General features: G+C 66.1%; 44 protein-coding genes and 1 pseudogene (1 of these 45 running past the window's edge). 25 read left to right on the top strand and 20 right to left on the bottom strand.

Going from position 1 to position 57,671, the window contains the following annotated elements:
* A protein-coding gene (locus tag DES44_RS12980) for a TonB-dependent receptor (RefSeq protein WP_058935309.1) crosses the window boundary here: on the bottom strand, positions 1 to 2,333 show its 5' portion. The gene continues 322 nt to the left of window position 1, outside the view; 2,333 of the gene's 2,655 nt are visible here — the first part of the coding sequence; the start codon lies at positions 2,331 to 2,333; the stop codon falls past the left edge of the window.
* Between the two features lie 62 nt (positions 2,334 to 2,395).
* On the bottom strand, positions 2,396 to 3,856 hold the full coding sequence (locus DES44_RS12975; RefSeq protein WP_083525614.1) for a glycoside hydrolase family 53 protein: 1,461 nt from the start codon (positions 3,854 to 3,856) through the stop codon (positions 2,396 to 2,398).
* Between the two features lie 560 nt (positions 3,857 to 4,416).
* Between DES44_RS12975 and DES44_RS12970 the strand changes: the two genes are divergently transcribed.
* The 13 genes from DES44_RS12970 to DES44_RS12910 all read left to right on the top strand — a co-directional run bounded on the left by DES44_RS12970 (position 4,417) and on the right by DES44_RS12910 (position 19,119).
* Positions 4,417 to 5,058: a response regulator transcription factor gene (locus DES44_RS12970; protein ID WP_116001601.1), complete on the top strand. Its 642-nt coding sequence runs from the start codon at positions 4,417 to 4,419 to the stop codon at positions 5,056 to 5,058.
* Positions 5,059 to 5,122: 64 nt separating this feature from the next.
* Positions 5,123 to 6,910, top strand: a complete 1,788-nt coding sequence (locus DES44_RS12965) for a hybrid sensor histidine kinase/response regulator (RefSeq protein ID WP_147307076.1) — start codon at positions 5,123 to 5,125, stop codon at positions 6,908 to 6,910.
* Between the two features lie 113 nt (positions 6,911 to 7,023).
* On the top strand, positions 7,024 to 8,058 hold the full coding sequence (tssA, locus tag DES44_RS12960; protein ID WP_058935305.1) for a type VI secretion system protein TssA: 1,035 nt from the start codon (positions 7,024 to 7,026) through the stop codon (positions 8,056 to 8,058).
* 74 nt (positions 8,059 to 8,132) lie between these two features.
* Positions 8,133 to 8,645: a type VI secretion system contractile sheath small subunit gene (gene tssB, locus DES44_RS12955; protein WP_058935304.1), complete on the top strand. Its 513-nt coding sequence runs from the start codon at positions 8,133 to 8,135 to the stop codon at positions 8,643 to 8,645.
* A 50-nt stretch (positions 8,646 to 8,695) separates the two neighbouring features.
* Complete coding sequence (gene tssC / locus DES44_RS12950) at positions 8,696 to 10,195, top strand: type VI secretion system contractile sheath large subunit (protein ID WP_058935303.1); 1,500 nt, start codon at positions 8,696 to 8,698, stop codon at positions 10,193 to 10,195.
* A gap of 135 nt (positions 10,196 to 10,330) precedes the next feature.
* A complete protein-coding gene (locus DES44_RS12945; protein ID WP_058935302.1) occupies positions 10,331 to 10,810 on the top strand; it encodes an Hcp family type VI secretion system effector in 480 nt (159 codons plus the stop codon).
* A 65-nt stretch (positions 10,811 to 10,875) separates the two neighbouring features.
* Positions 10,876 to 11,370 carry an Hcp family type VI secretion system effector gene (locus DES44_RS12940; protein WP_058935301.1) on the top strand — a complete coding sequence of 165 codons (495 nt, stop codon included), beginning with the start codon at positions 10,876 to 10,878 and terminating at the stop codon, positions 11,368 to 11,370.
* A 19-nt stretch (positions 11,371 to 11,389) separates the two neighbouring features.
* A complete protein-coding gene (locus DES44_RS12935; protein WP_058935300.1) occupies positions 11,390 to 12,214 on the top strand; it encodes a type VI secretion system accessory protein TagJ in 825 nt (274 codons plus the stop codon).
* Positions 12,215 to 12,260: 46 nt separating this feature from the next.
* Positions 12,261 to 12,758: a type VI secretion system baseplate subunit TssE gene (gene tssE / locus DES44_RS12930; RefSeq protein ID WP_058935299.1), complete on the top strand. Its 498-nt coding sequence runs from the start codon at positions 12,261 to 12,263 to the stop codon at positions 12,756 to 12,758.
* A gap of 2 nt (positions 12,759 to 12,760) precedes the next feature.
* The gene (gene tssF, locus DES44_RS12925) at positions 12,761 to 14,668 is read left to right on the top strand and encodes a type VI secretion system baseplate subunit TssF (RefSeq protein WP_058935298.1); all 1,908 of its coding nucleotides are present in this window, start codon (positions 12,761 to 12,763) and stop codon (positions 14,666 to 14,668) included.
* A gap of 98 nt (positions 14,669 to 14,766) precedes the next feature.
* On the top strand, positions 14,767 to 15,963 hold the full coding sequence (gene tssG, locus DES44_RS12920; RefSeq protein ID WP_211326936.1) for a type VI secretion system baseplate subunit TssG: 1,197 nt from the start codon (positions 14,767 to 14,769) through the stop codon (positions 15,961 to 15,963).
* On the top strand, positions 15,960 to 18,611 hold the full coding sequence (gene tssH, locus DES44_RS12915; RefSeq protein WP_058935296.1) for a type VI secretion system ATPase TssH: 2,652 nt from the start codon (positions 15,960 to 15,962) through the stop codon (positions 18,609 to 18,611). The genes tssG and tssH overlap by 4 nt, the downstream gene beginning before the upstream one ends.
* 25 nt (positions 18,612 to 18,636) lie before the next feature.
* Positions 18,637 to 19,119, top strand: coding sequence for a hypothetical protein (locus DES44_RS12910; RefSeq protein ID WP_058935295.1), 483 nt, complete (start codon positions 18,637 to 18,639; stop codon positions 19,117 to 19,119).
* Between the two features lie 36 nt (positions 19,120 to 19,155).
* On the opposite strand, the gene DES44_RS12905 is transcribed toward DES44_RS12910, so the two are convergent.
* From DES44_RS12905 to DES44_RS12870, 8 genes are all read right to left on the bottom strand, one after another.
* On the bottom strand, positions 19,156 to 19,527 hold the full coding sequence (locus DES44_RS12905) for a hypothetical protein (RefSeq protein WP_116001548.1): 372 nt from the start codon (positions 19,525 to 19,527) through the stop codon (positions 19,156 to 19,158).
* Positions 19,528 to 19,596: 69 nt separating this feature from the next.
* On the bottom strand, positions 19,597 to 20,373 hold the full coding sequence (locus tag DES44_RS12900; protein ID WP_147307075.1) for a hypothetical protein: 777 nt from the start codon (positions 20,371 to 20,373) through the stop codon (positions 19,597 to 19,599).
* A 25-nt stretch (positions 20,374 to 20,398) separates the two neighbouring features.
* Positions 20,399 to 21,160 (bottom strand): hypothetical protein, encoded by a 762-nt coding sequence (locus tag DES44_RS12895; RefSeq protein ID WP_157592960.1) that lies wholly within the window; start codon positions 21,158 to 21,160, stop codon positions 20,399 to 20,401.
* A complete protein-coding gene (locus DES44_RS12890) occupies positions 21,133 to 22,140 on the bottom strand; it encodes a DUF4150 domain-containing protein (RefSeq protein WP_232309772.1) in 1,008 nt (335 codons plus the stop codon). The genes DES44_RS12895 and DES44_RS12890 overlap by 28 nt, the downstream gene beginning before the upstream one ends.
* Positions 22,137 to 23,171 (bottom strand): beta-ketoacyl synthase N-terminal-like domain-containing protein, encoded by a 1,035-nt coding sequence (locus DES44_RS12885; RefSeq protein WP_058935290.1) that lies wholly within the window; start codon positions 23,169 to 23,171, stop codon positions 22,137 to 22,139. The genes DES44_RS12890 and DES44_RS12885 overlap by 4 nt, the downstream gene beginning before the upstream one ends.
* The gene (locus DES44_RS12880; protein WP_058935289.1) at positions 23,168 to 24,274 is read right to left on the bottom strand and encodes a DUF2169 family type VI secretion system accessory protein; all 1,107 of its coding nucleotides are present in this window, start codon (positions 24,272 to 24,274) and stop codon (positions 23,168 to 23,170) included. Before DES44_RS12880 ends, DES44_RS12885 begins: the two co-directional genes overlap by 4 nt.
* Positions 24,265 to 25,590, bottom strand: coding sequence for a TIGR02270 family protein (locus DES44_RS12875; protein WP_083525611.1), 1,326 nt, complete (start codon positions 25,588 to 25,590; stop codon positions 24,265 to 24,267). The genes DES44_RS12880 and DES44_RS12875 overlap by 10 nt, the downstream gene beginning before the upstream one ends.
* Positions 25,591 to 25,599: 9 nt before the next feature.
* On the bottom strand, positions 25,600 to 26,076 hold the full coding sequence (locus DES44_RS12870; RefSeq protein WP_058935287.1) for a DUF6484 domain-containing protein: 477 nt from the start codon (positions 26,074 to 26,076) through the stop codon (positions 25,600 to 25,602).
* A 206-nt stretch (positions 26,077 to 26,282) separates the two neighbouring features.
* On the opposite strand from DES44_RS12870, the gene DES44_RS12865 reads away from it, so the two are divergent.
* The 7 genes and pseudogenes from DES44_RS12865 to DES44_RS12840 all read left to right on the top strand — a co-directional run.
* Positions 26,283 to 28,553 carry a type VI secretion system Vgr family protein gene (locus tag DES44_RS12865; RefSeq protein ID WP_058935286.1) on the top strand — a complete coding sequence of 757 codons (2,271 nt, stop codon included), beginning with the start codon at positions 26,283 to 26,285 and terminating at the stop codon, positions 28,551 to 28,553.
* A 275-nt stretch (positions 28,554 to 28,828) separates the two neighbouring features.
* The gene (locus tag DES44_RS12860; RefSeq protein ID WP_083525610.1) at positions 28,829 to 31,453 is read left to right on the top strand and encodes a protein kinase domain-containing protein; all 2,625 of its coding nucleotides are present in this window, start codon (positions 28,829 to 28,831) and stop codon (positions 31,451 to 31,453) included.
* An 11-nt stretch (positions 31,454 to 31,464) separates the two neighbouring features.
* Entirely contained in the window at positions 31,465 to 32,502 is a 1,038-nt protein-coding gene (locus DES44_RS12855) for a polysaccharide deacetylase family protein (protein ID WP_058935284.1), read from the top strand.
* Positions 32,499 to 33,740: a tetratricopeptide repeat protein gene (locus DES44_RS12850; RefSeq protein ID WP_058935283.1), complete on the top strand. Its 1,242-nt coding sequence runs from the start codon at positions 32,499 to 32,501 to the stop codon at positions 33,738 to 33,740. The genes DES44_RS12855 and DES44_RS12850 overlap by 4 nt, the downstream gene beginning before the upstream one ends.
* Before the next feature lie 764 nt (positions 33,741 to 34,504).
* Complete coding sequence (locus DES44_RS24685; protein ID WP_147307073.1) at positions 34,505 to 35,035, top strand: hypothetical protein; 531 nt, start codon at positions 34,505 to 34,507, stop codon at positions 35,033 to 35,035.
* Between the two features lie 421 nt (positions 35,036 to 35,456).
* Positions 35,457 to 35,987, top strand: a complete 531-nt coding sequence (locus DES44_RS24680; protein ID WP_147307072.1) for a hypothetical protein — start codon at positions 35,457 to 35,459, stop codon at positions 35,985 to 35,987.
* A 93-nt stretch (positions 35,988 to 36,080) separates the two neighbouring features.
* Positions 36,081 to 36,200, top strand: a pseudogene (locus tag DES44_RS12840) (transposase); the annotation flags it as partial.
* Positions 36,201 to 36,478: 278 nt separating this feature from the next.
* Here DES44_RS12840 and DES44_RS12835 read toward each other — a convergent pair.
* Positions 36,479 to 37,177, bottom strand: a complete 699-nt coding sequence (locus DES44_RS12835) for a DUF6624 domain-containing protein (RefSeq protein ID WP_147307071.1) — start codon at positions 37,175 to 37,177, stop codon at positions 36,479 to 36,481.
* Between the two features lie 277 nt (positions 37,178 to 37,454).
* Here DES44_RS12835 and DES44_RS24675 point away from each other — a divergent pair, with 277 nt between their 5' ends.
* Together DES44_RS24675 and DES44_RS12830 are read left to right on the top strand one after the other, a co-directional pair.
* Positions 37,455 to 38,069 carry a hypothetical protein gene (locus DES44_RS24675; RefSeq protein WP_147307070.1) on the top strand — a complete coding sequence of 205 codons (615 nt, stop codon included), beginning with the start codon at positions 37,455 to 37,457 and terminating at the stop codon, positions 38,067 to 38,069.
* A complete protein-coding gene (locus tag DES44_RS12830) occupies positions 38,066 to 41,584 on the top strand; it encodes a calcium-binding protein (RefSeq protein ID WP_083525609.1) in 3,519 nt (1,172 codons plus the stop codon). The genes DES44_RS24675 and DES44_RS12830 overlap by 4 nt, the downstream gene beginning before the upstream one ends.
* Positions 41,585 to 41,713: 129 nt before the next feature.
* Here DES44_RS12830 and DES44_RS12825 read toward each other — a convergent pair whose 3' ends face one another.
* Positions 41,714 to 42,673: a LysM peptidoglycan-binding domain-containing protein gene (locus DES44_RS12825; RefSeq protein WP_157592959.1), complete on the bottom strand. Its 960-nt coding sequence runs from the start codon at positions 42,671 to 42,673 to the stop codon at positions 41,714 to 41,716.
* A gap of 170 nt (positions 42,674 to 42,843) precedes the next feature.
* Here DES44_RS12825 and tagH point away from each other — a divergent pair, with 170 nt between their 5' ends.
* Positions 42,844 to 44,904, top strand: a complete 2,061-nt coding sequence (tagH, locus tag DES44_RS12820; RefSeq protein WP_170156666.1) for a type VI secretion system-associated FHA domain protein TagH — start codon at positions 42,844 to 42,846, stop codon at positions 44,902 to 44,904.
* A 27-nt stretch (positions 44,905 to 44,931) separates the two neighbouring features.
* Positions 44,932 to 45,894: a PP2C family protein-serine/threonine phosphatase gene (locus DES44_RS12815; protein WP_058935277.1), complete on the top strand. Its 963-nt coding sequence runs from the start codon at positions 44,932 to 44,934 to the stop codon at positions 45,892 to 45,894.
* Between the two features lie 181 nt (positions 45,895 to 46,075).
* Here DES44_RS12815 and tagF read toward each other — a convergent pair whose 3' ends face one another.
* The 8 genes from tagF to DES44_RS12775 all read right to left on the bottom strand — a co-directional run bounded on the left by tagF (position 46,076) and on the right by DES44_RS12775 (position 56,524).
* On the bottom strand, positions 46,076 to 46,795 hold the full coding sequence (gene tagF, locus DES44_RS12810) for a type VI secretion system-associated protein TagF (protein ID WP_083525608.1): 720 nt from the start codon (positions 46,793 to 46,795) through the stop codon (positions 46,076 to 46,078).
* Between the two features lie 8 nt (positions 46,796 to 46,803).
* Positions 46,804 to 50,373, bottom strand: a complete 3,570-nt coding sequence (tssM, locus tag DES44_RS12805) for a type VI secretion system membrane subunit TssM (protein WP_058935275.1) — start codon at positions 50,371 to 50,373, stop codon at positions 46,804 to 46,806.
* Entirely contained in the window at positions 50,370 to 51,692 is a 1,323-nt protein-coding gene (locus tag DES44_RS12800; RefSeq protein WP_058935274.1) for a DotU family type VI secretion system protein, read from the bottom strand. The genes tssM and DES44_RS12800 overlap by 4 nt, the downstream gene beginning before the upstream one ends.
* A 39-nt stretch (positions 51,693 to 51,731) precedes the next feature.
* Positions 51,732 to 53,117: a type VI secretion system baseplate subunit TssK gene (gene tssK, locus DES44_RS12795; RefSeq protein WP_058935273.1), complete on the bottom strand. Its 1,386-nt coding sequence runs from the start codon at positions 53,115 to 53,117 to the stop codon at positions 51,732 to 51,734.
* Positions 53,114 to 53,605, bottom strand: coding sequence for a type VI secretion system lipoprotein TssJ (gene tssJ, locus DES44_RS12790; protein WP_083525607.1), 492 nt, complete (start codon positions 53,603 to 53,605; stop codon positions 53,114 to 53,116). Before tssJ ends, tssK begins: the two co-directional genes overlap by 4 nt.
* A gap of 104 nt (positions 53,606 to 53,709) precedes the next feature.
* Entirely contained in the window at positions 53,710 to 54,780 is a 1,071-nt protein-coding gene (locus DES44_RS12785; RefSeq protein ID WP_058935271.1) for an aldose epimerase family protein, read from the bottom strand.
* A gap of 77 nt (positions 54,781 to 54,857) precedes the next feature.
* Positions 54,858 to 55,772: an SMP-30/gluconolactonase/LRE family protein gene (locus tag DES44_RS12780; protein ID WP_058935270.1), complete on the bottom strand. Its 915-nt coding sequence runs from the start codon at positions 55,770 to 55,772 to the stop codon at positions 54,858 to 54,860.
* Positions 55,769 to 56,524, bottom strand: coding sequence for an SDR family NAD(P)-dependent oxidoreductase (locus tag DES44_RS12775; RefSeq protein WP_058935269.1), 756 nt, complete (start codon positions 56,522 to 56,524; stop codon positions 55,769 to 55,771). The genes DES44_RS12780 and DES44_RS12775 overlap by 4 nt, the downstream gene beginning before the upstream one ends.
* Positions 56,525 to 56,734: 210 nt before the next feature.
* On the opposite strand from DES44_RS12775, the gene DES44_RS12770 reads away from it, so the two are divergent.
* Entirely contained in the window at positions 56,735 to 57,664 is a 930-nt protein-coding gene (locus DES44_RS12770; RefSeq protein WP_058935268.1) for a dihydrodipicolinate synthase family protein, read from the top strand.
* The last annotated feature ends 7 nt before the right edge of the window (positions 57,665 to 57,671 follow it).

Below are 57,671 nucleotides of genomic sequence, written 5' to 3'. Positions count from 1 at the left end.
CTGCGCTTGGACAGCCCCTCCAGCGGCGCGGTGCGGCCATTGATGGAGCTGGGCGCTGCGCTGTCCACATAGGTGAAGTTGGCTTGCAGGCCCAGCCCCTTCAGGAAGCCGGGCAACTGGTTGAAGAAGCCCTGGTAGCCGACTTCCAGACCGCGGATGCGACCGTCCTTGCCGTTGGTCGGGGTGCTCAGCGAATAGGTGGTGCCATTGATCGCCACCTGCGACACGCTGTTCTGGATGAAGCCCTGCACCTCCTTGTAGAAGGCGGCGCCGTAGATGCTGTCGCTCTTGCTGATGTAGTACTCGAGCGTGGTGTCGACCTGGTTCGCACGCAGGCGCTCCAGCTCCGGATTGCCCTGGTAGGCGGTCTGGTCGTTGACGTTCAGGCTCAGGCTGGGCGTGAGCTGGTCGAAGTTGGGACGCGTGACCACGCGGGACAGACCCAGGCGCGCCTGCAGGTCCGGGCGCAGTTCCAGGCGCAGGTTCAGGGTGGGCAGCCAGTCGGTGTCGCTCTTGTCCAGGTTGACCCGCTCGCTGCTCAGGTTGGTGAACTCGCGCTCGACCTTCGTGCGCACCACCCGCATGCCGACATTGCCGGTCAGCGGCAGGCCCGCCAGGCTGGTGTCCAGGTCGCCGGCACCATACAGCGCGCCGCCGCGCTCACGGTAGTTGAAGGTCTGGGCCGGGTCGAAGCTGGGCACCGACAGGTCGAAGGTGTCGCGCACCGCCGCCGCATTGCGCAGCCAGCCGGTGTCCAGCACGCCCAGCCACTGGCGCGGGATCTTGCCGCCGCCGGCGTCCTTGAGCAGGTCGTTCTGCGGCAGCAGGCCGACACCCGGGATGTCGCTCAGCTTGAACATCCAGATGTCGTTGATGGTGTTGATCTCCGCGCTTTCGGCGCGGCGGTCGTTGATGCGCACGCCGCCCCGCAGCTTGGTGATGATGCCGGCGTCCACCGGCTTGTCCACGTCCGCACGCCAGGCGGTTTCGCGGCCGGTGTTCTTGATCCGGAAATACAGCGTCTTGTCGGCCCAGTAGTTGGCGGTGTTGTCCAGCTGGGAGGTCTCGGAATAGGCCGAGGGCAGCTTGGTGCTCAGGTCGAAGGTGTAGGTGGCCGGGTCATTGGCGAAGGTGCCCAGGCGCACTTCCTGGTAGAAGCGGTCGAACTTGCTGCGGCTGTGGCTGATGTCGCTGCGCACCACGGCGTCCGCCACCTTCCACTTGCCGGCCAGGGAGAGCTGGTCGATGCGGGTGTTTTCATCCGCCACCGAGCTGGAGGTGCTCATGCTCGCGCCCCAGAAGGTGCCCGAGACGAACTGGCCGTTGCTGTCCGTCTTGACGGCGCCGTTGGGCCACAGCTGGCCCTGGTTGGCCGTGCTGCTGAAGTTGGCCCAGAAGGGCGAGGCGTAGAAGCCGTAGACGTCGGTGCGGCTCTTGAGCTGGGTGTGGGTGTAGTCCAGCGTGTATTCGCTGCGGGCATCGGGCCGCCATTGCAGCGCGGCATTGGCCGCCTTGCGGTCCCGCTGGCCGAATTCATAGGCCAGCCAGTTGCCCAGCGGGGCGATGGTGCCGGAGCCGTCCGCCAGGGCGGCCGGGTTGTCCAGTTCCTGGGTGTCGGAGCGGTAGTCGCGCTTTTGGGTGGAGACACTCAGCAGCGCGCCGAATTCACCGGCATCCAGCTTCCAGCGGTTGGACACCAGCAGCGAGCCTTCGGCATTGTTCTTGTCCGCCAGCTCTGCCCGGGTGCCCTTGACCGATCCGGCCAGCTTGAAGCCGGCGAAGTCGAAGGGACGGCGGGTGCGCAGGTCGATGACCCCGCCGATGCCGCCTTCGATCAGGTCGGCGGTCGGGGTCTTGTAGACGTCCGCGCCGGCGAGCAGTTCGGAGGGCACGTCCTGGAAGGACAGGCCGCGTTCCTTGCCGGCGGTGAAGATCACCCGGCCGTTGAGCAGCGTCTGCGTCTGCTGCAGGCCGCGGACCTGCACCCGGTCGCCTTCACCGCGGTTGCGGGAGATCTGCACGCCGGTGATGCGCTGCAGGGCTTCGGCGACGTTGGCGTCGGGCAGCTTGCCGATGTCGTCGGCCACGATGGAATCCACCACCTGCTCGGCATTGCGCTTGATGTCCTGGGCGCGGATGAGGCTGGAGCGCTGACCCTGCACCACCACGGTGTCGAGCTGTTTGCTGTCGCCGCTGGCAGGCGCAGCGTCCTGGGCATGCAGGGCCAGCGGGCTCAGCAGGGCGGCGCAGGCCAGGGCGACCGGGGCCAGGGACGGCTGGTTACTGGGCCGGTTACTGGGCCGGGTGCTGGGGCGGGGCAGGGATGCGGTCATGGGTTGTCTCCGAACTTTAAGCAACTCGTTCTTGTCAGGGATGGGGTCCGGCAGCGGACCCGTCAGCGGGGGATGGGGAGGGCGGCCGGTGGTCGGGGCGGGCCGCCATCGGCAGAGATGCAGGGAGCGGCCTCGCGGAACGCCTGGAGGGCGGGCAGGGCACGGCCCTTGTCGTCGAACAGGGTCTGGTTGGCCCAGGCATTGCCTTCGCCGGTGCGCCAGCCGGCGCCGGGCACGTCCAGCCAGGCGGGCTCCCACCAGAACACGCCCAGGCCCTGCGGCACGGCGGCCACGGCCTGGATCAGGTCCTTGAGCATGGCGGCCTGGCCCTGCGGGGTGGCGGGGTAGCCGCCGCGGCGCGCGCCTTCTTCATTGAAGACGGCCGGACCGCTGCCCGGGTTGTCTGCGCGCCAGCCGTAAGCGGTTTCCACCACCACCAGCGGTTTGCGGTAGCGGTCGGAGAGGTCGCGCAGGTTGGTGCGCAGTGCTTCGAAGTTGTCGTGGTGGTAGGGATACCAGCTCAGGCCGATCACGTCGTAGTCCAGCCGGGCCGACTCGAATTGGTCGTAGACCCGGCGGAACATCTCGCCGCTCTTGCCGTCGCCCTGGTGGGCCAGGTGCAGCATGACCGGCAGACGAGCTCCCCGCAGTGCATCGGTACGCCGTACGCCGCGGATGCCGGCGCGCAGCAGTCCGATGAAGGCGGCGTCACCGCCGATCTTCTCGTCGGGCGTCTGTTGCCAGGTCTTGCCGTCCGGCCAGAGCATGCCGCCGTTGATTTCATTGCCGACCTGGATCATGTCGGGGGCGGTGCCTTGGTCGTGCAGGGCCTTGAGCACCTGGGAGGTATAACGTTCAACCTCCGCCTCCAGCGCTTCTCCGTGAAGGCGGGTCCAGGCGGCGGGCTTCTCCTGCTTGCCGGGGTCGGTCCAGAAGTCCGAATAGTGGATGTCGAGCAGCAGCTTCAGGCCCTGCTTGCGGATGCGCCGGGCCAGCGCCAGGGTGACGTCCAGCCCGTTGTTGCCGCCGCCGACCGGGTCGCCGTGACGGGAGATGATCTTGTCGCCCTCCACCACATCCCGGGCATTGACGGGGGTGTGCCACAAGCGCAAGCGCGCCCAGTTGATGCCCGACACCCGAAGGATCTGCAGGGCCGTGCCGACCCGGCCGTCCGCGGTGGAGAATCTGGCACCGCCGCGCTCGACGACGTCGAGCGTGGAGACGTCCGCGCCCAGGATGAAGGAACTGGCGTATTGCGTCGCGGGCTGGGTCGGGCAGGTCGCGGTGGCCGGGCTCGCGGCAGCCGCGGTTGCTGGAGAGCTTGCCCCGGATGCTGCTGCGGCGCCGCTCGATGCGGACGCATCCGCGGCCCCAGTCGTGGCGAACGCTGCCGCAGCGCCCGGCAAGGTCTGTCCAGCCAGCAGCGCACCACCGGCCAGCATCAGCCTGCGGCGATTCATTCGGCCTTGGGCCGTCGGGTCGTCTGTGGAAGACGCTTCAATCTTCAGGATGCGATCGCTCAAGGTTGTCTCACTCTGCGCAGGGCTGATTGGTGCCCCTGCTGTCTCGTTCTTGGCCACCCTCGTAGGTTAATCGATTAACCTGGCGCTAGTGTCCACGATTTGCCCCATCGCACCATTGAGGGGTTTCCCCATGCATCCGGAAAGCCACATTGGGGCTGAAACGGCCACGCTCGCACCGAAATCGGGAACAGGTTTTGCAGAAAGTCGCATCATCGGAAACAGACGGGAGACTTCATTGTTTCGACGATCGCGAAGTCTGGGCTCGCGCCAAGCGAGCAGTGGCGGCACTTTGCACGGGTCAAGCCCCTCTGCGGAGGGGGCTTTGTGCGAGTCGTGAGTCGTAACAACTTGCCGTAACAACTGTTGCGCCCATCCCCCCTCGGAGTTCCCCCTTCTTAGGGGGTGTTTTGTCCCCCCACGGGCCTAAGATGCGCCCGTCTCCGGTGCAAGAGGGGTTGCGATGTACACACCGGAGTTGGGTACATCGCGAAAGAGGGGGCCCTATGGAAGGTGTTTCTGATCTCCGCCATTTTGCGGGTTCTGTGAATGGTGGCTTTGCCATGTCGAACATGACTGTCACGCGTCGCGTGCTGCTTGTGGATGACCATGAATTGGTCCGCGCGGGCATACGAACGCTTTATCAATCTCTGGATGAGATCAGCATCGACTGGGTGGAGGCTTCGTCGCTCCAGGAGGGGCTTGCACAATATGCAGACGCCGCCGACGGCCCTGGTTTCGATGCGGTCCTGCTGGACTTGAATCTGGGCGACTGCAAAGGTTTGCAGGGGCTGCGCCAGTTCATGGAGGCCTATCCGCAAGCGCGGGTGGTGGTCTTCAGCGGCACGCAGGATGAATTCGTGGTCCGCCAGGCGCGTGCGCTGGGCGCCGTGGGTTATCTGCCCAAGGGCGCGCTGATGTCGGAGATGCGCAGCACGCTGCGCGCACTGCTGGCAGAGCAGCGCCGTGCGGCACCGACCGGCTCGATGTTCCCGCGCTTCCCGACCTCCGCCATGTATGACCGCGTGGCCGAGCTGGGCCCGCGGCATCTGGAGATTCTGGAGCTGGTGCTGTCCGGTTGCAGCAATCAGGAAATCAGCAACTCCACCCAGCTGTCGCTGGGGACGGTGAAGAACTATGTGTCTTCCCTGCTGCTGGCGCTCGATGTGAAGTCGCGCTCCCACATGATCAGTCTGTTCCGCTGAGCCCTTGGCCGAGAGAAAGAGCAGACGATCGTCTGAATCCAAAGGGTTCAGCCGCTACGTGGCCGTGGCCGGCCGTACGGCCGACGGCGATGACAATGCCCAGGACGGCCGGCGCCGCGAGCGCCGCGCCATTGCACGCCGTCTGGAAGATGCCGCTTTCGACGAGGCCTGGGCCCACTGGCCCTGGCTGCTTGCGGCCGTGGCGCTGCCGCTGCTGGTGTCGCTCAATCGGCAGGAGCTGTCCTCCGGCTTGATCGTGTGGCTCAGCGGCGTGGCCATGCTGGCCACCGGCTGTGTGTGGACGGCGCGGCGCATGTCGCATCGGCTGTCCCGCCCGGCCGCCCGTCATTCCCTGGACCCTCGCAAAGGACGCCGCCTGCTGTTGCTGCAGGGCATCGGCTGCCTGCTGCTGCTCAGTTTGCATCCCTGGATTGCCGAATCGCCGGGGGCGCGCGCGCCGCTGGCCGGACCCTTGCTGGCGGCGGCGTCGACCGTGCTGGCGGTGCTGCTGGCCCCCATGGGACGGGGCGCTGCGGCGGTGGCGCTGCTGCCGGCGTCGGAAGGGTTGGCGCGTCTGCTGCTGGACGGCACCTTCGAGCGACCCTGGCAGGGCGCGGCCTGGTTTGCCGCCGCCATGGCGGTGGCCGGGCTGGCCTTGCTGGAACAGCATCGCTGGCACCGCAACCAGCTCTGGGTGATGCAGCGGGATGACCGCGTGAGCCTGCTGGAGCAGGAGCGGGACGAGGCGGTGCGGGCCGACCAGGAAAAAAGCCGCTTCCTGGCCATCGCCAGTCACGACCTGCGCCAGCCGGTGCATGCGCTGGGCCTGTTCGCCGCTACGCTGGAGCGCCGGCTGCAGGGCAGTGCGGAAGAGCCGCTGGTGCGCAACATCATGCGGTCGATCGAGGGGCTGGAGCGGTCCTTCAACGCGATGCTGGACATCTCCCGGCTGGACGCCGGCACGGTGGAGCCCAACATCCAGCATTTCGCGCTGCGCGACCTGTTCAAGCGCCTGCATATGCACTATGCCGGCCAGGCCGAGGCGGAAGGTCTCGGGCTGCGGCTGGCGCCGGGCGGCAAATCGGTCAGCAGCGACCCGCAATTGCTGGAGCGGATCCTGGGCAATCTGGTCCAAAACGCCCTGAAGTACACCGAAAAGGGTGGGGTGGTGGTAGTGGCCCGCAGCACGGAGGACCACATCAACCTGGAGGTGTGGGACACCGGCATCGGCATCAAGCCCAATGACCTGCCCCGCATCTTTGCCGAGTTCTACCAGGTGGGCCATGGCGAGCGCAGCCGGACCCAGGGGCTGGGCATGGGGCTGGCCATTGTCAAGCGCCTGGCGCATCTGCTGGGCTACCGGCTGGTGGTGGCGTCCCGGCCGGGGCGCGGCACCATGTTCCGGCTGAGCATCCCGGTCAAGCAGCTGCATGCGGTGCAGGACGTGATCGGCGCGGCGGACACGATTCCGATGTCGGTCATCGAGCCGCGGTCGGTGCTGGTCATCGATGACGAGGAGCCGATCCGGGAGGGCCTGAAGGTCCTGCTGGAGGAGTGGGGTTACGAAGTGCAGGTGGCGGCGCATGCCGAGGATGCGGCGAGGGTGGCGCGGGAGCGCCCGGAGCCGCCCGACCTGATCCTGTCGGACCTGCACCTGGGCGACGGCCCGGACGGCCTGGACGCCATCCGCGCGGTGCGTGGGGTGTACGGCCATGATGTCCCGGCGATCCTGATCACCGGGGACACCAGCAAGGAAGAGATCCGCCGCGCGAACGAAAGCGGCCACACGGTGCTTTTCAAGCCTCTGCAGCCTCGCAAGCTCTTCAACGCCCTGCGCGGAATGGTCGCCTGAAGGGGATGGGTCGACCTCGTCGACCCACCCGTTTCAGGCCAATATGACTTTCGACCACTGCGCGAATTGTTTTGTGTCTCTAGAGTCCGGACGTCAAGAAAACGCCGGACGCAATGGCTGATATTGAGCTCGATCATCTGCTGACCCCTCTCCAGGACGACGCCCCCTGTGGCCCCGACCTGGAATACGACGCGGCCTTCCTGGCCCTGCAGACTGCCGGCGAAGGCAAACCCGAGCAGCAGTACGGCGACACGGTCATCCCCGCCGAGGAGCCGGACTGGATCAAGGTCTGGGAACAGGCCCTGGCCCTGGCCGAACGCAGCCGCGACCTGCGCCTGGCCGTCTGGCTGGTGCGCAGCGGCGCCCGCCTCAAGGGCTACCAGGCCGCGCTGAGCGGGCTGGCCCTCATCCAGGGGCTCCTGGAACGTCACTGGGACCATGTCCACCCCCAACTGGACGCCAGCGACAACAACGACCCCACCATGCGCATGAATGCGCTGCTGCCCCTGGCCAGCCCGGAAGCGGCGCTGGCCGACCTGCGTGCGGCCAGCCTCACCGGCCAGCGCGGCGGCCCCCGCGTGCGTGACGTCGAATTGGCGTTCGGCAACGTCGACCCGGGTCCCAACGAATCGGCCCCGTCCCCCCAGGGCCTGCTCGAAGGACTCGGCGCGCTGTCCGCCAGCGACCCCGCACTGGTGGAACGCCTGCAGGCGGGCCTGACCACCGTCCAGGCCATCTCCACCCTCATCGAGCAGCATCTGGGCGCCGCCCAGGGACCGGATTTCACCCCCTTGATCCGCGTCCTCAAGCCCCTGGCCCAGGTGGCTGCACAGCTGGGCGGTGGCACGTCCGCGGCCGCCGATGACGTGGGCGCTGCCGCTGACGGGCAGGACGGCCCGACTGGCGCCGCCACCGCGGTTGCCCGCATCGCCGTGCCCGCCGGTGTCATCGCCAGCCGCGAAGACGCCATGCGCGCCCTGCAGCGCGTGTGCGACTGGATCGAGTTGAACGAACCGAGCAACCCCGCACCGCTGCTGATCCGCCGGGCGCAGCGGCTCATGACCAAGAACTTCATGGACATCATCCGCGACCTCGTGCCGGACGGCCTGAGCGAAATCGAGCGCCTGGCCGGCCGCACCGACGAGTGATGCCCACCCCGAGTCCCTCCCTTCACAAGAACCATTCCGACGCCCACGACGACGTCTTCATTCAGGAGTAGCACATGGCCACCAGCAGCCAGAAGTTCATCGCCAGGAACCGCGCCCCGCGCGTCCAGATCGAATACGACGTCGAGCTCTACGGCGCCGAGAAGAAGGTCCAGCTGCCGTTCGTGATGGGCGTGCTGTCGGACCTGTCGGGCAAGCCGACCGAGCCCCTGGCGCCGGTGGCCGACCGCAAGTTCCTGGACTTCGATGTCGACAACTTCGACGCCCGCATGAAGGCGATGAAGCCGCGTGTGGCCTTCAACGTGCCCAACACCCTGACCGGTGAAGGCAACCTGATGGTGGACATCACCTTCGAGAGCATGGACGACTTCTCGCCGGCCGCCGTGGCTCGCAAGGTGGACGGCCTCAAGCAGCTGCTGGAAGCCCGCCAGCAACTGGCCAACCTGATCACCTACATGGACGGCAAGGTTGGCGCGGAGCAGCTGATCGCCAAGGTGGTGAAGGACGAAGCGCTGCTCAAGTCCCTGGCCTCCGCCCAGAAGCCTGCCGACGGCAGCGACGCGCAGTGACCGCGCCGACCGCAGCCGCGCACTGAAACCAGACTCCGGAGCAACCCACCATGGCCGAAGACACTCTCGCCCAATCCTCCGCCGCGTTGCAGGGCATCTCGTACGAAGGCAACGAGTTCGCCCAGCTGCTGAACAAGGAATTCAAGCCCAAGACCGACGAGGCCAAGTCCGCCGTCGAGCAGGCGGTGCTGACCCTGGCGCAGCAGGCGCTGTCGCAGACCTCGCTGATCGGCAGCGACGTGATCGTCTCCATCGAGGCGATGATCGCCGAGCTGGACAAGAAGCTGTCCGAGCAGCTCAACCTCATCCTGCACAACCCCGAGTTCCAGCAGCTGGAAAGCGCCTGGCGCGGCCTGCACTATCTGGTGAACAACACCGAGACGGATGAGCAGCTCAAGATCCGCGTCATGAGCATCTCCAAGCAGGAGCTGGGCAAGACGCTCAAGCGCTACAAGGGCACCGCCTGGGATCAAAGCCCGCTGTTCAAGCGCGTCTATGAAGAGGAATACGGCCAGTTCGGCGGTGAGCCCTTCGGCGCGATGGTCGGCGACTACTACTTCGACCACAGCCCGCCGGACGTGGAGCTGCTGGGCGAGATGGCCAAGGTGGCCGCTGCCGCCCATGCCCCGTTCATTGCCGCGGCGAATCCTTCCGCCATGCAGATGAGCTCCTGGCAGGAACTGGCGAACCCGCGGGACCTGACCAAGATCTTCGGTACGCCGGAATATGCCGCCTGGCGCTCGCTGCGCGAGTCGGACGATGCGCGCTACATTGGCCTCACGATGCCGCGTTTCCTGGCCCGCCTGCCGTATGGCGCCCGCACCAATCCGGTCGAGGAATTCAACTTCGAGGAAGACACCGGCGGCGGCAACCACAACGCCTACACCTGGGCCAACTCGGCCTATGCGATGGCCACCAACATCAACCGTTCGTTCAAGACCTACGGCTGGTGCACCCGCATCCGCGGCGTGGAGTCGGGCGGCGCGGTCGAGAACCTGCCCACCCACAGCTTCCCCACCGACGAGGGCGGCGTGGCCATGAAGTGCCCGACCGAGATCGCCATCAGCGACCGCCGCGAGGCCGAGCTGGCCCAGAACGGCTTCATGCCGCTGGTGCACCGCAAGAACTCCGACTTCGCCGCCTTCATCGGTGCGCAGTCGCTGCAAAAGCCGGCGGAGTATGACGATCCGGACGCCACCGCCAATGCCAATCTGGCGGCCCGTCTGCCCTACCTGTTTGCCTGCACCCGCTTCGCTCACTACCTGAAGTGCATCGTGCGCGACAAGGTCGGCTCCTTCAAGGAGCGCGGCGAGATGGAGCGCTGGCTCAACAAGTGGATCATGAACTACGTCGATGGCGACCCGGCGAACTCGTCGGAAGTCACCAAGTCGCAAAAGCCGCTGGCGGCTGCGGAAGTGCTGGTGGAAGAGATCCCGGGCAATCCGGGCTACTACACCTCCAAGTTCTTCCTGCGTCCGCACTACCAGCTCGAAGGGCTGACGGTGTCGCTGCGGCTGGTGTCCAAGCTGCCGTCGCAAAAGGGCCAGTAAAGCGCAAATCCCGTCACCGAGGGAGGGCCGATCCGGCCCATCGGTCAACAGTTCCGGGCCACCGGCCCGTTTTTGCGGTCCCGCATGCTTTGAAGCGGGCCGACTTCTCACGAGTCCATCAAGGAGAGAACCATCATGACGATCGACGCCAATCTGAAACTCGCCGGTGTTGAAGGCGAATCCACCCACAAGGACCACAAGGGCGAGATCGATCTGCTCGCCTGGTCCTGGGATGCCCGCCAGGAAAGCACTGCTGCCGCCGGCGGTGGTTCGGGCAAGGGCAAGGGCATCCCCGGCCAACTGGTGTTCGCGCACTACTATGACAAGTCGTCGCCGGTGCTGGCCAAGGCCTGCGCCAGCGGCAAGCACTTCGACAGCGCCGTCATCACCTGCCGCAAGGCCGGTGAAGGCCAACAGGACTTCCTGAAGATCACGCTGAAGCAAGTGCTGGTCACCTCGATCTCGCCGTCGGCCAGCGCCGGTGGTGACATCTCGGAAAGCGTGGCCCTGAGCTACGCCGACATCGAGTTCGAGTACAAGGCTCAGAACGAGAAGGGCGCCCTGGGTGGCGCGGTGAAGTTCGGCTGGAACGTCGCCACCACCGAAACCCGTTGATCCGCGCCTCGTTGCGCTGACCAACAACGGGCCACTGCGGTGGCCCGTGTGTCATGGAGCCTCACATGTCTCTCACGAACAGCGGCGGCAGCGCCGACATGTACCTGGACCTCACCCTCAAGCGGGCGGGCAAGGTCAAGGGCGAGTCCGTCTCGCCGGGACACCAGAACGACATCACCGTCGCCGGTTTCACCTGGGGGGTGGGAGCGGGCGGCGATGCGGTGGCGGGACAGGCCACCGGCCGTCGCAGCTACCGGCAGCTCACCATCACCAAGCAGCTCGACAGCGCCAGCACGGCCCTGATGAGCGCGGTCGCCACCAATGACGAAGTGCGCAGCGCCAAGCTGAGCCTACGCAAGGCCGGCGGCGAGCAGCAGGATTTCTTCAGCATCACGCTGGAAAAGGCCCGTGTGGCCACCTACGACATCGATGTGGACGCCGAGGGCCAACCGGTGGAACGCATCACCCTGAGTTTCCAGAAGGTGGCGGTGGAATACCGCAACCAGAGCGCCACCGGCCAGATGGGCGGCACCTGCACCTTCACCGACGACCTCACCTGAGGCCGCAGAAAGTTTTCTCATGAGCGCAGTGCAAGACCTGATCGCCGCCGGCAAGCCGGCCGAGGCCCTGGCGGCCGTGCAGCAGCAGGTGCGCCAGCAGCCGCAGGACGCGAAGCTGCGGGTGCTGCTGTTCCAGCTGCTGGCGGTCAACGGCCAGTGGGCGCGTGCGGCGGCGCAGCTGGAAGTCTGCGGCGAGCTGGATGCCGCCACGCTGGCGATGGTCAACACCTACCGCGAGGCGCTCAAGTGCGAGCTGGTGCGCGAAGCGGTGTTCGAGGGCAAGACCACGCCGCTGGTCATGGGCGAGCCCGCCGAATGGGTGGCATCGATGGTGCAGGCCCTCAAGCTGGACGGCGATGGCGACCATGCGGCGGCGCGCCTCATGCGCGCGCAGGCGCTGGAGCAGGCGCCGGCCACGTCCGGCAGCCTCGACGGCCAGGCCTTCGAGTGGATCTGCGATGGCGATTCGCGACTCGGCCCCATCCTGGAGGCCATCATCAATGGCCGCTACTGCTGGGTGCCCCTGTCGGCGCTGGTGAAGATCCAGATCGAGCCGCCGGAAGACCTGCGCGACCTGGTCTGGGCGCCGGCCTTTCTGGAGTTCCCCAACGGCGGCGGCTCGGTGGCCCTGATCCCGACGCGGTATCCGCGCACCACGGCCTCCGAGAACCCGCGCGCCTGGATGTCCCGCCTGACGGAGTGGCAGCCGCTGGGCGGCGGCGCTTCGAATGCAGACGCGACCGGGGAGGGCGACCAATACGCCGGCATCGGCCAGCGCGTGCTGATGACCGATCAGGCCGAGGCCGGGCTGCTGGATGTTCGGCTGATTGAGCTGGGGTCCTGAATGCCAGGTCCGCTGCGCATGATCCAGTGAACCGCGGTTAAAGACCATGAGCCAGCAGCCCACCCGCGACCGCCTGCAGCCGGCCCTTCTGGACCGGCTGACCGACGACGACCCGACCAGCCGTGTCGAGGCTGAGGAGCGGCGCATGATGAGCAAGTCGCAGCTGCGTCAGGCGGTGCTGCGCGACCTGGGCTGGCTGTTCAATGCCGTGCAGCCGGTGGGCAAGGCCCTGGAGGGCCATCCGCAGGTGGCGGCCAGCGTGCTGAACTTCGGCCTGCCGGCGCTCTCCGGGCAACTGGCGTCCAAGATCGACGTCAGCCATGTGGAGCGGGCCATCCGCCAGGCCATCCTCCGATTTGAACCCCGCATCCTGGAGAGCACGCTGGAAGTGCGCGCCCTGGAGGCCGACAGCGTGCTGGACACCCACAACGTGATCGAATTCGAAATCCGCGGCCACCTGTGGTCGCAGCCTGTGCCGCTGGAAATCCTGCTGCGCACCCAGATGGACCTGGAAGCCGGCCAGGTGCAGGTGCGGGAGGCCTGAACATGGACCCGCGCCTGCTTCGCCTCTACAACGATGAACTCACCCACCTGCGCGAGGTGGGCGGCGAGTTCGCCCGCGAATTCCCCAAGATCGCCGGCCGGCTGGGCATGGAGGGGACCGAGGTTGCAGACCCCTATGTGGAGCGGCTGCTGGAAGGGTTTGCCTTCCTGTCGGCGCGCGTGCAGCTCAAGCTGGATGCGGAACATCCCCGGCTGATCTCGCATCTGCTCGAGTCCATCTATCCGAATTTCCTGGCGCCTGTGCCGTCCATGATGGTGGCGCGCTTCTCGGTGGACATCACCGATCCCAACCTGGGCAAGGGCTACCCGGTGCCGCGCAACAGCGTGCTGCAGTCGGGCCTGGTGCGGGGGCAGGACACCCGCTGCGAATTCCGCACCGCCCACGACGTGATGCTCTGGCCGATCGAGCTGGTGCAGGCGCAGTACTTCACCCACGCGCCGGACCTGCCGATGAACCGCCTGCCGGGCGCGGCCGGTTACCGCGGCGGCCTGCGACTGCGCATCCGCACCGGCGGCGGCATCCCGCTGCGCCAGCTGCGCATGGACCGCCTGCAGCTCTACATCAGCGCGCCGGACGACGTGGCCTTCCGCCTGCACGAGCTGGTGCTGGGCGCCTCGGTGGGCAGCTTCGTCACCGGCGCCGGCGTGGACGGGCTCTCCGCCGCGGCTCAATGGCGCGACGGGACCAGCATCGCCCCGGTGGGCTTTGAGGCCGACCAGGCCCTGCTGCCGGACACCCATCGGAGCTTTTCCGGCTGCCGGCTGATCCAGGAAGCAGCGGCCATGCCGCGCCGGTTCCTCTTCTTCGACATCCAGGACCTGGGCGACCGCCTGGCCCGCATCGATGGGCAGGAAGCCGATCTGGTGGTCTTCTTCAGCCGTCCGGATGCGGGACTGGAGGCGATGGTGGATGCCGGCAGCCTGTCGCTGCATTGCACCCCCGCGATCAATCTGTTCCCCAAGCGGCTGGACCGCATCCAGCTGGGCCCGGGCAGCTGGGAATACCACGTGGTCCCGGACCGCACCCGGCCGATGGACTTCGAAGTGCACAGCCTTCAGTCCGTCATCGGATACGGGGCCGGGCAGGTCGGCCAGCAGACTTTCCGGCCGCTTTACGCCACCTATCACGAACCCTCCGGCGAGGGCTCCGGCTACTACACCGCCCGCCGCGAGCCCCGCCTGCTGTCGTCCAAGCAGAAGGAACAGGGCCCGCGCACCGGCTACATCGGCGAGGAAGTGTTCCTGTCGCTGGTGGATCCGCGTCATGCGCCTTATCGGGAGGACATCCGCCAGTTGTCGGTGTCCGCGCTGGTGAGCAACCGCGACCTGCCCACGCTGCTGCCCCACAACGGCAGCGCCGGTCCGGGGGCCTGGCGGCTGGATGCCGCCGGTCCGGTCCTGCGGGTGGATGCGGTGCACGGGCCGACCCGGCCGGTCACGCGTCAGCCGGTGGGCGAAGCGGGCTGGAGTCTGGTGGGCCTGCTGACGATGCAGCAACTGCCCTTCGCGGACGAGACCCCCTCGCAGGCAGCGGCCACGCTGCGGCGGCTGCTCGCGCTGTACGGGCCGCCGGGCGATCCTTCCTGGCAGCGACTGGTCGATGGGGTGCGTCACGTCACGGTGAAGTCGGTGGTGCGGCGACTGCCGTTCAGCGGCCCGCTGAGCCATGGCTGCGGCGCGGAGATCGACCTGGAGCTGGATGAGCTGGCTTTCCAGGGCCACAGCGCGTTCCTCTTCGGCAGCGTGCTGGAGTACTACTTCGCCCGCTATGCCGCCATCAACAGCTTCACCCAGTTGCGGCTGCGCTCGATGCAGCGCGGCGAGCTGCGCCGCTGGCCGGTGCGCCTGGGCGGGGAGCTGATGCGTGGTCCCGCCGGGAGCCTGGTGTGAGTGCGTCGCCCGCTACGGAAGGGGCTGAGGCGAGGGTGCCGGGGGACGGCAGCGCAACGGCTGAACCGCTCGTCGACCCGACGGCCTTCGAACGGTTTTTGGACGCGCCTGCGCAGCCGGCCCACGATGCTGCATCCGCTGAAACTGCCGGATCTGCCGCTTTTGCAGCCTCAGCTGCATCCAGTCACGCTGCCGCGCTTCAGGCGCTGTTCGAGGATGTCGAGAAGCGACCCTGGTCGCATGACTTCTTCGCCTTGCTGCGCCGCATCGAGGGCCTGTCACCGCATCTGCCGCGCCTGGGGCGTGCGGCCCGACCGAGTCTGGAGCCGATCCGCCTGGGCGAAGAGGCCGAGCTGGATTTCGCGCCGGCCGCGCTCGCCAAGCTGGAGCCGACCGGTGCCGGCGTACCCCGTCTGGGCGTGCGCTTCTTCGGCCTGCTTGGCCCGCAGGGCCCGCTGCCGCTGCATCTCACCGAATATGCGCGGGAGCGCCAGTACCAGCGCAACGACCCCACGCTGGCCCGCTTCCTGGACGTCTTCCATCACCGGCTGCTGATGCTGTTCTATCGCGCCTGGGCCCAGTCCCAGCCCGCGGTGCAGCATGACCGTCCCGCGGCGGACCGCTATGCCGCCTGGCTGGGCGCCGCCTCCGGCCTACACGGCGGCTGGCAACCCAAGGACACGCTGCCGCAAACCGCGCGCCTCTTTAACGCCGGACTGATGGGCTCCCGCAGTCGCCATCCGGAAGGCCTGGCCAAGATCCTGTCCCAACATTTCCAGGTGGCTGTGCGCATCGACCCCCATGTGCCGCAGTGGCTGCCGCTGGAGCCGGAGGAGCGCACCCGCCTGGGCTTTGCCCGCAACCGCGGGGAGCGGATCGGGCTGACCCCGGCCGCCCTGGGCCGCAGCACCACGGTGGGCACGAAGATCTGGGACCGGCAGTACCGCTTCCGCGTCGTCATCGGCCCGCTCACCCGCGAACAGTACGACCGTTTCCTGCCGGACGGCAGCGCCTGGCGACCGCTGAATGACTGGATCCGGCAATACGTCGGCCACAGCCTGCGCTGGGAAATCCAGCCGGTGCTGGAGCGCCGGGCGGTGCCGCAGGCCACGCTCGGCAACCAGCTGCGCCTGGGCTACACCAGCTGGGCCGGCCGCACCGGCCGCGCCATGCCGGCCAGCGACCGCGGCGACCTTCGGCTGCGTCCGTGGTCGATCCCGCCAAGCCGGCCAGACCGCCGCCCCCACAACACAACGATGCGACCCCCACGGGAAGAAATGGGAGAACCCTCATGAGCGAAATTTCTCGCACCAGCCTGTTCGGCAAACTCAATCCGCTGGCCTACAAGGCTATTGAAGGCGCGACCGTCTTCTGCAAGCTGCGCGGCAATCCTTATGTGGAGCTCCAGCACTGGATCTACCAGATCCTGAACACGCCGGACTCCGATCTGCACCGCATCATCAAGCACTACGGGCTGGATGCCGCGCAGTTGTCCGCGGACCTGATGGCCTCGCTGGACCGGCTGCCGAGGGGCGCCTCGTCGGTGACCGATCTGTCGAGCTGGGTCGAGAATGCGGTGGAGCGGGGCTGGGTCTACGGCTCGCTGCTGTATGGGGACGGGCAAGTCCGCACCGGGCATCTGGTGGTGGGCCTGTTGAAGACCGCGTCGATGCGCAATGTGCTGCTGTCGCTGTCGCGCCAGTTCGAGCGCATCCCCGTGGAAGACCTCAGCGAGAACTTTGCCAAGGTGGTGGAAGGCTCACCCGAGCAGGCCATGCGCGCCGCCGAGCCCGGTGCTGCACCGGGAGACGCCAGCGGCGCCATCGCCCCGGCGGCGATGGGCAAGCAGGAGGCGCTCAAGCGCTTCGCCGTCGACCTCACCGAGCGGGCCCGCCAGGGCGAGATCGACCCGGTGGCCGGACGCGACGAGGAGATCCGCCAGATCGTCGACATCCTGATGCGCCGCCGCCAGAACAACCCCATCCTCACCGGCGAGGCCGGCGTGGGCAAGACGGCGGTGGTGGAGGGCTTTGCCCTGCGCCTGGCCCAGGGCGACGTGCCGCCGCAGCTCAAGGACGTGTCGCTCTACATGCTGGACATCGGCCTGCTGCAGGCCGGCGCCAGCATGAAAGGGGAGTTCGAGAACCGCCTGCGCGCCGTCATCGACGAAGTGCAGGCGTCGCCCAAGCCCATCATTCTGTTCATCGACGAAGCCCACACCCTGATCGGCGCGGGCGGCGCGGCCGGCACCGGCGATGCGGCCAACCTGCTCAAGCCGGCGCTGGCACGCGGCAAGCTGCGCACGATCGCCGCCACCACCTGGGCCGAGTACAAGAAGCACATCGAAAAGGACCCGGCGCTGACGCGGCGCTTCCAGGTGGTGCAGGTGCCCGAGCCGGACGAGGCCAAGGCCGTGCTGATGCTGCGCGGCGTGGCGTCGGTGCTGGAAAAGCACCATCGCGTGGCGTTGCTCGATGAAGGCATTGAAGCGGCAGTGCGGCTGTCTCATCGCTACATTCCCGCCCGCCAGCTGCCGGACAAGGCGGTCAGCCTGCTGGACACGGCTTGCGCGCGTGTGGCGGTGAGCCAGCATGCGACGCCGGCTGAACTGGAGGACACGCTGCGCCGCATCCAGGCGCTGGAGGTGGAGCAGGAGATCATCCAGCGCGAGGCCGCCATCGGCATGGACGTGACCGAGCGCCGTCAGCGCGTGGCCGTTGAGCTGGACCAGGCGCAGACCCGCCGTGCGGAGCTGGAAGCCCGTCATGCGCGGGAGAAGGCGCTGGTGGACCGCGTCCTGGAACTGCATGCGCTGCTGCGCAAGGAAGGCGAGGGCGCACCGGCAGAGGCCGAGCGCGAGACGCTGCTCGCCGAGCTCAAGACCTTGCGCGCCGAATTGGCCGACCTGCAGGGCGACACGCCCCTGATCCTGCCGACCGTGGACGAACAGGCCGTGGCCAGCGTGGTGCAGGACTGGACCGGCATTCCGGTGGGCCGCATGGTGCGCAACGAGCTGCAGGCGGTGCTGCAGCTGGCCGATACGCTGAACCAGCGGGTCATCGGTCAGCGCCATGCGCTGGAGATGATCGCCAAGCGCATCGAGGTCAGCCGGGCCCGTCTGGACAATCCGAACAAGCCCATCGGCGTGTTCCTGCTGGCCGGCACCTCCGGCGTCGGCAAGACCGAAACGGCGCTTGCGCTGGCCGAAGCGCTGTATGGCGGTGAGCAGAACGTCATCACCATCAACATGAGCGAGTTCCAGGAGGCCCATACCGTCTCCACACTGAAGGGCTCGCCCCCGGGCTATGTCGGCTACGGCGAGGGCGGCGTGCTGACCGAAGCGGTGCGTCGCCGCCCCTACAGCGTGGTGCTGCTGGACGAGGTCGAGAAGGCCCACCCGGATGTGCACGAGCTGTTCTTCCAGGTCTTCGACAAGGGCTGGATGGAAGACGGGGAAGGGCGCTACATCGACTTCAAGAACACCATCATCCTGCTCACCAGCAATGCGGGCAGCGACCTGATCATGAAGCTGTGCGCCGATCCGGAGCTGATGCCGGAACCGGAGGGCATTGCCAAGGCGCTGCGTGAGCCGCTGCTGAAGGTCTTCCCCGCGGCGCTGCTAGGTCGGCTGGTGACCATCCCGTATTACCCGCTGAATGAAGAGATGCTGGGCCAGATCATTCGCTTGCAGCTGGGCCGCATCCAGCGCCGTGTGGGTGAGAACCTGGGCGTGCCGTTCAGCTTTGGCGAGGACGTGGTGAAGCTGGTGATCAGCCGCTGCAACGAGGTGGAGAGTGGTGGGCGGGTGATCGACGCGATCCTGACCAATACCGTGCTGCCGCGGATCAGCCGTGAATACCTGACGCGACTGACGCAGGGCCACAGCATCACGAAGGTGGCGTTGACGGTGAAGGACGGGGATTTCGAGTACGGATTCGATTGAGGAGGTTCGTGATCCAATCCGGCCCATGACTCCCGAACTCTTCCCCCAGCTGCTTGGCCTCACCAATACCGATGAGGCGCTTCATCAGGCGGTCGCGCCGCACGCCCAGGGCGACGCCGCGCTGACGCCCGCCCGCATCCAGAAGCTCAAGAGCGACTTCCTGATGCTCACCGATCTGGGCGTGGTGTTGTCGTTCTCCGCCCGGGATGCATTCACGCGCGACTACGGCGCCCCCCGCGGCGAAGGCCCGCGTGTGCTCAGCAGCATCTTCTACTACCCTCAGGGCAGCGAGGAGGTCGAGCCCTATGAAGGCCTGGCGCCTTTGAGCGACGTGGCGGTGGAGATCCGCGAGGAAGCGCTCGCCGCCTATGGCGAGCCGGAGGCCTCCGATGGCGAGGACACGGCCATCGAATGGGAGCAGTGGGTGGTGCAGGGCACGGAGATCTCGGCGGACTACGACGAGGACGGTGAGGTGCTGTGCCTGACGGTGGCGCTGCCGATGGCCTGAGCGGCGACGCCGTGACTGCGGTGATCGCGGGCGGCGTTACTGGCCGTTGGCGCGTCGCGGCGCCGGGCAGCGATGGGTCCAGCTGTCGACCGTCATCGTCGGCAGCTCCTCGCCGGAGGTGATCAGGCGCAGGCATCGCTGGTGGCGTCGGTAGTTCAGGATGCACAGGGGCCGGTCCACCGCGCAGCTCTCGACTTCGACAATGCCCGCTGCGATCAAGCTGGCTTCGGTACCGATGGGGCCTCCTTCGTCACCGACTTGCGTCGTCACCGGTTGCCAGCCTTCCTTTAGAAGCTGAGCACGCGTCTGGATAAACCCGGCGTCCTTCTTGAGCGGGGCCGCGTGCGATGGCAGTGCCAGCAGCGTGAGCAGCAGCATGAGCAGCAGCATCGGCATCGGCATCGTCATGGGCGTCCGAAAGAAGGCGGGGAGATGAGGGGTGGCCATTGAATGCGTCTTGAGGGAAGAGTTCCGGTTTCACGGAGCGGGAAGACTGCCCTTGGGGAACTCCTGACTGTCTTCATGGCCAGCAGCCCGCCGTGCTTCCAGCTCAAACGGCAGGACGACCGCTGCCTCGGCCCGTTCTTCCGGCGTGCTGAGGTAGGGGTTGGTGTCGGGATCGGCCGCGGCGAGGCGACGGCGAACCAGGTCGATGCTCACGGCGGGATCAAACGGGGCGGTGGGATCAAAGCACTCGCGAGGCACCAGCGGTTCAAGCGCCTGCCAGTCATCGTCAAAGTCGTCGTCGGCTTTCTCGATGCCGGGATACCAGCGTTCCAATCGGTGCAGCACGGCATCGCGCCAGATGGTGAAGGAGGCAGAGACAGGCACGATGTGCTGGGCGAGTGTCGATAGCCAAGCCGCGTTCTCCGCAGGGTCCGCACCCTCAAAGTGCAGGGCATCATTGACCTGCGCCATCATCACATGCAGCGGTCCCCGCACCGGGCCGCTCCATTCTTCGTCTTCCCATTCCATGTACGGGCAGCACGCGAAATGCACCGTGCCCAGCCAGGCAGCCTCCAGGTATTGCTGGGGGCGCGGATCCGCATCCAAGGCCTCCAGCGAAAACGCAATCCACTCGGCAATCGCGACACACATGGCCAGCTGCGCGCGTCGCTGGAGCCCCTGCAGTCGCTCGTTCACCACTGCGTCGCCGGGTTCATAAGAGGCTTCGACCTCCCAATCATCCCAAGCCCACGGAATGCGGGATCCAGCAGGGATCGGCTCGATGTAGTGGGGACGAAGCAAGGTCACGGCCATTCAATCCGCGGGTGGAGCGTCAAGCCAGACGATAGGGCGCGTCTGAAAGGCCTTTGGCAGCCCATTCGTCCGGGGTGCAAAGATAACGATTGCCCGCTGGATCGACACTCTCCAAAAACTCGTCCAGCGCCTTGCCGCTCTGCGCTTTGTCAAAGGGCTGTGTGGTGTCGACTGCGGACCTCGGCACCGGCTCGCCCTTGGGTTGGTCTGCCTCGAACGCATAGTGTTCTTTCAGACGTGCAAGCACCGCCTTGACCCATGCGTCCAGTGGCTTCTTGTCCACCAGGACATGGCGTGCAACATGGTAGAGGTACACCCCATAGCCCTTCACATTCTGACCAGTGGACGTGTTGAAAGCCCTCAGCGCGTTTTCCACGAGGTCCTTGACGGACAGAAGCACTCCATCAATCTGACCTTCCCGCTCCTCAAACTCGTACACCTTGGGAATCTTCACGTAGCGGATATCCGACTGCGCGACCCAGGACGCTTCAATCATCTCCAGTGGAGCGTGGAAATCGGTGTGATCTTGCAGGCGCCAGTACACCCATTCAGCCAGACCCGAGCAAAACGCCAGGCAGGCGCTGGCACTCAGATCGGACAGCTGATCCATCAGTTTCTGATTGCTCTTGTTGTAGTCCGCCGTGCCGCGCCACGTGTAGGTGACGGCTTGGTCCCGGACCTTGGACCGTTGAATGTGCTCAGGGGGAGTGAGGATCGGCATGATGGATTCTTCGGTGATGAGCGGCTGCCCGCTCAATTCTTGCTCAGGTCCTTCTTGCACGGCGGTTGCTCGACCTCCGTGCAAAGGACAATGTTGAGGCCACACACGGCTGCCGCGCAGATCAGGCGGTGACAGTCCGGGCATGGAATGTCTTGAGCGCCGTTTTTCTGGTTCCAGTTGATGGCCATGGTCAAGGTGCCACCCGCGACATTGCCACGCTTGAGCAGCGTCTCGATGATGCGAGGCTCTGTGTGGCTGGTATGCGGATTGCGAATGTTGATGTCGTTGGTATACCTGAAACGATGCTTGTTGACGGCATCCTCGCAGAGACTGGTCTGGGCCGCCTGCATGGCGTTGCGGTCGACGCCTTTGGCGTTCTTGATCTTGATCGGTCGATCATAGGGCTGCCCCCGGCAGTAGCCCGCCTTGTTGATGCCCTTGAGACGGCGGCTGCAGGACCAGACACTTTGCGCAGGGCCCTGGGCAGGCTGGAACTTGCCGTGGGTGATCGTGGTCGGCGCCGAGGTCTGTTTCAACTTTCCTCGCATGTCGTCGTTTTCAGCCTTCAACTCCTCACACGCATCATCGGTCGGCGCCTTGATGGAGATCTCCCCCATCTCCACCACCACCGCGCCATTGGGCGTGGACTGCTGGTGGTTGTGGGTGGTCAGGTCCATGTGCCGCGGCAAATTCTCGTTCTCTGCCTTGACGTCGAACGACCAAGCCGCATGTTTGCTCGGTCCCTGGATCTGATGGGTCACAACGCCCATGCCCTGGGCCTTCGTGGCGGCCTCGTCGCCGGAACTTTTCTTGAAGGTCGACTTGTTCTTCTGACTGACCTGCTTGCCCCCAATGTGCACATCCCGCGTGCCGTCATCGGTGTCTGAATCGCCGGAAAAATTCGGATAGGGAATGGGCAATGGTCCCGCGGGCGGAGGCGGGGGCGTCAGGCATACGTCCGGCATGGCGCCGTTGGACATGTTCCCGTCCGCCTTGCCGGAGATCTCCCGACCATTCGCATACACCTTGCGCCCCATCATGGATCTCCCACAAAACGGGCCACGTAGGCAGCGCGCTCGCCGCCATCAGCCCCAAAATGTCCGAGGGCTTGCGGTCCAGGAACGGCACCGCGAACACTGGTGTAGAGCTGGTAGCCCAGGCAGCAGGGAACGATGGCCGCGCCCACTTCCCCAATCCACTCAGAAGGATGCCAGGTATCGAAAAGCGGCGCTTCATGCTGGCGGCGCATCAGGCGGGACACCGCGAGCGTGGCCTCCTTGAATTTGTAGTGCTCACCGTTGAGATCGTTGAGGGTGTAGTGGGTGGCATAGATGTCGCTTCTGCTACGGTCGAAGGCGGCCTCCATCGCCGTGACCATGCCGCGTCCCGTCATCGGGCGGTCTTCGTTGATCGTGCCGGTCTCTCGGCCACCGCCCCAGCCCAGGATTTGCAGATGCGGCTGTTGAGGCATGTCCAGGGACAGCAGAACCGCGCCCGCCGCTTCGCCCGGAATGAAACCATTCGAATTGGATTCGCAAAGCACGCGGCGATCGCGCAGGTAGGCATCCATCACCTGCTGATGGAGATAGCTGTCAACGCCAGCCACGATGCAGTGCTGTGCAAGCCCTTTTGCTAGCAGGTCTCGCGCAATGTCGAAAGCCGCGACGCCGGACACCTGCCCAAAGGGCATCAGGCGAGACTGGGGATGAGGCGCCGCATTCAACTCGGTGTACATCGCGGTCAGGAGGGCACTGTCCAGCGGCGCCAATGGGCAAGGGCGGGTCGGTTCCGCGCAGCCCAGCAAAATCGGAACGGCTGAAAGATCGGTGATCCCTGCCATGGACGCACAGTCCTGCACGGCCGCCGCCGCCAAGGCGCCAAGCTTTCCAATGCCGTGCCACCATTGCCGCAGCGGTGCGCGGCAGACATTGAGGGTGGTGCCGGACTCTGCATCCCATAACTCGCCGCGAGCGGCCCCCGAAATCCCCGCCATCATGGCCGCACACGACGCCGCCGCATTCAAACCCAGGGCGGTGCTCATGCCGTAGGCCGTCATCACCAGCGGCTTCATCGGACGGCCTTTCCGCGCCGCCGCGCCCGAACCAGGTCGCCCAGCCCCCGGTAATGCGGCTTGCCATTCCGAAAGGGCCGTGTCCGCAGCGCCTGTGCCGTGTCCAGCACCAGTTCCCGCAGGTCAAAAATGCTGCGCGCCATCGGAATGCCGACGCGGCTGGTCATGGTGAAGAGACCGCGGTCTGGTTCAATGACCAAGGTGTCCACCGGCATGTCGAAAACCCGCTCGCCGCCCTTGTGGAAATTGGCCAGCACCGACAGCGTCTGCGCCGGCAGCACGAACGATGCCGTTCCCCCGGGGGTGAGATGCTTCAGCATCACCGCCTCGCCGCCCCGGGGATACGGAATCTGCTGGTCTGCGGGCGCGGCCTGGAAGTAGTCGTACCGGAAGTCCTCCGGCCAGAAGGGCGCCTGGGTCTTCTGCCACTGTTCGTCGTAGGTGCCGGCAAAGGCCACTCGCGCCGCAAACTGGCGTCCCATCGGGCCGAACGACAGGGCCGCATAGTCTCCGTCCGGCTGCACCACCGCCTGATCCATGGCTTCGTTATTGGGGAAAGGGGAGCCATCGACCAAGGCGGCCGCCTTCCTGCGATGGAATCCGCGGCCCACCGGATTGGCCAGATAAGCGGCCACCGGCGCCTCCTTGTCAAAGTCGTCCAGCCCGCCGAAGGCGCGGTCATAGCTGATCGGCAGGGTGGTGAAAGGCTCTGGCGCACTGGGCCGGCAGGACAGCAGGCTGGCTTCCCACACCCGGTCCCCGGACACCTTGAAGGCCTTGGTCATGCCGCCCACCCGCAGACCCACCGGCAGCGTGCGCACCAAGGCGCCGGCCGGGGCATGCGCCTGGCCGATCAGCAGCACATCGCAGCGCGGTTTGAATTGGGCGTAGTCGGTCTCCCGCAGCACTGCGCTGAGCCCAGGCGCACCGGTGAATTCGTCGGCCCGGATCAGGGCTTCCTGAGCCGGTGCGGGACGCACCTCGCCGGTGTCCGCGTCAAACGAATAGGTCGCCTTGGCCATCACAAACGCGATTTCCCGACCATCCCGGGCAAAGCCCATGGTCCAGGAGCCTGGAAATCGGGTGCGGTTGATCAGTTGCATGACTGCAGCGCCCGTTGCTGAGCGTCACTGCGTTGGCGCACATCGAAGAACGGCCGGTCCGGGTCCATCAGTGCCCATTGCAGCGCCGCTGCGCGCCGTTGCCGCTGGTAACCGGTGCGCAGGATCTCCAGCAAGGACGCGGGCGTGACCGGCCGCCCGCACAGGTGCCGGATGCCCTTGGCCATCGAGGCCTCGTGCTGCGCCCACCAGGCCTGCACACCAGCGGGGTCGGGCAGCGGAAGATGGCGGTCCTGCGGAGGGACGTCGTCATCCGGCTCTTCGTGCTCGTTCTCCCGCTCGCCTTCGGGCACCTGAGCGTCCGCGTTCCGGCTCAGGTCCAGGTCCAGATCCAGGTATTCCAGATCCGCGCCGGTGATCATCGAAAACGCCTCGCCCGCCAGCCGGGCCAGCGGTGGGTCCTGCATGCGGCTGATGAGCCAGGGTATCGCCAGCGGATCCCCCAACATGCCGGTGCCCGCGATGACCATGCGCTCAGACCCCGGCCGGCCGCTCAGGCGGGACAGCAACTGCCGGCCTTCCGCTGGGGACACCGACCGCAGCACCAACGCCAGTGCCGGCGTCGCGGCGGGACCGGCTTCCATCACCTCCTGTTCCAGCCACGGCAGGCCATCCGCGTCGCCCAGCATCAACAGGCTGGCGGCCGTGGTGGCACGGACCGGGGCGGCGGCGTCATCCAGGCGGGCCCGCAGGAGCGGCAGCGCGTCCTGTCGGCCGCTTTCTCCGAGGCCGCGCACAGCGGCCTCCAGTAGGTCTGGGTCGTCGGTGGTCAGCGCCTGTTTCAGGGCATCAAACGGATCCCGGCGGTGGATCGCCAACACCCGCAGGGCGACCCGGCGCAGTCGCGGCTCCGAACCGGCCGCCAGCCGCTGCAGGATCGGTGCGATGGGCTCGAAGGGCAGCCAGCCCAGCGCGGAGATCAGCGCGCGTTGCCCGCCCGGCGTGGCCACCGCCAATTGGCAGATGTGGCGCATGTGATCGGCCCGGCGTGTGGAGAAAGCCACCAGGGCCGCCGCGAAAGTCGCGCCCGCATCCTCCTCGTCCTGCGCCAATTCGGCCAGGCACGCCGCCCATCCTGCATCCCCGGCGTGCACCAAGCCCTCGCGATTGGCCTCGATGCGGCGGTCCAGGCTCAGCAGATTGCGCATCCGGTAGTGCGGCGCCTTCACCGCCTGGTCCCGCAGCACCCAGAGGAAGGCACAGTCGACCGCATGTCGCTCCACCACCGGCCGGTGGACGCCCCGGATCACGTGGACCGGGGATTGGGGCGAGAGATGAGTCGGACGTGCAGCTTGCATACCGGCCGGTCAGTTCAGATCGATGGAGCCGCCCAGAATGCGGTTGCGCCCCACTGCGCGGCTCAGCAGATTCACGCCGCGCAGTTCAATCGCACCGTCCTTGTCCAGCGTGATGCTGGCCTTGCCGCAGCGCAGTTCCAGCCGTTGCTCGGCGCGCAGCACGACCGTGTGGCCGTCCAGGGCGACCTCGGTCAGGGGCGCGGCGGTGCGACCGGCCTGGGGGGCGGCGATGCAGCCCATGACCAGCGGGCGCAAGGGGTCTCCCTCCTCGAACATCAAGCCGACCCGGCGGCCCACATCCGACGGCTGCAGGGTCGCCAGCGCGCGGGCCGCAACCGATTCGGCCGTGGGGTTGCCGGGGAAACTCACCAGCGGCGTGCTGCCGTCCACCAGGCCGACGAGGACCCCGATCACGATGCCCTCGAAACGCGGCGACGTCGAGTCCGAGGGGCGCGGCGACGGCGAAGTTTGAACAATCGGGGGCATGGAGACACCTTGGCGGACTGGACGCGGTCCACGGTAGGAGTCGCCTCCCTGGCGGTAAAGCGACCAAAGTCATGTTGGTGCCCAGGGCTGCGGAAGCAGGGGACATGAAGCTGATTTCCGGCGGCAGGTGTCCGGCATGACTTTGGTCGCTTTGCGGCGGGCATGCGCCGGCCTACCGTCGCCAGCACGCCTACCCTGGAGCCGCCATGGCCGTGCCTTTCCGCCTCAAGACGCCGCTCGCCGACGACGTGCTTCGCCTGCATCGATGCGTGTCCACGGAGCGCTTGAGCGAGCTGGGCGAGACGCAGGTCACGATGCTCAGCGAGCGCAAGGACCTCCAGGCCAGCGACCTGCTGGGCAAGACGGCCGCTCTGACGGTGGCCCTGCGGGACGACGCGCCGCGGCATCTGTCCGGCTTCGTCACCCGCTTTGCCCAGCGCGGCTTCGAAGGTCGCTTTGCGGTCTACGAGATGACACTGCGGCCGTGGCTCTGGCTGCTGACCCGCACGGCCGACTGCCGCATCTTCCAGGAGCAGACGGTGCCGGACATCGTCAAGGCGGTGTTTGACGATCACCCGGTCGCAAAATTCGAGTTCCACCTCCAGCGTCCCTACCGCACCTGGACCTACTGCGTGCAGTACCGCGAGACCGACTTCAACTTCGTCGCCCGGCTGCTGGAGCATGAGGGCATCTACTGGTACTTCACCCACGACGACAGCGGCCACAAGCTGGTGCTGACCGATTCCGCCAGCGCGCACGACTGCGCACCGAACTGCGAGATGCTGCCGTTCTATGGCGGCGGATCGCAGTCGCCACCGGCCCAGGAATACGTGGACCGCTGGAGCGCGGTGCAGAGCATGACGCCCGGCAAGGTGGTCATCACCGACTTCGACTTTGAAAAACCCTCCAGCGCCCTGGAAACCAACCAGGCCCGCGCACGGAACTACGACCTGTCCGACGGCGAGATCTTCGACTTCCCCGGCGGCTACCTGCAGACTTCCGACGGATCGCAATATGCCGAGGACCGCCTGGACGAGTTGCAGGCCTACCAGCAGTCTTTCGAGGCCAGCTGCAATGCGCAGGGCGTGTGCACCGGGCATCGGCTGTCGCTGAGCCGCCATCCCCGCGACGACCAGAATGCGGACTACCTGGTCACCGGCACCACGCTGCACTTGCAGCAGGCCACCAGCGAGTCGGGCTCGGGCGACTCCAGCCTCAGTTGCAGCTTCACTGCGATTCCGGCTGATCAGCAGTTCCGGCCCTTGCGGCGCACGCCCAAGCCCGCAGCACCCGGCCCGCAGACCGCCATCGTGACCGGCCCCTCCGGCGAAGAGATCTTCACCGACAAATACGGGCGGGTGAAGGTGCAGTTCCACTGGGACCGACGCGGGCAGCGCAATGAAAAAAGCTCGTGCTGGATCCGCGTGTCGCAGCCGTGGGCCGGCAAAGGCTGGGGCGGCATTTCGATTCCCCGCATCGGGCAGGAGGTGGTCGTCGACTTCGTCGAGGGCGACCCGGACCAGCCGCTGATCACCGGGCGGGTCTACAACGGCGAGCAGATGCCGCCGTTCGCACTCCCCGCCGGCGGTGTGGTGAGCGGCATCAAGTCCAAGAGCCACAAGGCCACCGGCTACAACGAGTTCTCGATGGACGACACGGCCGGCAAGGAAATGATCACCGTGCATGGCCAATTCGACATGCAGTCCACCATCGAGCACGACCAGACGCTGGTGGTGCACAACAACCGCACCGACACCATCGATGTGGACGACACCGAATCGGTCGGCAACGACCAGAAGCAAACGGTGGGCAACAACCAGACGATCAAGATCGGCGTGAACCAGTCGCTGGCGGTCGGCGCCAATCGCACCGCGACCGTCGGCGCCAACGAATCCCTGACGGTTGGCGGCAACCAGACGGAAGCAGTCACCGGCACCCACACACTGACCGTGGGCGGCGCGGACAGTCAGAGTTTTGGGTCGACCCAGACGGTGACGGTCTCGCTGGCCAAGGCAGAGACCATCGGGGCGGCCTATGCGCTGACGGTGGGCGCTGCCATGAACCATCTGGTGGGCGGTGCGCTGATGCAGGAGGTGGGGGCTGCCAAGATCGTGGGCATCGGCGGGCTCAGCAGTGAGACGATCGGGGTGAGCAAGTCGGTCACCGCTGGCACGAACATCAGCCATCAGGCAGGCGCCAACATGAGCCGCAGCGCCGGCGCCAAATATTCGGTGAAGTCCGGCTCCAGCATGAGCTTCGATGCAGGCGCCAATTACGCCGTGAATACGCAGGCCACGGCCGTCATCAATGCCAAGGACGAGCTGGTGCTGAAGTGCGGCTCGGCGTCGCTGACGCTCAAGAGCAATGGCGACATCCAGCTCAAGGGGGCCAACATCAAAATCGTCGGCAGCGGCAAGGTCAATGTGAAGGCCGACGGCGACATCACCCTCAAGGGCTCGAAGGTCAATCAGAACTGAACGGAGCGGGCCAGGACGACCCTCAGGCGCGCCCGACAGGCGAGGTGAGCTGCTCGCACCCTGACACCTGCGCGACACCCCTGGAAACGTCCCTGCGTGACCAAAGGTAAGCCATCGTGACCTGGCGTGGTGGCCGGTAAGCCCCGGTCAGCGTTCGTTGTTACAAAGCTGCATGACGTGCCGGAATGGTCAGATGACTTTGGTTCATTGCCTTGGCACAGAGAGACAATGACCATTGCGCATGAGGCGGCATCCGGCCGCGGCGAGGCGTTTTGATGTCACGACCTGAAGGTTTCCCCAAGCCCGACAAGGGCACCAGCCCTGCCGACGATCCGATGATGGATCCGGATGCGACCCGGATCACTCCGGCCGGCATGCCGCTGGACCGCATGCCGCCGATCACGGCGGCCAATCGGGTCGAGCCTCGTGCGACAGTGCCTGGGGCGCCTGGAGCGCCTGCGGCGCCTGCCTCACCCTCTGACCCTGCCACCGCAGCTGTGCCTGCGGACACTGCTTTGCCTGTGACGTCCTCTCCTTCTTCTACGGCTTCTGCGGACGCTTCCACAGACCTCGACCTGACCACCACGCCGCCCCTGCCCACCGGGATTCCGGACAGCGCCGCGAGTGATGACTCCACCGTCGTTGTGCCCGGTGCGGCGTTCAAGGCCATGGCGGCTGCGGCTGCGGCTGCTTCGCCAGCGGTGTCTCCGGCGGTGTCGCCTTCTGTGGCCCCAGCTGCTGCACCGGCAGTGGCAACCGCTGGTGCTCCGGCTGTGACGCCTTCCGCATCGCCCAGCATGGCGGCTCCGGTGGCTGCACCGGTCGCCCCGGCTGCTTCGGTGGCAGCGCCGCTGGCCAGCGCGCCGCCCGCGTCGACGGCCCCGACGACCCCGCCGACACCGGTCCCGCCGCCCAGCAAGCCCATCACCCGCCGTTTCGAATCGCCCATCATCAATGAGCCGGCGGACGACGACGATGACGACTCGGAATTCGCCGCCACCCACTTCGACCCGTCCCTGCAGGCCGAGGCCGAGGCCGCCTTCCGCGCCGCGACGCTGCCCGGCGGGCCGCTGATCCCGCCCGTGCCCGTGGTCCGCAGCGGCGCGCCCAGCCCGCAGGCCGACATGCCGGTGCGCCAGGTCGGCCGCTACGAGATCCGTGAGCGGCTGGGCCGCGGCGGCATGGCCAGCGTGTTCAAGGCGCATGACCCCGGCATCGGCCGCGACGTGGCCATCAAGTTCCTGCATGCCTCGCTCTGCGAGGACGAGGAATACCGCGCCCGCTTCCTGCGTGAAGCCCGTGCGTCGGGCGGTCTGTCCCATCCCAATATCGTCACCGTGCACGATGTGGGCGAGATCGACGGCCGTCCCTACATGGCCATGGAGCTGCTGGACGGCGAGTCGCTGGCCGACGTGCTGGAACCCGGCAAGCCGCTGCCCATCCGCGATGTGGTGGTCATGTCCATCCAGCTGGCTCGGGCCCTGGACTATTCGCACAAGCGGGGCATCGTCCACCGGGACATCAAGCCGGGCAACATCGCCCGCTCCAAGGGCACGCTGGACATCAAGGTGATGGACTTCGGCATTGCCCACATGGAGTCCAGCAAAGGCGAACAGCGCACCCGCGTGGGCGACGTGCTGGGCACGCCGCAGTACATGTCGCCGGAGCAGATCAACGGCGAGAAGATCGATGGCCGGGCCGACCTGTTCTCGGTGGGCATCGTCATGTACCAGATGCTCACCGGCCAGCGTCCCTTCACCGGCGACAGCGTGGTGAACCTGGCGCTGAAGATTGCCAAGGAAGAGCCGACGCCGCTGAACAAGCTGCGTCCCAACATTCCCGCTTCGCTGCGCCGGGTGGTGGACCGCTGCCTGGCCAAGGCCCCGGACGACCGCTTCCCCAGCGGCGCTGAACTGGCCGATGCGCTGACGCGGGTGCTGGCCGAGATCGACGAGGAATCGCAGGCGGTGGACCGTCCGCGCATCATCCCGCTGCGGGTGAAGTGGACGGCCATGATGGCGGCCATCGTGGCCATCGTGATGGCGATTACCTGCACCATCATCCTGGACCGGCAGTACGGCGCCATGATGCAGCAGGTGGCCGACTCCGGTGCCGCGCTGACCCGCTTCATCGCCGTGCAGAACGCCACGCCCGCCCTGGCCGAAGACTGGGTGACGGTGGACGTGCTGCTGGCCGAGATGATGAAGACGCGGGACTTCCAGAGTCTCACGCTGTCCGACAAGGACAACATCGTGCGCGCGTCCAGCAATGCCGATGCGGTGGGCAAGGCCTACCAGACCCCCAGCGGGGAAGTGCTGGGCGAGCTGGGCGGCGTCAAGCGCACCCGTTACCTGGTGGGGCGTGAGCCGGTGCTGGGTTTCGAGACCGCCATCACCTACAACGACAAGGTGGTGGGGCATGTGGCCCTGGGCCTGCCGGAGCGGCCGCTGGAAAGCGTCGCGCGGCTGTCCCGCACGCTGATGGCCATCCTGGCGCTTGTCACCGTGCTGGCCGTGGCCATCGCTATGTATGTGGTGGGCAACTGGTTCTCGCGCCCGATCAAGCTGATGAACGAGGCGCTGGGCGAGATTGCCCGTGGTCGGTATGCCTTCCGCATCCGCGAGCAGCGCAAGGATGAATTCGGCCTTCTGTATGCCGCTTTCGACCAGATGGCGCAGGCCCTTCAGGACCGCCAGGCGCTGACGGCCGGGCAGAGCAAGCCCGAGACCATTCGCACCACTGCCGCGCTGGCGGCAGCGGCGGCCAAGGGCAAGTCGGCGTCGGGATCGGGATCGAAAGAGGGCAGTCGCAGCAGTTCGTCGGGCAAGCCCGCCACCGTGATCAGGACGGACCGGAGCGCCGGGTCGTCGAAGGATCCTTCCAACGACCGCAACCGCTGAGCGCCGTCGCCATGAAACTGACCTCCCTGCAGGGTGCATGCGCGGCGGTGGTTCTGGCGCTGTGTGGATGCACGTCCACGCCGCCGGCGCAGCCGCCCGTCACGCCCACCACGCCGGACCAGCCCACGCTGTCCGGCCAGGTGCTGGCCCGCAATGACCGATTGATGATCTATGTGCCCAGCAGCGGTGATTCGCTGCGCGGGCTGGCGGCCCGCCTGTTGGGCAGCGAAGACAACGACTGGCAGATCAGCGACGCCAATGGCGGGCTGACCCGGCTGGAGGCGGGGCAGCCGGTGGTCGTGCCGCTCAAGCCGCAGAACCCGGTGGGTGTGTGGCCGGGCAGCTACCAGACGGTGCCGGTGCTGTGCTATCACCGCATTGGCACGGTGGGCGGCAAGATGGCCGTGTCCCCGGCCAACTTCAGCGCGCAGATGGAATGGCTGGTGAAGAACAACTACCGGGTGCTCAAGCTCGGGCAGTTGGCGCCGTACCTGGAAGGCAAGCAGCCGCTGCCGGCCAAGTCGGTGGTGATCACCTTTGATGACGGCTATGAATCGGTCTACCGGTTTGCATTCCCGGTGCTCAAGAAGCTGGGCCTGCCGGCCACGATGTTTGTCTACACCGATTTCCTCGGCGCGGGCGATGCGCTGACCTGGCCGCAATTGCAGGAGATGTCGGCGTCCGGATTGATGGACATCCAGTCCCACTCCAAGACCCACCGCAACCTGATTGAGCGCACGGCCGGCGAGACGGACGAACGCTATCTGCGCAACATCGAGCAGGAAGTGGTGTTTCCGCGGGACACGCTGGAGAAGCGCCTGAACAGCCCGGTGCGGCAGTTTGCCTATCCGTATGGCGATGCGAATGAGCTGGTGCTGGACCAACTGACGCGGCAGAAGTTCAATCTGGCGGTGACGGTCAATCCTGGCGGCAATGCTTTCTTTGCGCAGCCGCTGATGCTGCGTCGCACGATGATTTTTGGGGACCATGATCTGGAGGCCTTCAAGGCCCGTTTGCAGACCAGCCGGAAGATTGGAGCGGCGCCATGAACGCGCTGTCTCAGATCAAGCGCACGGCACTGCCGGTGCTGCTGGCGAGTGCGGCGCTGCTGTCGGCCTGCACGACGACCGGCACGGTCAGCGAGCGCGCGCCGGATGCACCGCCGCCTGTGGCCCGCGGGCCGGTCGGTGACTTCGAGCTGGCGCAGTTCCAGCGCGCCAAGGACCTTGAGCAGAAGGGCCAGTGGGCGGAAGCCGCGTGGGCCTGGGAAGTGCTGACGGTGCTGCGTCCGCAGGAGCAGAGCTACCGCGAGCGGCTGCTGGCAGTGCAGGGACAGATTGATGCCGGTGTGGCCGAGCGGATGCAAAAGGCCCAGCAGGCGCAGGCCAAGGGCGACCTGGACGGTGCCACGCAGCACTACCTCGCCGCGCTGGGCCTTCAACCGGACAACGCCAAGGCGGCGGATGCACTGCGGGCCATTGAGAAGGAGCGCAATAAGCGCAGCTACCTGGGCACCCCGTCGCGCATCACCTTGCGGCGAGCGGCCGAGCCCAAGCCACTGACGCCAGCGCAGGCCAAGGCGGCTGCGGCCAAGGAGGCGCGTGAGGCGAAGGAAGCGGCGGCGCGGGAAGCGCGGGAGGCCAAGGAGGCGGCGCGTCTGGCGGAGAAGGCTGCTGGGAAGGATGCGGCCAAGGATGCTCCGAAAGCGGTCGCGCAGGGCGGTGGAAAGAGCGATGCGAAGGTCGCCGCCAAGGACGCGGCCGGTGACGCGACGGCCAAGGACACTGGCAAGGACAGCGGCAAAGAGGCTGTGAAGACGGCAGCCGCCAAGCCGGCTGGCAAGGAGGCCGCTGGAGACGGCGGCAAGGACGCGGTGACGGGGACGGCAGGGAAGGGCGCCCGCACGGAGGCGGCCGCTGCGACTGCCGCACCCGGTGGTGGGGGTGATCGCAACGAGCTGGAGCACATTGCCATGCTGTCCGCGCAGGGCGAGGTGGATGAGGCCATCGCCCTGCTGGAGCGTCGCTCCGCCCAGGACCGGCGCGACCCGTCGGCGCGGCGGCTGCTGGCCGATCTGTATGTGCGCAAGGCTGAACGCGTGGCCGTGACGGATCGCGCGGGTGGCATCAGCTGGCTGCAGAAGTGCCTCAAGATCGACGGGAAACATCCGCGTGCGCTGGCGTTGATGCGGCAGTGGATTGATGCGTCGGCTGCGCTCGGGACGGGTGGCGGCAAGACGGTGACGGCGGCGGGGCCCGCAGTGCCGGGAGCACGATCGGTGCGCTGAGGCGGCTGATCGTCAGTACGGGGCGAGTCCGCGGAAGGCGTGCTTCAGGCCAGATCTGCGCCCTGAACCCTCCGGCCATAGGCGCCTGGTGAATTCAGCCGGCGCGATCTGTTGAAAGAGCGGGTGACTATCCGCGTGATGCACGAGCAGCCAAGCGCTGTGCGCGGTCTGGTCGGCATCTCAGCGGGATTGCAACTCTGCCGACAAGGCGGGAGCAGCAAGGGTGCGGGATGCATCTCGCTGCCAAATCGTTTCCTCACTTTGCTCGGGATGAGCATCGACCCAGCGGGCTGCGCCTTCGAAGCGATTGCGTCAGGACGCGGTGCCTGCGGGTGAAGCGTTTCGAAGGACCGCCGCAGTGGTGACCTCGGTCTGAAAAAACCCTTTGAGCAGCGGCGACCGAGCCGTTGGCCGCGGCGGGGAGGGCCGACCGGTGGATGGCGCGCAATACGCCACGAGCGAACGTCGCCATGTTCCAAGGGCACCGATGGCGACCCACAGGGCCAAGAAATCGGACATGAGTGACCGGCTAAGCATGGGAATGCTTGTTGAGTCTATCGCCCCCCTGAGCGCCACCGAAAGACGCAGACACATCCCCCATCTTTGTGTATTGCGCGTTGGTTTTTCCAAAACCATGGTTAGTACGAGCGGGGTATTGCCTTGTTGCAGTCAACGAGGATGCGCGCAAGACAGTCATTCCATGTAATTTCGCGATCGAACTCCATTCATTAACGTCCGCATTTTCAGTCTTGTGCGGAGTTGAAATGGTTTATGTGTATGAGTCAATCTCTGAAGAGGACCGTAAGCGGTTCGATTTGGATCAAAGCGACAACTGGCTGGCTTTGGCAGTTCCAGCTCGTCAATGGGTAATCGACCGGAATACTGAAACGTTTATTCGATTGCTGCGGCTTTATGGACGAAAAAAGGAGCCGGGCGATCCAGATGCGCACTTTGATCGAGATTTTCATTTTCATTGGAATGGCCGCGATTTCGTCATCTATGCAAAAGCAGCCATCCAACTCGAAGATTATGAAGGTCGCCAGTTTGGTGATCTGGATGATTTGGGGCCAGATGAGCGTGTGGCAGCTTATTGGGTTTTGGCCATATCGGAATTGGTTGGCATCAGTTTCAACCGCCGGTTTGGAATTGAATGCCAGGATGCGGAGTTCTTTAACGCGCTACGACAAGCCCTGCTATATCTGAATTTAGGGCTCTCTTGTCACGGTGATTGGTCGGAAATTCGAAAGCGAGGGCGCGTGATAATCAAAGTTTCAAACAACGTCGAGGTGGTGTGACGTGAGTCATCTTAAATAAGACCTTTAGATGACGGATATTAACGCCGGATCAAATTCAGTAATCCAGCTTCATTCATTAACGTTTGAATTTTTACTTTGTGCGGTGTTGAAATGGGTTTTGTATCTAAGCGGATATCTGAAGAAGATCGCAAAGGGTTCGATTTGGACCAGAGCGGCCAATCGCTATCTCTGGTTGGTCTTTCTCGCGAATGGCCTATTGATCATGGGAACGATACCTTTGTCCGAGTCCTAAGGTTGCATGGCAGGAAAAATGAGGCCGGCGATGTCGAAGATTACGCAATTGGCGGTCCGTTCGGACGCTTGTCGACGCGAGCGCCAAGCAGCGGGACGCAGCCGGTGGACGCATGGCCTGCTGGGTTTGCGCAGGACGTGTAGTTATTACGGGAGTTGCGGAGTTGTGATGGGTTTCGTATATGAACGGATATCGAAAGATGACCGTAAGCTATTTGACTTGGACCAAAGCGATGAATGGTTGTCTTTAGCTGGGCCATCGCTTGAATGGGCGATCGATCGCGCGAGTGGAACATTTATACGGTTGCTCCGTCTTTTTGGGAGGAAAAATGAGCCGGGCGATCCGGGGGCACGCTTTGAGCGCGATTTTCACTTTCATTGGAAAGATCGCGATTTCGTTGTTCATACGAGAGCGGCCATTCAACTCGAAGATTTCGATGGTCGTCAATTTGGTGACCTGAGTAATCTACAGCCAGACGAGCGCGTTGGCATCTACAGGGTCTGGGCAATCTGGGAGGTTTTGAATAGCGGCGTCAATCGGCGCTTTGGGATTGAATGCCAAGACAAGGAATTCTTCAACGCATTGAGAACTTCCTTGCTTGAGCTGAATCTTCGCCGTCGGACATCGACTGAATGCGCCGATCCAGCCCCAACGGGTCGGGTCGTCCTCAAGGTTTCTGACAGGGAGGAGAAAGTATGAGATATCTCACCGTCAAAGAGGCCGTGGCGGAACTCGGAAATAATTCGGATAGCTGAAATACGCCAGGCTCATTAATAGCGCTTACTCGTAGGCGAAGTGCCACGAGACCGTGCCAGCTCATTCGAGCCGATCTTGGTCGCCAAGCATGAGCGTCGGTTGACAGGCTTCGACGACAAGATCGTGGCCAATTACGCCCGCGGCCTGACGGCACGCGTGACATCCTGGGGATGGTCATTCCATGCAATTTCGCGACCTTCCTCGATTCATTAACGTCCGCCTTCCCCATGAATATGGTGGCCAGAATTCAACTGTGACAGCTTCAATGTCGTGGCGCTGGCCATCGAGGCGATGGACACGGTGCGACGCCAGGATTGCAACACGAGCCGCGGGCGATGCAGCTTACTCAAGCCGTGCCCAAAGGCAGGCGGCGATTGAAGTGTCAGTGGTCGTCGAATAATCCCGGGTGGGAAAATTGGGCGACCGTTGACAATTCAATCCGCGGGTCCGCGGACGGCGTGCATCATGCATTCGTAGTTGGCCAAGGGCATGATTCCCAGCGCAGCTCGGTTTGCCTCGACGGTCGCCAGGTCCGGGATGTTCTGCACTTCCACACCGCCCTTGGCCCAGTTCTGCAAGCTGCCATAAGGCTGAGCAGTCCCAAACTTCACGGCGACTCGGTCAGTGAGGCGCGCCAGATTTGCAGACCTGAACTCTCCGGCCATATGGCGCTTGGTGAATTGAGCCAGCGCGATCTGTTGATAGCGCGGGTGACTGTTCGCGTGTTGCACCAGTAGCCAAGTCAGGTGCAGGCCATCTTCGCCGACCTGGCCTGCCGTAAGTAGACGCTTTTTGGCGAAGGTCTTGATCATCCAGCGCAGGTTGTCTCGGTGGATGCGAGAGACCTTGGCGCTGGCAGTAGCGGAGCTGAGGTCGGCCACCCAGGCGCCGCGCGCGGTCTGATCGGCATCAAAGCCGGATTGCAACTCTGCCAACAAGGCGGCATCAGCGAGGGTGCGGGATGCATCCTGCTGTCGCATCGCTTCCTCAGTTTGCTCGGGATGAGCATCGACCCAGCGGGCTGCGCCTTCGCAGCGATTGCGCCAAGACGGGGTGCCGGCAGGTAAAGCGTTCCGAGTGACCGCCGCAGTGGTTACCTCGGGCTGAGAAACCCCCTGAGCAGCGGCGATCAAGCCATCAACCGTGGCTGGGAGGGCCAATCTGTGGACGGCAAACAGTGCGATACCGGCCAACGCTGCCAAGTTCCAAGCGCGCCGAGGGCAATACAAGAGGCTTAAAACTCAGACATGAGGGAATGGCTAAGCATGGGAATGCTTATTGAGTCTATCGCCCTTCTGAGCGCCCCGGGAAGACGCAGAAACATCCCCCATCTTTGTGTACTACGCGTTAGTTTTTCCAGAACCATGGTGAGTACGAACGGGGGAACGCCTCGTTGCAGTCAACGAGGATGTGCGCAAGACAGTCATTCCATGTAATTTCGCGATCGAACTCCATTCATTAACGTCCGCATTTTCATTTTTGTGCGGAGTTGAGATGGGTTTTGTATGTGAGCGGATATCGGAAGAAGACCGTAAGAAGTTCGACTTGGACCGGAGCGATAAGTGGTTATCCCTGGCGGTGCCTTCCCGCGAATGGGCAATTGATCATGACAGCAATACCTTTATTCGAGTCTTAAGGTTGCATGGCAGGAAGAATGAGCCTGGCGATTTTGAAGCACGTTACGAAAGGGACTTTCACTTTCATTGTGGCGGGCGCGATTTCATTGTCTTTACTAGGGCTGCCATTGATCCTGATGATTATGACGGAACTCAATTTGGCGATTTGGAAGGCGTTCTAGAAAGCGAATGGATATTTGCCTATCGAGTCTGGGGAATATGGGAGGTATCTGATGCAGGGGTCAATCGAAGATTTGGAATTGAATGCCGTAATGTAGAGTTCTTCAATTCGCTCCGCGACGCTCTTCTTGCGAGAGTATGCTGCAGAGAGGCGCCGACGAGTTCAGCTCGAGGGCCCGCGTCAGGTCGCGTGATCTTAAAGGTTTCTGACAAGGTGGAGGACGTATGACGTACCTCACACTGGCAGAAGCACTGGCAGAACTCGAGGAAAATCCTCAGAAATATTCAACAACCCATGCTCTAATTGAACTTGCAAAAGAACTGGATGCCACAAATTCATACGGCAAGGTGACGCTACTCTACAGCGGCGCCACCATTCAAGGGGTTTCCGCAGCCAGTGTTGTGCTCGCCTTCCAGTCGAGTGGCCAAGAGGTACGCATCGTCGACAATACCGATGCTGCCAAATTTTTGTCATCGCCAGCTTTCGAAAATGCGTGGCTCCGAACCTTCGGACTTGAAAAGGCGGATTTGGATCATTTTGCGCCATCAAAAAAAGCGGCCGTCGATGCGATGTATAAGGCGTTGTACCATCCCACTGACGGCCCATGGGCTGACGTGTCTCGGAGATTTGTCGACGCGACAGAAGGAGAGGTGCGTACTCTCACGGGTGGCGCGCTGCAAGATAGAGTTTTTGGAAAAACCGAGGTGCCCCATGCGCTCAATAACGAAAAAATTACCTCAATTGATGGAATTCCTCGTGGAGATCTACAGGCCCGTGGAGTAGACGACGCGTTCAAAGCCATTAGTGCCCAGTCTGAGATCTATAGCGCCGAAATTCAATTCGCAGTCGATAGTCAGGGAGATTTGATCCGGGCGCCAGTGCATGACGGAAATGGCAACATAGTCGCGAACATCCCGCGCATCGACGCCAGTGACTTTTTCGCCGCCACCGGCATCCCCAGCAACGACCCCACCGTCGTTTTCGAGGACTACCGCAACGGCGCCAATTACCCTCCCGACCATCCACCCTCCAAGCTCGAATCACACCGCGAGGGCGCTGAGATCCTTCACGAGATCAAGGAGCATTACCTCGAGCAGTCCAAACTGATGGGCCCGGAGCACGCGGCCCTCCGGGCAGCGGCGCTGCGCACGCTGGACAAGCTCGGCTGGGCCGGCGATCTCATCGGCCTCGGGCTTGTTGCGGCCGAAGCGAATGCCGCGATCGACCAGGGGGACAACGTCCGCGCCGCCTCGCTGCTCAGTCGCTGGCTGGCGGAGTTTGCGGGAGGCTTGGCAGCAGGAACCGCTGCGGCGCAGATGGTGGGTTCCGCGCTCGCGCCGCTGTATCTCCTGGGCCCTGCAGGCGCGATCGCGGCGGGTTCGCTCACCCTGCTCGCCGGTGTTGCGGGTGGCGTGCTGGGCGGAGCGGCGGCTGGCGAAGCAACGGACGCCATGCTGGCCGCGGTCAAACGCGCTTTTGGTGATGCCACCACGACAGCCTCGCCGCTGGTTCTCGATCTCGATGGCGACGGCGTGACCACGCTGGCATTGAACCCTGCCTCCGTCTACTTCGATCTTGACCACAACGGCTTTGCCGAGCGCACTGGCTGGGTGGCACCGACCGACGGTCTGCTGGTGCTCGACCGCAACCGCAATGGCCAAATCGATTCAGGCGCTGAATTGTTTGGCAATCACACACGACTGGCCGACGGTCGCAAGGCAGAGAATGGGTTTGAAGCGCTTGCCGCTTTTGATGCCAACGGCGACGGCCGGATCACTGCGGCTGACGCAGTCTTCACCCAACTGAATATCTGGAAAGACGCGAACGCCAACGCGGTGGTGGATGAGGGTGAACTTCTTTCGCTGTCAGAGGCCAACGTCGCCTCCATCGGACTGCAGTATTTCTCGCCGTGGACTACCGACGCGTCCGGCAACGTCCACCGTCAGAAGGGCTTTTATAGGACGACGGAGGGCCACGAAAGGAGCATCGACGACGTCTGGTTCAATACCGATCCGTCCAAAAGCCGTGCGTTGGTGCATTACGAAACAACGCCTGACATTGACGCCTTGCCGGACTTGCCATCGGTAGGGAATGCCCTGTCCCTTCATCAGGCCATGGCGGCCGACAAGAGCGGGCAGTTGCAGGCGCTCGTCCAGCGTTGGATCTCATCCCCAGCCCAACGGACCGAGCTGATTCACGAGATCGTTCAGGTCTGGACCGGCGCCGCCTCTTTGGACCCCCACTCGCGGGGCGAGTTCATCGACGCCCGCCATGTTGGGACTGTCGAGATCGTTCTGGGTCAGGCGTTTATGCAGGCGTCGAGCGTATCGGCTATGCCTGGGCGGGATGCCAGCGTCTCGCTGGAGCGGGCTTACGACCGCATCGTCGATTTCGTGACAGAACGGCTCCTGACGCAGGTTGACTTCGCCGACGTCCTGGGGCGGCTGAACGTGACAGTGGCGCCCGACCTTTCTCTCCAGTGGGACGTCAGCCACATCAAAACGTTCTGGCAGGCTGAATGGGCGGCTGATACGAGCCCCGATCATGCCGCGGCCCGAGCCCGGATGAGCAGCTTTTTCCAATCCCTTGAGAGAGGCGGCGAGGCTGCCGCGCAGGTCAGCATGGCGCTGGAAAATTCGGCGATTCCGGCAATTGCGGCAGTTCCCGGCGCAGCCAGCCCCGGCGACTTTCAAGAAGCGCTTCAGCACCACGGCCGCGAGGTGTTCCGCGGTACCGAGTGGCGCGACGTCCTCTACTACCAGCATTGGGATGCAGCGGTGGCCGTGTATGGAGGGGCCGGCAATGATTCCATCACCGGCAGTCACTTCAACGACCTGCTGTTCGGTGGCGACGGCGACGACGCCATCTATGCACCGTATGGAAACAACGTCATCGCGGGCGGCAAAGGGAATGACCGAATGCTCTCCCGGGGGGAGGACGACCTTTTCATCGTGAACGCACAGGAGGGGCGTGACACCATCGGGGACGGATACAGCCTGGCCGCAACGGGCATCGACACCCTTCGGTTTGGCGTCGGCATCGAGGCCGACCGCCTCATCGTCCGATGCGTTGGCGATGGGCTTGAGTTGAGCTGGGGGACCGACGATGCCGTGCTGGTGGAGGGACTTTGGCTCAATCCTGATGTGATGGAGCGCATCGAGTTTGCCGATGGCCGCGTGTTGAGCGCGCAGGATCTGTTTGCACTCGCCGAATTGCACGGCAGCGACGGGGCCGACTACCTCGCCGGCCTGAATCAACGCGAGAACCGCCTTTGGGGCGGGGCGGGCAATGACCAACTCCTTGGCGGCAGCCTCAATGACCTGCTCATCGGCGGCGCGGGCGACGACTACCTCTTGGGTCGGGCAGGCAGTGATCTTTATCGCTTTGGAAGGGGCGACGGGTCAGACACGCTCGATGAATCGGGGCGCGGCGCTGACGAGATCGATATCCTGGAGTTTGGTCCAGGCATACGGCTGTCGGACCTGCGTTTTGAGAAGCAGGGCAGTCACCTGAAGATCACGCTGAAGGACTCCAGAGATGAAGTCACCGTGGTGGATTGGTTTGACCGTTCCAACGGTCGGCTGGATCAGATCCGTTTCACCGACGTTCCGGGCGTCGTCATGCTGGATCAGGATATTGAAGGCTTGCTGAGCACGCAGGGCATTGAAGTCCCACAGTACATGTCGCTCACGCCCCCTGGTTCCACCAACTGGGCTGGGAGCATGGCGGTGCTGGCTGTCTGATCGATCGGTGATTCGCGCACAAAAATCCTGACAGGTTCGCGTGCGCTCCCATGACAAAGGCCACCGCAGTTCCCACCGCGGCGGCCTTTTTTTGATCAGCCGGACCTTGGTCCGGACACGCTCAGCCCATCACTTCAGCTGATCCACCTTCGCCTTCAACGACACCGCCTTCTGCCGCTCCAGCTTGGCCACTTCATTGCCAGGGTCCAGCTCCAAAACGTTGTCCCAAGCCTTGATCGACCCCGCCAGATCCTGCTTGGCGAACGCAGTTCGCGCCGCCAGCGTCGACCGGTCGATCAGCTTCTTGCGCACCACGTCCACCTTGGCCTGCGCACCCGGCTGGTCCATCGACGCCGCGCGTTTGTACTCATCCAACGCCCGGTCCAGCCGGTTGCTGCGTTCCCAGGATTCGCCGTTGCGCATGGCCTTCTCACCAGCGCTCAGCTCCGGAGCCGGTGCCGGCGTCGGTGCAGCCGCCGGGGTAGGAGCCGGAGCAGGCGTCGCCGCAGCCGGCTGCGGCGCCGGTGCCGGCGTGTTGCGTCCACGCGGCGACGGCTGCGGGTCCAGCGACCCGGGCGGCGGCGCCTTGCCCGGAATACGCAGCACCTGACCACCCGCCACACGGGCCGGCACCTTGATGTCGTTGTAGCGCGCCAGGATGTAGAACGAATAGATGTCGCCCATGAACCGGCCGGAGATGCGCGACAGCGTGTCATTCGGCCGGACGGTGTACGACCACGACTCCCTGCCCAGCATCTGCACCGGATCCCCGGTGATCTGGCGCATCAGGCTGTTGGCCAGCTTGTTGTCCCGGTCCACCGCCAGCGCACGCTGGATCTCGGCGCGGGCCTGGTCTTCCTGGCCCGCCTCCAGCATGTCGACGGCGGACAGGGCCATCTTCTGCGCCTGGGCCTGTTGGGCCGGCGTCGCGGGGGGAGGAGGGGGCGGCTCAGGCGGCGCCACCGGGGCTGAAGCAGCCGGGGCGACCGGCTCCGGCGCGGGCGCGGTGTTCTTGGGAGGCGTGACACAGCCCGCCAGCAAGGCAGCCAGCACGCAGGGAGCAACAGCACGAAGAGAATACTTTGGCATCGGCATCGCTAGGGAAGCAGAACGGGCCGCGGCAGTATGAGGCCAGCCGCAGCAGACAGAAGGTGACTTTCGTTCATTGAAGCATGGGCCAGGACCGGCAAACATGCGAGGGCCGCCAACTATTTCGCGAAGACGCGTCTGGCGGTCCCGGATCGATCAAAGGCAGCACCATGACTCTCACCCTGCGCGCAGTGTCGCTCAATGACCTGCCCCTGACGCAGCCCATCACCGCACAGTTTGGCCCGCAGGGGGGCACGATCGGTCGTGCGGACGGCAACACCCTGGCCCTTCCGGACCCGGAGCGTCACATTTCCCGGCAGCAGGCCGAGATCCGCCCCTCGGGCGACGGTTACCTGATCCTCAACACCGGCAGCGCCAACCCCATCACCGTGGCGGGCCAGTCGCTGGCCCAGGGGCAGAGCCTGCCCGTGCGGGACCGGGACGAGATCCGCATGGGCGGGTACCTGCTGCAGGTCTCCATTGCGCCGGTAGCTGACACCAACATGATGCTGTCGCCACGCGCCGACGGCGCCGTGCCCCCGGCGCAGCGGGTGGCAAGCGCGCCTGCGTTCGGCACTGCGCCGCCAGCGGCTGCGCTGGACGGCTTTGGATCAGGTCGGCCGCTCCCGCCGCCGCTGCCCGCCAGCGACCCATTTGCCGATCTGCTGGGCGGAAGCGCCGGAAGCGCCGGAAGCGCCAGCAACTCCGGCAGTTCAGGCAATCCCTTTGCCGACCTGCTGGGCGCGCCGCCGCCCCCAGCACCGCGCACCGCCTTTGGCCAGACGCACAAGACCGCACCGGTCGCCGCACCGGCACCGACCGCTGCGCTGCTGCCCGACGACTTCGATCCTTTCGCGCCCCCGCCGTCGCCGGCACGATCGCCGGCTGCCGCCGCGTCATCGTCCGGTGGCTTTGACTTTGGGGGCCTTGGCGCCCCGGTGGCGGCCCCCGCCGTGCCCCGCGCCCATCAGGACTTCTCGGTCTCCGGGGGCGGGGCGTTTGGCGACCTGATTCCATCCTCCGGCGGCGGCGCCAGCTCGCTGGACGACATGTTCGGTCTCCAGCCCGGCGGCAGCAGTTCCGCCGATCCGCTGGCCGGTTTCATGGCCGGGGCCACGCAGGGGCTGGGAGACGCCTCCTCAGGCGGAGTGCCCACCGACCCGCTGGCCCTGTTTGGGGACGCGCCCGTCAAGCCCTCGCACAGCGAGCCGGTGACGCCGGCCCTGGCCGACCACACCTCGGCGCTCAACAGCTCGTTCCGTCCTCCGGAGGTACGGCAGACCGCGACCGCTGGCCGTCCCGCAGGTGCCGCCACAACGCCGCCGTCCGGCGCCGCGACGCTGCCCATCCTTGCGCCGTCTGCGACGATCGGCTCGCCGTCGTCGGCGTCGACGATTCTGCTGGACGCGTTCCCGCCAGACGCTCTTGCGCCACCTGCGGCTGCGCTTCCGCCCCATCTGCCGCCCGCCCTGGCCCCGGTTCCGCCGACGCCATCGGACATCGCCACACCGATGTTCATGGACTCGGAAGCAGGCGGGCTCGTGTCTTCGCCGCCGTCACCGCGACCAGCCGCGCGTCCGCAACCTCCATCGCAGCCGCAACAGCCTGCAGGCCCAGCCGACCCCACCACTGCCGCCGCCCTCTGGCAAGCCTTCAGCGAAGGCGCCGGCATCCGCTTCGACCCTGCCCAGGGCATGACCCCGGAGCTGATGCGCGTCATCGGCCAGTTGCTGCGCTCCTCGGTGGACGGCACGCTGCAGATGATGGCCGTGCGTGCCGCGACCAAGCATGAGCTGCGGGCCCAGGTCACCGTCATCCGATCGCGGGACAACAACCCGCTCAAGTTCTCCCCGGATGCCCAGGCGGCCCTGGAACAATTGCTTCAACCGCCGGTGCGGGGTTTCCTGCCGGGGCCGGCTGCCATGTCCGACGCCATGCACGACCTCGTCGGCCATACCATTGGCACCATGGCCGGCACCCGTGCCGCGCTGGAGGGGGTGCTGGGCCGCTTCAAGCCCGAGATGCTGGAGTCCAAGCTCACCAGCCGCTCGATGCTGGACAGCGTGCTCACCCTCAACCGCAAGGCCAAGCTCTGGGAGCTGTATCTGCAGCATTTCGAATCCATTCGTGAGGAGGCCCAGGAGGACTTCCACAATCTCTTCGGCAAGGCCTTCCTGGAGGCCTACGAAGAGCAGCTCGAACGCCTGAATCAACGCAAGACCGCGGCCTGACGCGGACCTGGTCCACCACACGACACCATGCTCAAGATCCGAGTCGCGGCCTGCAGCGAAATCGGCCAGCGCACCACCAACGAAGATGCGGTGGTGGCCCACGAGAACGGCCCTGGCTGGTATGCCGTCCTGTGCGACGGCGCCGGCGGCCACCGCAACGGCGCGGAGGCCGCTCGTCGCGCGGTCTCGCGCATGCAACTGGCGCTGGGCGATGCCACCTTGCCGTGGCGCCCTGAACTGCTGACCGGGGCGGTGATGGCCGCCCATGACGACGTCCGTCGCGGCATTGAGGAAAGCGGCCGCGCCCGCATGCACACCACGCTGGTGGCGCTGTGCGTGGATGCGCAGCGCAACTTCGCCATGTGGACGCATGTCGGGGATTCCCGGCTCTACCGACTGCGCAACGGCCGCGTCGACCGCGTCACCAACGACGACAGCGTGGTGCAGCGCCTGATCGATGCCGGGCTCATCACCCCGGCGCAGGCCGAGGACCACCCGCACAAGAATCATCTGGTGGCAGCGCTGGGCATCGACGATGACCTGGAGCCCCACACCACCGGCGCCGAGCCGCTGGAAGACGGCGACGTCTTCCTGCTGTGCAGCGACGGCTGGTGGGGCAGTGCCGGCGAGGCCGCGATTCCAGACACGCTGCGCCTGGCGCAGAACCCGCAGGACTGGCTGCTGGCCATGCGGGCGGAGATCGAGGCGCGGGAGTTGCCGAACCAGGACAACTTCAGTGCCATCGCCCTGTGGGTCGGGGACCGCCAGACCGCGCCGGTGATGAGCCCCGACGACGAGGACACCGTGACCGCGCCGACCGCCGGCTCGGCCGCATCTCCAGGCCCGAGCCCGAGCGAGAGTTCGGGTGCGTCTGGGTCCGGAACGACGCCCGTCGGCGACCGCCGTGAAGTCGTCGTCAGCGCGACCGCTGCTCAGCCGCAGTCCGACGAAGACGAGGACGACGAAACCACGCGGCGCATGCCGCTGTAAACGCGCTGGAGGGCCGCGCCCGCCCGGCCGCAGCGACATCACCAGGCCACGACGAGGCCCGCGGTAGCCGCAATCAACGGATGGCGGCTCGGTCTGCCGCGGCAGCCTTCAGCGAATCGCGTCCACGCTCACCCAGCGCCGATCAGCGCTGGGCGACCCTGCCCACCGCACGCAGCGACGATCAGCGCGCCGCCTGCGTCAGCAGCGCCCCAAACACCTGCGCCCCCGGCAACCCCGGTCCCCACTGGAATTGCGGCAAGGCCGGCGCCACCGGCCGGTTGGACCACAGCGTGCAGCCCGCCAGCCGCTCCATCAGTTCCCCGGCCGCCAGCATCGCCAGCCCGCTGGGCAGGGAGCTGGTCGGCGGGCTGAAGGTCTGCCAGCGATTGGCCGCATCCGGCAGCGGGATCGCCGCCGCCGCACTGGCCGGAAAAGCCGGTGCGGTGGCCAGGCGCTGCTCGAAGGACTCCAGCGTGGCGCCGTCCTCCAGCGTGTGCACCGCGGCCTGGGTCAGCACCGCATACCAGCGCTCCAAATGGTCCAGGCCGGCGCGGTCCACCGGCGGGTCGGTGCGCTGCTGGCCGATCACCAGCGGGAAATACCGGCCCACGTTGTCGCAGCTGGGCATCATCACGCCGAACCACCACTTCATGTCGACCACGCCCGGCGCCCACGCAAAGCGGATCACCGGCGCGGTGAGGTAGAGGTCCAGCCAGTGGGGCCCCAGGGCCAGCGGCAGGTCCCGCATCAGCGCGGACAGCCATGGGTCACACTGCTTGACCCAATGCGCCGGCAGGCGGCGCTGGGCGAAGTCCCCCAGCGGTGCGAGCTTTCCGTACCAGCCCGGCGTGAATTCGGCACCGCCCATCTCGGCGGCCCCTGCAGTCGAGGAGGAAACCATGCAGGACCTCAGAGGCTGGTGGGGCAGGAGAACTGGTTCAGCTCATTCAGCCGGAACGGGTTGTTCACGCTGCTGGCCGTCACCTCGAACACCGCCTTGCGGCCGTCCACGTCGAAGGTGACGCGGAAGCGCTCCGGCGCGTTGGTTTTTTCAATCTTCACGCGGTCGAACAGCCGGAACAGGGCCCAGGGGCCGTCGTTGACCATGCCGGACGAGCCGTTGGCGCTGGCCGGGCTGACCTGCACCCGCACCTGCGAGCTGCCGCGCGGACCGGGCCACTGCACCGAGCTCGGAATCTGCGGACCGTGGGCATAGCGGACGATCTGGCCGTCCACGTCCAGGATGAACTGCTGGATGGTGGTGTCCATTTCCACCGGCTTGAAGTCCAGCCGCAGGGACGGCGCATTGGTGCCGGGGAAGAAGGTTTCCTTGATCACCGCGGCGCGCTGGAACTGGGGCAGGGTGCCCACATCGCCGCCCAGCGGCGTGCCTTCCACCGGCCGGAACTTCCAGGGGCGGGTGGTGGTGTCCACATAGGGCGCGAGCTTTTGCTGGAAGAGCTGGTCGATCTTGCCGCCAGGGCCGAACAGCGTGGCAAAGTCGGCCTGCGTCACATCGCGGGACGAGTTGCGGTCCAGCGGATAACGCCCAGCCACGGCCTGCTGGCAGAACTCACCGACTTGCGAGCGCACTTCCTGGCTCAGCGTCTGGCGCAACGCCCCTTGGGACACGCGTGACGAGCTGCTGGACAGGTCGTCCAGCATGGTGCGCAGCGGCTCCGGCATGCGGGTGGCTTCCACCTTCAGACGGTTGGGTACTGGGGAAGGCGGCGGGGCGGACCCGCCCTTGAGCGCGGTCTCCGCGGCGCTCAGCACCACGTTGGCCTCGCCGATCAACGCCAGCGTCTCATCCAGCGGCGACTTGCCGCCGCCGGGCGGGGCCGTCACCAGGTTGCGCAGGCCGGCGAAGCGGTCGTCCACGATGGTGGCTTCCAGCCGCTGCTGGGCGGCGGCGTCTGCCGGCGTGGCCTTGCCAGAGATGGCATTGACGATCTTGTCCCGCGACTTCTGAAGCAGGTCACCCGCCTTCTGCTGCGCCTGCTCGATGGCATTGCCGCCCGAGGCCAGCGTGGTCTCGCGGGAGATGGCCTTGAGCAGCGGCGGCAGCGGGCTGTCCGATGCCGACAGCAGGCGCGAGCGCTCCACCGACTGGGTCACCGTGCCCATCGGCTGCAGCTTGATGTCGGCCAGGAACGAGTCCCAGGTGGCCGCGTAGTCGGTCAGGTAGAGCTGGCGGACTTCGTTCTCCAGCGGTCCGTTGGCCTGCACCATCGACGTGGCGGTCTTGGGCGCATCGGCCACGCCCAGCACCCAGGACTGCTCCGAGGCCAGTTGCGAGGCCGCCTGGCCCACCAGCGGCTGGAAGCCGCGCAGATAACCTTCGCGGGTGTAGAGCCCCGGCACGCCGGAGGTCAGCGGTGCGCCGCTGGCCCGCACAAACACCAGCGAGGCATTCGCCCCCGCTGCGCGGGCCACGGTGAAGTCCGGGAAATCACCGCCCAGCCGCTGCGCCTTGATGCGGTTGTAGATGCGCTGCGGCAGCGGCAGGGTGGAGAGCTGGGTGCGCGTGGCCTTGAGCAGGGCCTCGTCATCGGGCAGGGGCGAGGCCACGCCGCCCTGGGCCAGCAGCGCTTCCAGATGCTGGCTGAGCTGCTCGCGCTGCTCGGGCGTCAGCTCGCGCCGGGTGGTCTCCCAGTCGGTCATCACATGCTGCTTCAGCGACGCACCGTCGAAGTGGTCGGTGTTGTGCAGCATCACATAGGCCTTGAGCGCCTCATACAGCGTCTCCGGCGTGTTGCTGCCCTGGCGCAACTGCTCTTCGATGCGCAGCATGATGCGCGGCAGCAGGGCGTCGCCCAGCATGCGCTGGTAGGCCGCATGGGCGGCGCTGTCGAGCTTGCGGCCCTGGAACAGGCCCCAGCGCATGGACCAGGGCGTGGCCCCGTCCAGCTTGGCCAGGCTCTTGGTGGCGTCCAGGGCCGGCAGGATGGGCAGCACGTCCGCAGTGGCACGGTTGGGCGTGGACTGCAACAGCTCCCGCACCTGCTCGGCATGGGCCGACACATCGCTGATGTACTTGCGGTTGTTGCTGTAGCTCACCGCCCAGGCGGTCAGCATGCCGATGCCCAGCAGCCCGACGGTGGCGTAGCCGGCCACCATCCAGGCATTGCGCATGCGCTCCCAGCGGCGGTTGGTGCCGCCCAGGCCCGCTTCGGCAAAGACCACTTCGCTCAGCAGACGGTTCAGGAAGTAGCTGCGGCCGCTGGCCTGGTTGGGCGCGATGACCGCGTTTTCCAGCCGGTAGTTGCGGGCCACCGAGCCCAGCACCCGGTCGATCGGCGTGCCTTCCTGGGTGCCGCTGACGAAATAAACGCCGCGCAGCATCGGCTGGGCTTCATAGGGGGAGGGCGCAAACACGCCGTCCAGGAATTCCAGCAGCGCCTGGCGAAGCGTGCCGAACTGCGCCGGGAAGCCGTAGATGCGGGCGCGGCGCTGCGGGTCGCGCTCGGCTTGCAGGCGGTCGATCAGGCCGTCCAGCAGGCGCTGGGCCAGGGCGTCGAATTCGGCGCCGGCCTGGGCCAGCGGCGTTGCAGCGGCGCGCGGGAATGTGAAGCCCCATGGCGCGGCGCGCTGGTCCTTGTCGATGGTGGCCATGTAGTCCATGAACCCGGACAGCAGGTCGGCCTTGGTCACCAACAGGTAGATCGGGAAACGGACGTCCAGGTCCTTGTGCAGCTCCTGCAGGCGGCCGCGCACGGTGGCGGCGTACTGCGCGCGCTCGGCGGCGGTGCGCGCGAGCAGGTCGGAGACGGAGACCGTCACCAGCGCGCCGTTGAGCGGCTGACGCGGGCGGGAGCGGCGCAGCATCTGGAGAAAGCCGCTCCAGGTGGCCTTGTCGTTGGTCGGGTCGCTGTCCTGCGTGGTGAAGCGACCGGCGGTGTCGATCAGCACCGCCTGGTCGGTGAACCACCAGTCGCAATGGCGCGTGCCGCCCACGCCGCGGATGGCGTGGTCGCCCATCTGGTCGGCCAGCGGGAATTGCAGGCCGCTGTGACGCAGGGCGGTGGTCTTGCCGGAGCCAGGGGCGCCGATGATCAGGTACCAGGGCAGCTCGTAGAGGTAGCGCCCGCCCAGCCGCGCCGCCCAGCCCTTGAGCTGGTTGCCGGCGCCGAACCGGGCGCGCTGCAGCGTGGCCATGGCCTGCTGGAAGCGCTCGCGCACGGCCGCCATGTCGGGGCTGTCCCGCTCGGCGTCGGCCGGGCCGGTGGGCGACTGCATCAGCTGCTGCACCACCGCCTGGTTGCTGCGGCTGGCGCGCCAGCGCTGCCAGCCGATGAGGGCCGCCACCACCAGCACCATCACCGCGATGGTGATCCACCGGGAGCGCTCCGTCTCCAGCGGTCGATAGTCCCCGATGGCCACCAGCGGGCCGATGATCCAGATCACCAGCGCCACGGCCAGCAAGAGCACCGCCAGCAGCACCCAGCGGTTGAAGATCCATCCCAGAACGCGTTTCATCGTGCGGCTCCGCTGGCCGCCGGCGCGGCTTCCGCGCGGCCACCGATCATCAGACTGATTTCGACGCGCCGGTTCAGGGCGCGATTGGCAGGGCTGTCATTGGGCGCCACCGGCTCGGCATCCGCCCGGCCTTCGGCGCGCACCCGCTCGGCGCCCACCTGGTGGGCCATCAGCAGTTCCGCCACCGTGTGCGCCCGTTCTTCCGACAGATGCCAGTTGGACGGGAAACGGGCGGAGCGGATCGGCTGGTTGTCGCTGTGGCCGGTGACCAGCACCTGGCCCTGCACCTTGCTCAGCGCATCGGCGATGCGCAGCATCAGCGGCTCCCGGTCCGGCGACAGGGTCGCGCTGCCGCCGGCGAACAGGCCGTCGCCGCGAATCGTGACCACGCTGCGGTCGACTTCATCGCGCACGGCCACCAGGCCTGCCTTGATGTCGGACTGCAGGAACTGCGCCAGGCGCGGCTTGGCCGGCGGGGCCGCGGGTGCGACGACCGGCGGCGTGAGCCGCAGCGACTGGATCTGGCCGAAGACCGGATCGGACCGCTCGGCCAGCGACAGGGTGAGCATCAGGTAGGTGCCCGCCAGCACCAGCGCCACCACGGCGGTCAGGGCCGCCAGCGGCAGCCAGCCCAAATGGCGGCGCTTTTGCGTGGCTTCCACCTGCCAGTGCTGGGCCAGCGCGGGGGCATAGTCGCCGCGCTGCTGCTTGAGGATCTGGGCCAGGCGGTCCCGCACGGCTTCGAGCTGGGCGCGGCCGTTGTCGATGACGCGGTAACGACCTTCGAAGCCCAGCGTCAGCGCGGCATAGATGACCTCGAGCAGGTCGCGGTTCTCCTCCGGCTTCTCGGCCAGTCGGGCCATCAGCTGGAAGACCTTCTCGCCGCCCCAGGTCTCGTTATGGAACATGGACAGCAGGCTGTGGCGCGCCCAGACGCCGGAGCCGCCCCAGGGGGTGTCGGCAGCGGCTTCGTCCATCATCGTGCACAGCACGTAGCGGGTGGCCATGATGCGTTCCGGCGCAATGCCGGCCGACTGCGCCTGCGCGGCGAAGTCCCGGATGGCCTGGGCCAGCTGGTTGCGCAGCGCGGCCGGGTCCTCCACCCTGCGCGTGGCTCGCAGCGGCGGCACCAGCAGCAGCAGCTTGTTGGCCAGCGACAGCAGCGGATTGAGCCCCTTGGCTTCCGCATCGGGCAGGGGCTCGCCGCTGCCGTCCGGATTCACCGAACGGGCAGGCGCAGCACCGCCGGGACGCGGTTTGATGAAGGTGCGCTGGTCGTCGAAACCCGCAAACGGGTCATTGAGCGCGGAGGGGTCCATGCCGGCTCCAGAAAGTTAGATCGTTCGTGCGGCCGCCGATTACTGGCGGATGGCCCAGAGCTCCAGCTCCAGCCCCGGAAAGTCGCCGGCCACATGCAGGGCCATGCTGCCGCTGCGCTCCAGCTGCTTCCACAGCTCGCCGCCGCGGTCCAGCTCGAAGTAGTGGAAGCCGGCGTGGAAGGGCAGTTGGCGCGGGGCCACCGGCAGCGCACGCAGCGCAATGCCGGGCAACTGCAGGTTGACCAGGTCGCGGATCTTGTCCACCGGGCCGAGCTTGGACTGGGCCGGGAAACGCTGTCGCAACTGCTCCGCACCCACCTGGGCATTGACCGCGAGCACGAAGCTGGCGCTGCGCAGCAGTTCCGGGTCGCCGACCACGGCGGTGCGCACGCCATGGGTGCGGTCCACCAGGTCGATCTGCAGCGCATTGCGCTCCAGCACCACCGAGAGCATGCGGCGCAGGTCCTCCAGCAGCGGTGCAAAGCTGCCGCGCAGGTCTTCGTGACGGTAGAGCGGATAGTCGCTGGCCAGCCGGTTGTCGCTGACGAAGGTGGCCAGGTCGCCGGCCAGTTGCAGGCAGTCGCGGTGCAGGGTTTCCGGATGCTGGTGGGGCGAGCCGGCATGCTGGCGGAACAGCGGGTCGGCGCGGTTGAGCGCCTGCAGCATCAGGAAGTCCGCCAGTTCCGACACGCCGGTGTTGAGCTGGCCCATGCGCGAGGCCAGCAACTGCGCCCGCTGGCGCACCAGGCCGTGCAGCAGCGAGGCCATGGCGGCCAGGTGCTGGGTGGCGTCGATGCGGGTCTGCGGCGGCACGTAGCTGGTGTCCAGGATGACCTGCTGGTCGGCCCGGCGCTCGGCCACCCGGGCCACGCCGATGGCGGCATACCCGTCATTGAGCTCGCGGGCAGGCAGCAGGCGCAGCGCCAGGGAGCCGGTCTGCAGCGGCTCCGGCTCGTCGCCGATGTTGGTGGCGTCGCGCACGTCCTGGTCCAGCACGCGGTAGCGCATCAGGTCCAGGCCGTCATTGCGTTCACCGCCGCCGTGGCCATGGGGGCTGGATCCGTTGCCGGCGCCGTCGATGCTGAAGGCGACCTGGTTGGTGCCCGGGCGCGCGATGGGGGCGGCCAGGTAGACGATCTCGTCCTTGAGCGAGGCCGGCACGTCCAGCGGCGGCGGTGCGGCATCGGTCTGGGCAATGTGGAAGGGCGTGCCGTCCGGCAGCACGCCGCGGGCCCGGATCACGCCCAGGCGGCCGACGGCCAGCAGGGCCTCATCCAGCTCCAGGCTGGTGAAACCCCAGCCATGGGTCGCGATGCTGCGCACCCGGCTGTCCACCAGATGCTCGAGGTAGCGGGTTTCCTGCTGGAAATGATGAGGCAGCAGGAACATGCCCTGCGACCAGATGACTTTGCTGTGCCAGCTCACGGCTTCTCGATGGTGGCGCTGACCGACAGTTCGTCGGCCTGGATGGTGAGCTTCTGCTTCTGGCCGACCTGCACCGGCACGACGGCGCGCCAGCGGGCATGCTCCAGGTCGCGGTAGGCGGCGAAGACGGCGATGAAGCGGGTGTCCGCGCCCAGCGTCTTGCTGTAGGGGCGTTTTTCGCCGGGCTGCAGCGTCATTTCCTCGCGCGAGACCACGTCCGCACCCAGCTCGGCCTGGTCGCGCTGGTAGAGCGACACGAAGTCGGCCGAATTGAAGGCATTGGCCGTTTTCAGCTCATACACCCGCACCAGCACCGGCGACGGCCGCTTGCTGACGCTCGGATTCACCGTGGCGCTGGCCGCAATGGCGCCGCTGACCTGGGTGGGTTTGGGCGTGCTGGAGCAGGCGGTCAACGCCAGGGCAATGATGGCCGCTGCCGCCAGCGCTGCCATCATTGATCGATTGGACACCTTGAACCCGATTCCCATGACCGTCCACGTTTGTGTTGGATGGTCGGAAGGATAGCCAGCGAGGAGCCCTCGGGCGGGTGACTTAGGTAACGCGGCGGGGTGTCGCCGGGGCCTCTCGCGCGTTAACCGAACCGATGCAGGGTCTGGCTGCGGTAGGTCTGGCCGGGCCGCAGCACGGTGCTGGGCCAGTCGGCGGACGGCTCATGGTGCGGGGAATCGGGGTTGTGCTGGGTTTCCAGGCACACGCCGTCGCCCTGGCGATACAACTGGCCCTCCGGGCTGGCCAGGCTGCCATTGAGGAAGTTGCCGGAATAAAACTGGACGGCCGGCTCGGTGGTGTGCACCTCCATGCGGCGTCCGCTGACGGGGTCGCGCAGGCGGGCCGCCAGCCGGAGGGGCTGCGAGGCGCCGTCCAGCGGTGCATCCAGCGGCGCATCCAGCACAAAACTGTGGTCGTAGCCCTGGGCGATCTGCAACTGCGGGTGGTTTTGCCGGATGCGGGCGTCGATGCGCTGCGGCGTGCGGAAGTCAAACGGGGTGCCGGTGACATCGGCGATGCCGGTCGGGATCATGCCGGCCGCCACCTCGCAGTAGCGGCTGGCAGGCATCTCCAGTTCATGGCCCAGGGCCGAGCCGCCGCCGGCCAGGTTGAAATAGTCGTGATGTGTCAGGTTGACCACGGTGGCCCGGTCGGTGGTGGCTTCGTAGTCCACCCGCCACTCGCGGTCGCCGGTGAGGCGGTAACGGACGGTGACCTCGAGCCGGCCCGGGAAGCCCTGGTCGCCGTCCGGACTGGTCAGGCGCAGGCACAGGCAGTCGTCGGCCTCCGGCTCCACCGTCCACACCTGCGTGCCAAACCCCTGCGCGCCGCCATGCAGGCAGTTGGCGCCGTCATTGACGTCCAGCGGGTATTGCTCGCCGTCCAGGCTGAAGCTGCCCTGGCCGATGCGGTTGCCGTAACGGCCCACGATCACCCCGAAATGCGGATTGCGCAGCCGGTAGTCGTCCAGGGTCGGCAAGGCCAGCACCACATTGGCCAGGTCCCCGCGGGCATCGGGCACTTCCAGCCGGGTGACGATGCCGCCCAGGTCGATCACCGACAGGCGCAGGCCGGCACCGGTGTCCAGCGTGTATTCATGGATGCGACGGCCATCGGGCATGCGACCGTAGTCGCGGATCTGCATGGGGGTCATGGGTTCAGTCAGGTGAGGGCGGGCGAGCGCTGGGGGCAGTGCCGGGTGGTCAGTGCCGGGTGATCAGTGCAGCGGTGTCAGCGCAGGGCGAATCGATGCGGCGGCAAACCGCGGAAGCCCTGCGGGTCCAGCTCAAACACGGCACCGGCCAGGGGCTCGTGCTCCCGGTCCTTGCGGGCGGTGGTCACCCACAGCCGGTCCAGGTCCGGGCCGCCGAACACCGGGCAGGTGGGCTGGCTGGCGGGCAGGGCCAGCCGGTGGGTCTCGCGACCCTGCGTGTCGAAGCGGGCCACCGCGCCGGCCCCCCAGAGGGCCGACCACAGGCCGCCTTCGGTGTCGATGGCGGCACCGTCAGGCTCCACGTCATAGCCCTCGATGCGGATGTGGACGCGGCGCTCGCCCAGTCGGCCGTCGGCGTGATAGTCCAGCGCCCAGATGAGCCGCTGCGGCGAGTCGGTGTAGTACAGCGTGCCGCCGTCCGGGCTGAAGCACAGCGAGTTGCCGATGACGGCCGGCGGCAGCGGCAGCTGCTCGATGCGCAGCGCCTCGCGGGAGAGTCCGTTGACGCGGTAGTAGCCACCGACCGCGGCGCCGTGCGGATTGAACATCCCGAAAACAAAACGGCCCTGCGGATCGCAGCGGCCGTCGTTGATGCGGGTGCGGGGCTCTTCCGCTTCCACGGGAATGAGGGGGCCGACCCGGCCGGTGGAGAGGTCAAACAGCGCCGTGCCGGACGCCAGCCCCAGCAGCAGCCAGCCCGGGGTGTCGCACAGGGCGAAGCTGGCCAGCGGCTCGGGCATCGGCCAGTCGGTGACGGAGCCGTCGTACAGGCGCCAGCGGAACAGCCGGGCATTGTCGATGTCGGTCCAGTAGAGCACCTTGTCGCGCTCGCACCAGAGGGCGCATTCGCCCAGGCGGTTGCGGCTGTCCACCAGCACGCGGGCGGAGGAGGGCGACCCGACGGTCGCATCGGCAGTCGAATCGGTGCTCATGCCCAGCCTCCGTCCACGATGTAGTCCTGCGCCGTGCACATGGCGCTGTCGTCTGCGGCCAGGAACAGCGCCATGGCGGCGATGTGCTCCGGCATCAACGGCTTTTTCAGGCACTGGTTCTGGTCGATTTCCTTCTTGGTCTCTTCATTGACCCAGAGGGCCAGCTGTTTTTCCGTCATCACCCAGCCCGGCACCAGCGTGTTCACGCGGATGTTGAAGGGCCCCAGGTCCTTGGCCAGCGACCGGGTCAGGCCCTGCACACCAGCCTTGGAGGTGGTGTAGGCGGCCATGCCGCCCTGCATCAGCATCCAGCTGAACGATCCGAAGTTGATGATGGAGCCGCCGCCCAGCGCCTTCATGTCCGGCGCCAGAGCCTGCGCCGCAAAGAACTGGTGGCGGATGTTGACCGCCATCGCCGCGTCCCAGAACTCCGGGGTGACGGTTTCCAGCGCATGGCGCTTGTCATTGGCGGCATTGTTGAGCAGCACGCTGAACGGACCGCCCAGCATTTCGCGCAACTGCTCGATGGCGCTGCGCAGGGCGGCAATGTCGGTGAGGTCGGCCGCCATGAAGGCACTGCCCGGCAGCTTGGCCGCCAGCGCTTCGCCGGCCTCCCGCGCAATGTCGATGAAACCGACACGTGCCCCCTGGGCGGCAAAGGCCTCCACCAGGGTGGCGCCGATACCGGTGGCACCGCCGGTGATCAGCACGCGGCGGTCTCGCAGGCTGGGATAGCGTGCGCTGAGGGTCATGTCATGTCTCCGTTCTGATGAGGGCGGCGCGCACTCAGGCGCTGCCAGGTCGAAATCATTCTATTAGTCAGACTAATTGGCGTCGATCACCCGGTTGAATCCGGGTTTCCCCGGATATAAGCTTGAATAAAGTAATACTTTAATGAGAGCAGACGCGGCGGACTTCGGCCCACCGGAGCAAACACGCGCCTTCTGCCCAGGAGACTTCGCATGAGCCAACCCTTTCCCCGGCCCTTCAAGGGCGTGTTCCCCGTCGTGCCCACGACCTTCACCGCCGAGGGCGGGCTGGACCTGGACAGCCAGAAGCGCTGTGTGGATTTCATGATCGATGCGGGCTCCAACGGGCTGTGCATCCTGGCCAATTTCTCCGAGCAGTTCGTGCTGGGAGACGACGAGCGGGAAGTGTTGACCCGCAGCATCCTGGAGCATGTGGCGGGCCGGGTGCCGGTGATCGTGACCACCACCCACTTCAGCAGCCAGATCTGCATCGAGCGCAGCCGCCGTGCGCAGGCGCAGGGCGCGTCCATGGTGATGGTGATGCCACCCTATCACGGCGCGACGCTGCGTGTGAGCGAATCTGGCATTTACGAGTTCTATGCGCGCCTGTCCGACGCCCTGGACATCCCGGTGATGATCCAGGACGCGCCGATGGCCGGCACCCCGCTGCCTGCGGCTTTCCTGGCCCGCATGGCCAAGGAGCTCAAGCAGATCCGCTATTTCAAGATCGAGACGGCCGGCGCGGCCAGCAAGCTGCGTGAGCTGATCGCGCTGGGCGGAGAGGCCATCGAAGGCCCGTGGGATGGCGAAGAAGCCATCACGCTGCTGGCCGACCTGGATGCCGGCGCCACCGGCGCCATGACCGGCGGTGGCTTCCCGGACGGCATCCGCCGCATCGTGGATGCCTATGCCGCTGGTGACCGCGAGACCGCCGTCGCCGAATACGGCCGGTGGCTGCCGCTGATCAATTACGAGAACCGCCAGGGCGGCATCCTGACCGCCAAGGCCCTGATGAAGGAAGGCGGCGTGATCACCAGCGACGCGCCGCGCCACCCGTTCCCCCCGATGTCCGCCCCGGTCCGTGCCGGGCTGCTGGACGCTGCCCGCCGCCTGGACCCGCTGGTGCTGCGCTGGGCGCGCTGAAAGGACC

Origin of the sequence: Roseateles depolymerans, assembly GCF_003387155.1 — a bacterium.
Lineage (GTDB): Bacteria > Pseudomonadota > Gammaproteobacteria > Burkholderiales > Burkholderiaceae_C > Roseateles > Roseateles depolymerans.
The sequence above is the reverse complement of the archived record's forward strand: the minus strand, read 5'-3'. Positions and strand labels throughout refer to the sequence as shown.

Coding starts and splice junctions, on each gene's coding strand:
- DES44_RS12770 (WP_058935268.1), top strand. CDS start 56,735: ATGAGCCAACCCTTTCCCCGGCCCTTCAAGGGCGTGTTCCCCGTCGTG.
- tagH (WP_170156666.1), top strand. CDS start 42,844: ATGACTCTCACCCTGCGCGCAGTGTCGCTCAATGACCTGCCCCTGACG.
- DES44_RS12880 (WP_058935289.1), bottom strand. CDS start 24,274: ATGCAACTGATCAACCGCACCCGATTTCCAGGCTCCTGGACCATGGGC.
- DES44_RS12870 (WP_058935287.1), bottom strand. CDS start 26,076: ATGCCCCCGATTGTTCAAACTTCGCCGTCGCCGCGCCCCTCGGACTCG.
- DES44_RS12885 (WP_058935290.1), bottom strand. CDS start 23,171: ATGAAGCCGCTGGTGATGACGGCCTACGGCATGAGCACCGCCCTGGGT.
- DES44_RS12815 (WP_058935277.1), top strand. CDS start 44,932: ATGCTCAAGATCCGAGTCGCGGCCTGCAGCGAAATCGGCCAGCGCACC.
- DES44_RS12940 (WP_058935301.1), top strand. CDS start 10,876: ATGTCTCTCACGAACAGCGGCGGCAGCGCCGACATGTACCTGGACCTC.
- DES44_RS12800 (WP_058935274.1), bottom strand. CDS start 51,692: ATGGACCCCTCCGCGCTCAATGACCCGTTTGCGGGTTTCGACGACCAG.
- DES44_RS24680 (WP_147307072.1), top strand. CDS start 35,457: ATGGGTTTCGTATATGAACGGATATCGAAAGATGACCGTAAGCTATTT.
- DES44_RS12775 (WP_058935269.1), bottom strand. CDS start 56,524: ATGACCCTCAGCGCACGCTATCCCAGCCTGCGAGACCGCCGCGTGCTG.
- DES44_RS12785 (WP_058935271.1), bottom strand. CDS start 54,780: ATGACCCCCATGCAGATCCGCGACTACGGTCGCATGCCCGATGGCCGT.
- tssE (WP_058935299.1), top strand. CDS start 12,261: ATGAGCCAGCAGCCCACCCGCGACCGCCTGCAGCCGGCCCTTCTGGAC.
- DES44_RS12865 (WP_058935286.1), top strand. CDS start 26,283: ATGGCCGTGCCTTTCCGCCTCAAGACGCCGCTCGCCGACGACGTGCTT.
- DES44_RS12830 (WP_083525609.1), top strand. CDS start 38,066: ATGACGTACCTCACACTGGCAGAAGCACTGGCAGAACTCGAGGAAAAT.
- DES44_RS12970 (WP_116001601.1), top strand. CDS start 4,417: ATGTCGAACATGACTGTCACGCGTCGCGTGCTGCTTGTGGATGACCAT.
- tssF (WP_058935298.1), top strand. CDS start 12,761: ATGGACCCGCGCCTGCTTCGCCTCTACAACGATGAACTCACCCACCTG.
- DES44_RS12905 (WP_116001548.1), bottom strand. CDS start 19,527: ATGACGATGCCGATGCCGATGCTGCTGCTCATGCTGCTGCTCACGCTG.
- DES44_RS24685 (WP_147307073.1), top strand. CDS start 34,505: ATGGTTTATGTGTATGAGTCAATCTCTGAAGAGGACCGTAAGCGGTTC.
- tssH (WP_058935296.1), top strand. CDS start 15,960: ATGAGCGAAATTTCTCGCACCAGCCTGTTCGGCAAACTCAATCCGCTG.
- DES44_RS12855 (WP_058935284.1), top strand. CDS start 31,465: ATGAAACTGACCTCCCTGCAGGGTGCATGCGCGGCGGTGGTTCTGGCG.
- DES44_RS12935 (WP_058935300.1), top strand. CDS start 11,390: ATGAGCGCAGTGCAAGACCTGATCGCCGCCGGCAAGCCGGCCGAGGCC.
- tagF (WP_083525608.1), bottom strand. CDS start 46,795: ATGGTTTCCTCCTCGACTGCAGGGGCCGCCGAGATGGGCGGTGCCGAA.
- tssB (WP_058935304.1), top strand. CDS start 8,133: ATGGCCACCAGCAGCCAGAAGTTCATCGCCAGGAACCGCGCCCCGCGC.
- DES44_RS12860 (WP_083525610.1), top strand. CDS start 28,829: ATGTCACGACCTGAAGGTTTCCCCAAGCCCGACAAGGGCACCAGCCCT.
- DES44_RS12945 (WP_058935302.1), top strand. CDS start 10,331: ATGACGATCGACGCCAATCTGAAACTCGCCGGTGTTGAAGGCGAATCC.
- DES44_RS12850 (WP_058935283.1), top strand. CDS start 32,499: ATGAACGCGCTGTCTCAGATCAAGCGCACGGCACTGCCGGTGCTGCTG.
- DES44_RS12875 (WP_083525611.1), bottom strand. CDS start 25,590: ATGCAAGCTGCACGTCCGACTCATCTCTCGCCCCAATCCCCGGTCCAC.
- DES44_RS12890 (WP_232309772.1), bottom strand. CDS start 22,140: ATGATGGGGCGCAAGGTGTATGCGAATGGTCGGGAGATCTCCGGCAAG.
- tssC (WP_058935303.1), top strand. CDS start 8,696: ATGGCCGAAGACACTCTCGCCCAATCCTCCGCCGCGTTGCAGGGCATC.
- tssJ (WP_083525607.1), bottom strand. CDS start 53,605: ATGGGAATCGGGTTCAAGGTGTCCAATCGATCAATGATGGCAGCGCTG.
- tssA (WP_058935305.1), top strand. CDS start 7,024: ATGGCTGATATTGAGCTCGATCATCTGCTGACCCCTCTCCAGGACGAC.
- DES44_RS12780 (WP_058935270.1), bottom strand. CDS start 55,772: ATGAGCACCGATTCGACTGCCGATGCGACCGTCGGGTCGCCCTCCTCC.
- DES44_RS12825 (WP_157592959.1), bottom strand. CDS start 42,673: ATGCCAAAGTATTCTCTTCGTGCTGTTGCTCCCTGCGTGCTGGCTGCC.
- DES44_RS12910 (WP_058935295.1), top strand. CDS start 18,637: ATGACTCCCGAACTCTTCCCCCAGCTGCTTGGCCTCACCAATACCGAT.
- tssM (WP_058935275.1), bottom strand. CDS start 50,373: ATGAAACGCGTTCTGGGATGGATCTTCAACCGCTGGGTGCTGCTGGCG.